Genomic DNA, 52,741 nt, shown 5'->3' with positions numbered 1-52,741 from the left:
CGTCGAACGTTTATTCCAGCCAAGTCCATTCTTCCTTTAATGTGTCGGGTGCCTGAAAAAGTGCACCCGCCCTTTATCCTTTTCATTTCTGTGCCTTTTATTTTTCATAACGTTTAATTATCCCGAATGGCAATTAGCTAATCATTTGTTAAACTTATAGTCGTCAGCTGGCACAAGGAGAACAAAATGAGTTTTATTAAAGAATTTCGCGAATTTGCGATGCGCGGAAACGTGGTGGATTTGGCAGTGGGTGTCATTATTGGTGCGGCATTCGGCAAGATTGTTTCATCATTAGTGGCCGACATTATCATGCCACCTTTAGGGTTGCTAATCGGGGGCATTGATTTCAAACAATTCGCTTTCACGCTGCGTGAAGCACAAGGCGATGTTCCGGCAGTCGTGATGCACTACGGCGTATTTATTCAGAACGTATTTGATTTTGTGATTGTCGCGTTTGCCATTTTTATGGCTATCAAGCTGATCAACAGGCTCAACCGTAAAAAAGAAGAGCCGGCTGCAGCACCTGCACCAACGAAAGAAGAAGTGCTGCTGAGTGAGATCCGCGATCTGTTAAAAGAGCAGAATAACCGCGTTTAATCAAAAGATTAAAGCAGGAAGGCCAGTGGTAAATAAGCGATTCGCTTGCTTGCCACTGGCCTCCCAGTTACCCCGTTTTTCATGTTTGTCTTTACGCAAATAACTTCCTTTCCCTTTTTTATTCTTCTCAACTCGCTGCCTGAATAACGGGTCGTGAAGTAACGCCTCAATGGCATTGTCTTTTATCTGTCCTTTCGTGTGCTGATAGCGGCTCATAAATTCTCCTGAGCATGGATTATGACGACGGGAGTCTAGACCCGGCAGAACTAAAAATCAACAGCCCTGTGTTTCTCCACTCGCTCCCTGTTCAAGAGCTTCGAGAATTGAACAGTAAATGCTGCTGTGGGCCGTACCGCAGCAGGCATCATTCAGCCTTTGCAGAGAGCGCTGCATGGTTTGCAGTTCCTGTATACGCGCTTCAACTTCATCCAGCCGGGCCTGCACTATACTTTTAGATTCCTGGCAGGTGTGATGTTCCGGATCGATGCGGATCGATAATAACTCGCGGATCGAGTCTAATGTGAAGCCGAGCTGACGCGCATAACGAATAAACCGCAGGCGCTGCAGATCGTTATCGGTATAAAGACGAAAGCCTCCTTCAGTCCGAACTTCATGATCGATCATCTGCTGCTTTTCGTAATATCGGATGGTATCCGGCGTGACGTTCGCGAGCTTCGCAAGTTCACCAATACGGTACATAACTACTCCTCGTTTATTTTCCGCAACAAGCTTTCACCGTATTTACCGTGCAGAAAGTCAGTGTTCATTCCTGCCTGGCGCAGCTTGAGTTCAAGCAGGGTGAGGCGGCGGCTAAGTTCAGAATGTCGCGGATCGTCATGGCGGATCCCATTGAGAAGATCGGCCAGTTCAACAGCCTCTCTGCGCTGTTCGAGCTCCGGAGGGAGGCAGCCCGCGTTTTTCAGTAAACGGTATCCAGCCCGTAGTTCAGGCGCGATGTGCGAATCATCGTCAAGCACAAGGGGTTCGCCGCTACCCGGAAGATCGTCGAATTCGCCTTTTTTTTGGGCATCGCGAATATGGCGTTCTGCCCACTGGTCAAGCAACCACATTACCAGCTCCAGGGGATGAACAGAATTGATACAGACATTGTAGAGAAGTGGGGATATCGCGGATATAAAAAAACCCGCCGGAGCGGGTTTTTTTACGTTACTGCAGATTACTCTGCAGCAGCTTCTGCTTTCTCTGAACGATCAACCAGCTCGATGTAAGCCATCGGCGCGTTGTCGCCTGCACGGAAACCACACTTCAGAATGCGAGTGTAACCACCGGCACGGCTCGCGAAACGCGGGCCCAGTTCGTTAAACAGTTTTGCCACGATCTCGTTATCACGAGTACGGGCGAATGCCAGACGACGATTAGCAACGCTGTCAGTCTTGGCAAGAGTAATCAGCGGCTCAACTACGCGACGCAGCTCTTTCGCTTTAGGCAGGGTCGTCTTGATGATCTCATGACGAACCAGTGAACCTGCCATGTTGCGGAACATAGCCTGGCGATGGCTGCTGTTGCGGTTCAGTTGACGACCACTCTTACGATGGCGCATGACCTTATCCTTCTCAGTAAAACCTTAACCTGTGATCCGGTTACTCGTCAGCAATGCTTGCTGGTGGCCAGTTTTCCAGGCGCATGCCCAGAGACAGACCACGTGAAGCCAGCACGTCTTTAATCTCAGTAAGAGATTTTTTACCCAGGTTCGGCGTTTTCAGCAACTCAACCTCGGTACGCTGTACCAGATCACCGATATAGTGGATAGCTTCTGCCTTGAGGCAGTTAGCAGAGCGGACAGTCAATTCGAGATCGTCAACAGGGCGCAGCAGGATCGGATCGAATTCTGGTTTCTCTTCTTTCACTTCCGGCTGACGTACATCACGTAAGTCAACGAAAGCTTCCAGTTGTTCTGCCAGGATGGTCGCCGCACGACGAATCGCCTCTTCAGGATCGATTGTGCCATTGGTTTCCATTTCGATGACCAGCTTGTCCAGGTCGGTACGCTGTTCTACACGCGCTGCTTCAACATTGTAGGCAATACGCTCTACAGGGCTGTAGCATGCGTCGACCAGCAGACGGCCGATTGGGCGCTCATCTTCTTCCGAATGAATTCGGGCAGAAGCCGGCACATAACCACGACCGCGCTGAACTTTGATACGCATGCTAATAGCTGCGTTCTCATCGGTCAGGTGGCAGATCACGTGCTGCGGCTTGACGATTTCAACATCACCGTCGTGGGTGATGTCGGCTGCAGTCACAGGGCCAATGCCAGATTTATTCAGAGTAAGAATAACTTCATCTTTACCCTGAACTCTCACCGCCAGCCCTTTCAGGTTGAGCAGGATTTCAAGGATATCTTCCTGAACGCCTTCTTTGGTGCTGTACTCATGAAGTACACCATCAATCTCAACCTCGGTCACCGCGCAACCCGGCATCGATGAGAGCAGAATACGGCGCAGTGCGTTACCCAGAGTATGGCCAAAGCCACGCTCTAAAGGCTCAAGGGTCACCTTGGCGTGCGTCGAACTCACTTGCTCGATATCTACCAGGCGCGGTTTTAGAAACTCTGTCACAGAACCCTGCATTGTGTCCTCTCTTTGGTACTAAGCTTTACTTGGAGTAAAGCTCGACGATCAGGTGTTCGTTAATGTCCGCAGACAGATCAGAACGTTCTGGCTGACGCTTGAACGTACCTTCCATCTTGCCAGCATCAACTTCCAGCCAGGTTGGCTTTTCACGCTGCTCAGCCAGCTCCAGAGCGGCCTTCACGCGAGATTGCTTTTTCGCTTTCTCACGAATGCTAACAACGTCATTCGCTTTAACCTGATAAGAAGCGATGTTAACAACACGACCGTTTACCATGATTGCTTTGTGGCTAACCAGCTGACGTGATTCAGCACGAGTAGCGCCGAAGCCCATACGGTATACAACGTTGTCCAGACGACCTTCCAGCAGAGCCAGCAGGTTTTCACCTGTGTTGCCTTTCAGACGTGCTGCTTCTTTATAGTAGTTACGGAACTGACGCTCCAGCACACCGTACATACGGCGAACTTTTTGCTTTTCACGCAACTGCACACCATAGTCAGACAGACGCGGTTTACGCGCACCGTGCTGGCCAGGAGCTTGTTCAATTTTACACTTGGTATCGATCGCGCGAACGCCAGACTTAAGGAATAAGTCGGTGCCCTCACGACGGCTCAGCTTGAGCTTAGGACCCAAATATCTTGCCATTTTCTATCTCCAACTAACCTAAAAAACGGAGCGTTATACGCGACGTTTTTTAGGCGGACGACAACCGTTATGAGGGATCGGAGTCACATCAGTAATATTCGTGATGCGGAAACCAGCGGCGTTCAGAGCGCGAACAGTAGATTCACGACCCGGACCCGGACCTTTAACCATAACTTCCAGATTCTTGATGCCGTATTCTTTTACGGCTTCTGCGCAACGCTCTGCTGCAACCTGAGCTGCGAACGGAGTGGATTTGCGAGAACCACGGAAACCGGAACCACCGGCTGTTGCCCAACCCAATGCGTTACCCTGACGATCAGTAATAGTAACGATGGTGTTGTTGAAAGAAGCATGGATATGAGCCACGCCGTCAGAGACTTGTTTTCTTACACGTTTACGTGCACGAACTGGTGCCTTTGCCATTATTCAATCACCCCGATTATTTCTTGATCGGTTTGCGCGGACCCTTACGGGTACGTGCGTTGGTCTTAGTACGCTGACCGCGCACTGGCAGACCACGACGATGACGCAAACCGCGATAGCAACCAAGATCCATCAGGCGCTTGATGCTCATGCTGATTTCACGGCGCAGATCACCTTCAACGACAAATTTGGCAACTTCGTCACGCAGCGTGTCGATTTGTTCTTCAGACAGCTCACTGATCTTAACATCTTCAGCGATACCCGCTGCAGCCAGAATGGCTTTAGAACGGGTCTTGCCGACGCCGTAGATCGAAGTTAATGCGATCACAGCATGTTTCTGATCAGGAATGTTAATGCCTGCTATACGGGCCACTATGCACTCCTACTATTTAATATGTACGCACCATGCTGAAAAGCCCGTTTTCAGGATACTCAAATGGAAACGTACAGACATACAAAAGATTGGCTGGCTAATCTAGCCAGCTCAACCCAACTTTGCAAGAAAAATATGCGAAATAATCAGCCTTGGCGCTGTTTATGCTTCGGCTCGGCACTGCAAATCACACGGATGACACCATCACGCTTAACGATTTTGCAGTTACGGCATAATTTCTTGACGGAAGCACGAACTTTCATTTTTACTCTCCGTAACTTCTCAGGCGACCATTTAGCGGCCGTAGCCTTTCAGGTTCGCCTTCTTCAATGCAGACTCATACTGACTGGACATCATCAGAGTTTGCACTTGAGCCATAAAGTCCATAATCACGACAACAACGATAAGCAGTGAGGTCCCACCGAAGTAGAACGGTACTTTCATTGCATCACGCATGAACTCCGGGATCAGGCAGATAAAAGTAATATAGAGCGCACCAACCAAAGTCAGGCGGGTCATTACTTTATCGATATACTTCGCCGTTTGCTCTCCCGGACGAATTCCTGGTACAAATGCACCGGACTTCTTCAGGTTATCTGCTGTTTCACGCGGGTTGAAGACCAACGCCGTGTAGAAGAAACAGAAGAAGATGATCGCAGACGCATAGAGTAACACATAAAGTGGTTGCCCAGGCTGCAAATACAGCGAAATTGTTGTCAGCCAGTTCCAACCAGTACCGCCCCCGAACCATGACGCGATGGTTGCCGGGAACAGAATAATACTGGAAGCGAAGATAGCCGGGATAACCCCCGCCATGTTCACTTTCAGCGGTAAATGTGTGCTCTGTGCAGCATAGACACGACGACCCTGCTGACGTTTCGCGTAGTTCACCACAATGCGGCGTTGACCACGTTCAACGAAGACAACAAAGAACGTCACTGCAAATACTAATACTGCAACCAACAGCAACAGGAGGAAGTGCAGGTCGCCTTGACGCGCTTGCTCGATAGTATGGGCGATGGCTGGCGGGAGGCCCGCAACAATACCGGCGAAGATAATGATTGAGATACCGTTACCGATACCACGCTCAGTAATCTGTTCGCCGAGCCACATCAGGAACATTGTCCCTGTGACCAGACTTACAACAGCGGTGAAGTAGAATGCAAAGCCCGGGTTTAACACCAGGCCCTGCATACCAGGCATATTCGGCAGACCGGTAGCAATACCGATCGACTGGAATATTGCCAGCACCAGAGTACCGTAACGGGTGTACTGACTAATCTTACGACGTCCAGACTCCCCTTCTTTCTTCAACTCTGCCAGGGCCGGATGAACGACCGTCAGCAGCTGGATAATAATAGATGCCGAAATGTACGGCATAATACCCAATGCGAAGATAGAAGCACGGCTGAGAGCACCACCAGAGAACATGTTGAACATTTCAATGATGGTGCCTCGCTGTTGCTCAAGCAGTTTGGCAAGTACAGCGGCATCGATACCAGGGATCGGAATAAAAGAGCCAATACGGAACACAATCAGCGCGCCGATAACAAACAGCAGTCTGCGTTTCAGCTCGCCAAATCCACCTTTGGCACTTTGAAAATCTAATCCCGGTTGCTTAGCCATCTGCTACTTATTCCTCAATTTTACCGCCAGCAGCTTCGATAGCAGCACGAGCACCTTTAGTAACACGCAGGCCACGAACAGTTACCGGAGTAGAAACTTCACCAGCCAGGATCACTTTCGCGAACTCGATCTGGATACCGATAATGTTTGCTGCTTTCAGCGTGTTCAGGTCTACAACGCCGCCTTCAACTTTCGCCAGGTCAGACAGACGGATTTCCGCTGTGATCGCTGCTTTGCGAGAGGTGAAGCCGAACTTCGGCAGACGACGGTACAGTGGCATCTGGCCACCCTCGAAACCGCGACGTACGCCACCGCCAGAACGAGAGTTCTGACCTTTGTGACCACGACCACCGGTTTTGCCGAGGCCAGAACCGATACCACGACCCAGGCGTTTACCCGCCTTTTTAGAGCCTTCGGCCGGAGACAGAGTATTTAAACGCATCTCTTACTCCTCAACTTTAACCATGAAGTAAACCGCGTTGACCATACCACGAACAGCAGGAGTATCCTCGCGCTCAACGGTATGACCAATACGACGCAGACCCAGGCCAAGCAGCGTTGCCTTGTGTTTCGGCAGACGACCGATTGCACTGCGGGTTTGAGTGATTTTAATAGTCTTTGCCATGGTCAATTACCCCAGAATTTCTTCAACGGATTTACCACGCTTGGCAGCGACCATTTCTGGAGAATTCATATTTTCCAGGCCATCAATAGTTGCACGAACCACGTTGATCGGGTTGGTGGAACCATATGCTTTGGCCAGAACGTTATGAACCCCAGCAACTTCCAGAACGGCGCGCATTGCACCACCGGCGATGATACCGGTACCTTCTGAAGCTGGCTGCATGAATACACGAGAACCCGTGTGAACACCTTTAACTGGGTGCTGCAGGGTGCCGTTGTTCAGCGCGACGTTAATCATATTGCGACGGGCTTTTTCCATCGCTTTCTGGATCGCTGCTGGAACTTCACGCGCTTTACCGTAACCAAAACCAACGCGACCGTTACCATCGCCTACTACAGTCAGAGCTGTGAAGGAGAAAATACGACCACCTTTAACGGTTTTAGATACGCGGTTTACCGCGATCAGCTTTTCCTGCAGTTCGCCAGCCTGTTTTTCGATGTGAGCCATCTTACACCTCTACCTTAGAACTGAAGGCCAGCTTCACGGGCAGCATCTGCCAGTGCCTGGACACGACCATGATATTGGAACCCGGAACGGTCAAAGGAAACATTGCTGATGCCTTTTTCCAGAGCGCGTTCAGCAACAGCTTTACCTACAGCTGCAGCGGCGTCTTTGTTACCGGTGTACTTCAATTGTTCTGAGATAGCTTTTTCTACAGTAGAAGCAGCTACCAGAACTTCAGAACCGTTCGGTGCAATTACCTGTGCGTAAATATGACGCGGGGTACGATGTACCACCAGGCGAGTTGCACCCAGCTCTTTGAGCTTGCGGCGTGCGCGGGTCGCACGACGGATACGAGCAGATTTCTTATCCATAGTGTTACCTTACTTCTTCTTAGCCTCTTTGGTACGCACGACTTCGTCGGCGTAACGAACACCCTTGCCTTTGTAAGGCTCAGGACGACGGTAGGCGCGCAGATCTGCTGCAACCTGACCGATCAGCTGTTTATCAGCGCCTTTCAGCACGATTTCAGTTTGAGTCGGACATTCTGCAGTGATACCGGCCGGCAGCGGATGCTCAACAGGGTGTGAGAAGCCCAGAGACAGGCCTACTGCATTCCCTTTGATAGCTGCACGATAACCTACACCAACCAGCTGAAGCTTTTTAGTGAAGCCTTCGGTAACACCAACAACCATTGAGTTCAGCAGGGCACGCGCGGTACCAGCCTGAGCCCATCCATCCACGAAACCATCACGTGGACCGAAGGTCAGAGCGTTATCTGCATGTTTAACTTCAACAGCTTTGTTGAGGGTACGAGTCAGCTCGCCGTTTTTACCTTTGATCGTAATAACCTGACCGTCGATTTTTACATCAACGCCGGCAGGAATAACGACCGGTGCTTTAGCAACACGAGACATTCTTTCCTCCGATTAGGCTACGTAGCAGATAATTTCGCCACCAAGACCAGCCTGGCGCGCTGCACGATCAGTCATAACACCTTTAGAGGTAGAAACAACTGCGATACCAAGACCAGCCATAACTTTTGGCAGCTCATCTTTTTTCTTATAGATGCGCAGGCCTGGGCGGCTGACACGCTGAATGCTTTCTACAACAGCTTTACCCTGGAAATACTTGAGAGTAAGTTCCAGTTCCGGCTTGGTGTCGCCTTCAACTTTAAAATCTTCGATAAAACCTTCTTCCTTCAGCACGTTGGCAATTGCCACTTTCAGCTTGGCGGAAGGCATGGTGACCGCAACTTTGTTCGCGGCCTGACCGTTACGGATACGGGTCAGCATATCCGCGATCGGATCTTGCATGCTCATCTGTCTTTACTCCCGTGATTCAATTGGTAATTACCAGCTAGCCTTTTTCAAGCCTGGCACTTCACCGCGCATAGCGGCTTCACGCAGTTTGATACGGCTCAACCCAAACTTGCCCACATAACCATGTGGACGACCTGTTTGACGACAGCGGTTACGCTGACGAGACGGGCTGGAATCACGCGGCAGAGACTGCAGCTTGAGAACCGCATTCCAACGATCTTCGTCGGAAGCGTTCACATCAGAAATGATCGCTTTCAGTTCAGCGCGTTTAGCGAAGAATTTATCAGCTAAAGCTACGCGCTTTACTTCGCGTGCTTTCATTGATTGCTTAGCCATTCAGTAACCCTACCTTACTTGCGGAACGGGAAGTCAAAGGCAGCCAGCAGAGCACGGCCTTCTTCGTCAGATTTCGCAGTAGTGGTAATGGTAATATCCAAACCACGCACGCGGTCGACTTTATCGTAGTCGATTTCTGGGAAGATGATCTGCTCACGGACACCCATGCTGTAGTTACCACGACCGTCGAAAGACTTAGCGGACAAGCCACGGAAGTCACGGATACGTGGAACAGCAATAGTGATCAGGCGCTCAAAGAACTCCCACATGCGTTCGCCACGCAGAGTTACTTTACAGCCGATCGGATAGCCCTGACGGATTTTGAAGCCTGCAACAGATTTGCGTGCTTTGGTGATCAGCGGTTTTTGACCGGAGATTGCTGTCAGGTCAGCTGCTGCGTTATCCAGCAGTTTCTTGTCAGCGATCGCTTCACCAACACCCATGTTCAGGGTGATCTTCTCGACCCGAGGGACTTGCATGACAGAATTGTAGTTAAACTCAGTCATGAGTTTGTTAACTACTTCGTCTTTGTAGTAATCATGCAGTTTCGCCATCGTACTACTCCAAATTACTTGATAGTTTCGCTGTTAGACTTGAAGAAACGGACTTTTTTGCCGTCTTCGAATCTAAAGCCTACACGGTCAGCCTTGCCGGTAGCCGCATTGAAGATTGCAACGTTAGAAACCTGAATAGCAGCTTCTTTTTCAACGATGCCACCTGGTTGGTTCAGGGCCGGAACCGGCTTCTGATGTTTCTTAACCAGGTTGATACCTTCAACGACAAGTTTGCCGGAAGACAGAACATTTTTTACTTTACCGCGTTTACCTTTATCTTTACCGGTTAACACGATAACTTCGTCATCACGACGGATTTTCGCTGCCATGATTCGCTCCTTAGAGTACTTCTGGTGCCAGAGAGATAATTTTCATGAACTTCTCAGTACGAAGTTCACGAGTTACCGGCCCAAAGATACGCGTGCCGATAGGCTGCTCGCTGTTATTGTTTAAAATAACGCATGCATTACCATCGAAGCGAATGACAGAACCGTCAGGGCGACGAACACCCTTCTTGGTGCGCACCACTACCGCCTTCAGCACATCACCTTTTTTGACCTTACCACGTGGAATTGCTTCCTTGATGGTGATCTTGATGATGTCGCCTACGCCTGCGTAGCGACGGTGCGAGCCACCCAGAACCTTGATACACATTACGCGACGTGCACCGGAGTTGTCGGCGACGTTCAGCATAGTCTGTTCTTGGATCATTTTAGTGCTCCGCTAATGTCAACTACTACCTGAGACTCTAAAATCAGAGCCGTTAAAAAGCCCCATATCGAGGGCGCGGCATTATAACACCGCTTCTGCAATATGGGTAGAAAAAATAAACGGCTCATCGCTGAGCCGTTTATTCGTATTGAGAAGGCGTACTGTATTACAGAACCGCTTTCTCTACAACGCGAACCAGCGTCCAGGACTTAGTCTTGGACAGTGGACGGCATTCACGGATTTCAACCTTGTCGCCGATACCACATTCGTTGTTCTCGTCATGTACGTGCAGTTTGGTCGTACGCTTGATGAATTTACCGTAGATCGGGTGTTTCACAATACGTTCGATAGCTACAACAATGGATTTCTCCATTTTGTCGCTAACAACACGACCTTGCAGAGTACGGATTTTATCGGTCATTACGCACCCGCCTTCTGAGTCAGTAAAGTCTTAACGCGTGCAACATTGCGACGCACTTGCTTCAGCAGGTGAGTCTGTTGCAGCTGGCCACTTGCAGCCTGCATACGCAGGTTGAACTGCTCACGCAGCAGGTTCAGCAGCTCAGCGTTCAGCTCTTCAACGCTTTTTTCACGCAGCTCTTTTGCTTTCATTACATCACCGTCTTAGTTACAAAGGTGGTTTTGATAGGCAGTTTCGCTGCTGCCAGGCCGAAGGCTTCACGGGCCAGCTCTTCCGGAACACCGTCCATTTCATACAGGACTTTGCCCGGTTGGATCAAGGCAACCCAGTACTCCACGTTACCTTTACCTTTACCCATACGAACTTCCAGCGGCTTCTCGGTGATCGGTTTGTCCGGGAATACACGGATCCAGATCTTACCTTGACGCTTAACTGCACGGGTCATTGCACGACGTGCTGCTTCGATCTGACGTGCAGTCAGACGACCACGGCCAACAGCTTTCAGACCGAAAGTGCCGAAGCTAACATCCGTACCCTGCGCCAGACCACGGTTGCGGCCTTTGTGCACTTTACGGAATTTTGTACGCTTTGGTTGTAACATCAGCGACGCTCCTTATTTACGGCCTTTACGCTGCTGCTTTTTAGGTTGAGCAGCCGGTTTTTCCGGTTGTTCAACAGCAGCCATACCACCCAGGATCTCACCTTTGAAGATCCATACCTTAACGCCGATTACACCGTAAGTGGTGTGCGCTTCAGAGGTGTTGTAGTCGATGTCAGCACGCAGAGTGTGCAGCGGTACGCGACCTTCACGGTACCATTCGGTACGTGCGATTTCCGCGCCGCCCAGACGGCCGCTAACTTCAACTTTGATACCTTTAGCGCCCAGACGCATTGCGTTCTGTACAGCACGCTTCATAGCACGACGGAACATAACACGACGTTCCAGCTGTGAAGTGATGCTGTCAGCAACCAATTTAGCGTCCAGTTCAGGCTTACGAACTTCAGCGATATTGATCTGTGCAGGAACGCCAGCGATATCCGCTACGACCTTGCGCAGTTTTTCTACGTCTTCGCCTTTCTTACCGATAACGATGCCAGGACGAGCAGTGTGAATAGTCACACGGATGCTCTTCGCTGGACGCTCGATAACGATACGAGATACAGACGCTTTAGCCAGTTCCTTAGTCAGGTACTGACGTACTTTAAAATCGCTGTCCAGGTTGTCAGCGAATTCTTTGGTGTTCGCAAACCAGGTAGAGTTCCATGGTTTTACAATACCCAGGCGAATACCATTAGGATGTACTTTCTGACCCATTGCTAGTCTCCAGAGTCTCAGCGATCGGACACAACCACAGTAATGTGGCTGGTGCGCTTCAGGATGCGATCTGCACGACCTTTCGCACGCGGCATAATGCGCTTCATGCTTGGGCCTTCATCTACGAAAATTTTCGCGACTTTCAGATCGTCGATGTCAGCGCCATCGTTGTGTTCAGCGTTAGCAATGGCAGATTCCAGTACTTTCTTGACCAATACCGCAGCTTTCTTGTTGGTATAGGTCAGGATGTCCAGGGCCTGCGACACTTTCTTACCGCGAATCAGGTCAGCAACAAGGCGAACCTTCTGAGCAGAAGAACGAGCATGGCGATGTTGAGCTAAAGTTTCCATCTCTTCCTCCTACCTTATTTCTTCTTCGCTTTTTTATCAGCAGCGTGGCCGCGATAAGTACGAGTCGGTGCGAATTCACCCAGTTTGTGACCGACCATTTCGTCGGAAACAAATACTGGAACGTGCTGACGACCATTATGGACAGCGATGGTCAAACCGATCATGTTAGGAAAGATCGTTGAACGACGGGACCAAGTGCGCAGGGGCTTCTTGTCTCCGCTTTCCACCGCTTTCTCTACCTTCTTCAGCAAGTGCAGGTCAATAAAAGGACCTTTCTTGAGAGAACGTGGCATGGCTTATCCTCTAAAATTATTTGCTACGGCGACGTACGATAAATTTATCAGTACGCTTGTTGCTGCGGGTCTTCTTACCTTTGGTCTGAACGCCCCACGGAGTTACCGGGTGCTTACCAAAGTTACGACCTTCACCACCACCATGTGGGTGGTCGACTGGGTTCATCGCAGTACCGCGAACGGTAGGACGAACACCACGCCAGCGTGCAGCACCTGCTTTACCCAGAACGCGCAGCATATGCTCAGCATTGCCAACTTCGCCCAGAGTAGCGCGGCAGTCTGCTTCGACTTTACGCATTTCACCAGAACGCAGACGCAGGGTGACATAAGCACCATCACGAGCAACGATCTGAACGTAAGTACCAGCGGAACGTGCCAGCTGACCGCCTTTACCTGGTTTCATTTCTACGTTATGAACGGTAGAACCAACCGGGATATTGCGCATCGGCAGGGTGTTGCCTGCTTTGATTGCAGCATCAACGCCAGACTGAATCTGGTCGCCAGCTTTCAGGCCTTTAGGGGCCAGGATGTAACGGCGTTCGCCGTCTTTGTACAGAACCAGCGCGATGTTCGCGGAACGGTTCGGATCGTACTCAAGACGTTCAACAACTGCTGGGATACCGTCTTTGTTGCGTTTGAAGTCAACAATACGATAAGCCTGCTTGTGGCCACCACCGATGTGACGAGTGGTGATACGGCCATTGTTGTTACGACCACCGGATTTGCTGTTTTTTTCCAGCAACGGAGCAAAAGGTTTGCCCTTGTGCAGCTCAGGGTTAACCACTTTAACTACGTGGCGACGACCCGGAGATGTCGGTTTACATTTAACAACTGCCATTGTATTACTCCTCCGACTTACTCAGCGCCGCCAACGAAGTCCAGATTCTGGCCTTCTTTCAGGGTGACGTAAGCTTTTTTCCAGTCGCTACGACGACCGATACGCTGTCCGTGACGTTTAACTTTCCCTTTAACTACCAGGGTGTTAACGACTTCGACTTCGACTTCAAACAGTTTCTGCACAGCAGCTTTGATCTCTGCTTTGGTCGCGTCTTTAGCAACTTTGAGAACGATGGTGTTTGTTTTTTCCATCGCAGTAGACGCTTTTTCAGAAACGTGCGGTGCGCGAAGCACCTTCAGCAGACGTTCTTCACGAATCATGCCAGCATCTCCTCAACTTGCTTAACAGCATCAGCAGTCATTACGACTTTGTCGAAGGCGATCAGGCTAACCGGGTCGATACCAGTCGCATCGCGTACGTCAACCTTGTGCAGGTTACGTGCGGCCAGGAACAGGTTCTCGTCCAGCTCACCGGTGATGATCAGCACATCTTCCAGAGCCATGTCTTTCAGTTTCTGTGCCAGCAGCTTAGTTTTAGGCGCTTCAACAGAGAACTTCTCGACAACGATCAGACGATCCTGACGTACCAGTTCGGACAGGATGCTTTTCAGCGCGCCGCGGTACATCTTTTTGTTAACTTTTTGACTGTGGTCCTGTGGACGCGCAGCGAAGGTCACGCCACCTGAACGCCAGATCGGGCTCTTGATAGAACCTGAACGCGCACGGCCGGTACCTTTCTGGCGCCATGGCTTTTTGCCAGAACCAGTTACTTCAGCACGAGTCTTCTGAGCACGAGTACCCTGACGAGCACCAGCTGCATAAGCAACAACAACCTGGTGAACCAGCGCTTCGTTGAAATCACGACCGAAGGTAGTTTCGGAAACAGTCAGCGCGCTCTGCGCGTCTTTCAATACTAATTCCATTGCTATCCCCTTACGCCTTCACAGCTGGTTTAACGATCAGGTCGCTACCGGTTGCACCCGGAACTGCACCTTTAACCAGCAGCAGGTTGCGCTCAGCGTCAACACGTACTACGTCCAGGCTCTGAACGGTTACACGTTCGTTGCCCAGCTGACCTGCCATTTTCTTGCCTTTGAACACTTTGCCCGGAGTCTGGTTCTGACCGATAGAACCCGGAACGCGGTGAGACAAGGAGTTACCGTGGGTAGCGTCCTGGGTACGGAAGTTCCAGCGCTTAACGGTACCAGCAAAACCTTTACCTTTAGAGGTACCGGTTACGTCAACTTTTTTAACGTCAGCAAACAGCTCAACGCTAATGTCCTGACCTACGGTGAACTCTTCGCCTTCAGCAAGACGGAATTCCCACAGACCACGGCCAGCTTCTACGCCAGCTTTAGCGAAGTGACCCGCTTCTGGTTTGGTTACACGGTTAGCTTTTTTAGCACCAGTGGTCACCTGAACAGCGCGGTAGCCATCGTTAGCCAGATCTTTAACCTGGGTAACGCGGTTTGCTTCAACTTCGATTACGGTTACTGGGATTGAAACGCCATCTTCAGTGAAGATGCGGGTCATGCCCACTTTTTTACCGACTAAACCAATCATTGTATCAACCTCTCAATCGCTCGATGACCTGATTAACCCAGGCTGATCTGCACGTCTACACCGGCAGCCAGATCCAGACGCATCAGAGCATCAACGGTTTTCTCAGTTGGCTCAACGATGTCAACCAGACGCTTGTGAGTGCGGATTTCGTACTGATCACGCGCGTCTTTGTTGACGTGCGGGGAGATCAGAACGGTGAAGCGCTCTTTGCGGGTCGGCAGCGGGATCGGACCACGGACTTGCGCACCAGTGCGCTTAGCAGTCTCGACGATTTCCGCGGTTGATTGATCGATCAGACGATGATCAAACGCTTTAAGGCGGATACGGATTCTTTGGTTCTGCATGAGACCAGAGCTCCAATTATTTTATAAACGAAAATGATTACTCCTCAAACCCATTACGATTGATGGGAGAGTGTAACCGTTCTTACGTAGCTCCCCAATTGGGAGCATTGTTGAGTAACAAAATGAGCTACTCTGGTTCTGATTGAACCCGCCGTCAATTACGACAAGCCCGCGCATTATACGTAAATCTGGGCAAGACGCAAGTGCCGTTTAGAAATTAAGCGCCAGAGGCGCAGTATGCGTAAGGCAGCGCAACTTTTTACGCAATCTATCCCTTCCCAATGCTTTATCTGGAGCCCCTACGCAATTGTCGTTTTTGTAGATTGCCGGTCAGGCCGATTATCACGAGTATGCGCTCAAACACTTTTGAGGCCTTATCCATGTTAATCACCCTTCCCTTCTTGCTGGTCTATGTTTCGCTGACTGCCTTTCTTGTCCGCGCAGATATTCGCTACGGACTGCTCCCCGATAAATTTCTCTGCCCGCTGTTATGGGCGGGACTGCTCTTTCAGGTCTGTATCCAACCTGATTTTCTGCCGAGTGCGGTGGTGGGTGCGATGGCTGGATATGTCGGTTTTGCCGCTATTTACTGGGGATATCGGTTTATCTGCCGGCGTGAAGGGATGGGATATGGCGATGTAAAATACCTGTCGGCGCTTGGTGCGTGGCATGGCTGGTGCATGCTGCCTGCGCTGGCGTTACTCGCGGCGCTGATGGCGCTTCTTTGCATTCTTGTTTTTTCGTTAATCCGTCCTGATGAGGAGACAATAAAAAACCCGCTGCCTTTTGGGCCATTTCTGGCAGCAGCGGGTTTATGTGTAGGCTGGAAGACGTTGCTTATTCTTCCACTTTGATCTGTGACTGAAGATAGTTTTGCAGGCCGATTTTAGCAATGAGATCCAGCTCTGTTTCCAGCCAGTCAATATGCCCTTCTTCATCGGCCAGGATCTGGATCATCATATCGCGGCTGACGTAGTCATGTACGCTGTCAGCATAGGCAATGGCTTCACGGAGATCTTTAGCGCCTTCAAGTTCCAGCCTGAGGTCGGAACACAGCATCTCTTCGACATCTTCTCCGATACCCAGCTTGCCGAGATCCTGCAGGTTTGGAATGCCTTCAAGAAATAAAATACGCTCGATATATTTATCAGCGTGCTTCATCTCGTCTATAGATTCATGGTACTCAACGTCGTTTAAACGTTTGAGTCCCCAGTTTTTGAACATTCTCGCGTGAAGAAAATACTGGTTGATTGCGACAAGCTCATTTCCCAATAATTTATTGAGATAACTTATGATTTTAACATCACCTTTCATTATATAGTCCCTCCGCTTCCACTCATTGAAGCGTAGATCGGGCTACAGGGATGTCAAAAAAAAGATGGGCGCTTACGCGATCTCTTTGAATTCCGGGATCTGCATCAGTTCGTCCTGCATGATCTCTCGCGCAGCACGTACACATTTACCGCATTGATTTCCCACCGGAACAAATTTGCGAAGCTGCTGGAATGACTGGGGCTGAAACTGGCGAACGGCCTGACGTATTTTTTTGTCGCTTACACCATTACATAAACAAACGTACATAGAAACTCCCGTTCAAATTATGCGCAAAGTGTAAGTGAGAATGGTTATGATTACAATAGCACAATCGCCAGAATGCGGGGCGGGAGCAGGCAAAAAATGCGAAATTTTGTGACAGTGCCTGAACATCAGAAAACAAGAAAGGACGCCGAAGCGTCCTTTTTTAATTCGGGGATAATTAATTAGCCCAGAACTTTAGCAACAACGCCCGCGCCAACGGTACGGCCGCCTTCACGGATTGCGAAACGCAGACCGTCGTCCATCGCGATTGGGTGGATCAGAGTCACAACCATCTTGATGTTGTCGCCTGGCATTACCATCTCAACGCCTTCTGGCAGTTCGATGGTACCGGTCACGTCAGTTGTACGGAAGTAGAACTGTGGACGGTAGCCTTTGAAGAACGGAGTATGACGGCCGCCTTCGTCTTTGGACAGGATGTACACTTCAGATTCGAACTTGGTGTGTGGCTTGATAGAGCCTGGCTTCGCCAGTACCTGACCACGTTCGATTTCTTCACGTTTGATACCACGCAGCAGAACACCAACGTTCTCACCAGCACGGCCTTCGTCCAGCAGTTTGCGGAACATTTCAACGCCAGTACAGGTAGACTTAGCAGTCTCTTTGATACCAACGATTTCAACTTCTTCGCCAACTTTGATGATACCGCGCTCTACACGACCGGTAACAACGGTACCACGACCGGAGATGGAGAATACGTCTTCGATTGGCAGCAGGAATGGCTTGTCAATCGCACGCTCTGGTTCTGGGATGTAAGAATCCAGGAAGCCAGCCAGTTCGATGATTTTCGCTTCCCACTCTGCGTCGCCTTCCAGCGCTTTCAGAGCAGAACCACGAACGATTGGGGTATCGTCGCCTGGGAAATCGTACTGAGACAGCAGTTCACGAACTTCCATCTCTACCAGTTCCAGCAGCTCTTCGTCATCAACCATGTCGCATTTGTTCAGGAACACGATGATGAAAGGAACGCCTACCTGACGACCCAGCAGGATGTGCTCACGAGTCTGAGGCATTGGGCCGTCAGTCGCAGCAACAACCAGGATCGCGCCGTCCATCTGCGCAGCACCGGTGATCATGTTTTTAACATAGTCGGCGTGGCCTGGGCAGTCTACGTGTGCGTAGTGGCGAGTCGGGGTGTCATATTCAACGTGAGAGGTGTTGATGGTGATACCACGAGCTTTTTCTTCTGGTGCGTTATCGATCTGGTCGAATGCACGAGCAGAACCACCGTAGGTTTTTGCCAGAACGGTAGTGATTGCAGCAGTCAGGGTAGTTTTACCATGGTCAACGTGGCCGATAGTACCAACGTTGACGTGCGGTTTTGTACGTTCAAATTTTTCTTTAGACACGGCTATATTCCTTACTATAGTGCTCTCCCCTGTGGAGAGAGCACGGGACTTAGGTTTTAATCCTGTGGATTACTTACCACGGGCTTCAATAACGGCCTGAGCAACGTTGTTAGGCGCATCATCATACTTCAGGAATTCCATGGTGTATGATGCACGACCTTTGGTCAGAGAACGCAGCTGAGTTGCATATCCGAACATTTCAGACAGCGGAACTTCAGCGTGGATCTTAACGCCAGTTACTTCGGATTCCTGACCACGCAGCATACCGCGACGACGGCTCAAGTCACCGATAACGTCACCGGTGTTCTCTTCAGGAGTTTCTACTTCAACCTTCATGATTGGCTCAAGCAGAACTGGTTTTGCTTTCTTAAAGCCTTCTTTAAAGGCAATAGACGCAGCCAGTTTAAACGCCAGTTCAGAGGAGTCAACGTCGTGGTAAGAACCGAAGTGCAGACGAACACCCATGTCAACAACCGGATAGCCAGCCAGAGGGCCCGCTTTCAGCTGTTCCTGGATGCCTTTATCAACGGCTGGGATGTATTCGCCAGGAATTACACCACCTTTGATGTCGTTGATGAACTCGTAACCTTTCGGGTTAGAGCCCGGCTCCAGTGGGTACATGTCGATCACAACGTGACCGTACTGACCGCGACCACCAGACTGCTTAGCGTGTTTACCTTCAACATCGGTAACTTTCGCGCGAATCGCTTCGCGGTAAGCAACCTGAGGTTTACCCACGTTCGCTTCAACGTTGAATTCACGCTTCATACGGTCAACGATGATGTCCAGGTGCAGTTCACCCATACCAGCGATGATGGTCTGGTTAGATTCTTCATCAGTCCATACGCGGAATGATGGGTCTTCTTTCGCCAGACGGCCCAGAGCCAGACCCATTTTTTCCTGGTCAGCTTTGGTTTTTGGTTCAACTGCGATGGAGATTACCGGCTCAGGGAATTCCATACGCTCCAGAATGATCGGGTGATCCGGGTCACACAGGGTGTCACCAGTGGTCACGTCTTTCAGACCGATAGCTGCAGCGATGTCGCCCGCACGAACTTCTTTGATCTCTTCACGTTTGTTAGCGTGCATCTGTACGATACGGCCAAAACGTTCACGCGCCGCTTTCACGGAGTTCAGGATGGTGTCACCGGAGTTAACCACACCAGAGTAAACGCGGAAGAAGGTCAGGTTACCCACGAATGGGTCGGTAGCAATTTTGAACGCCAGTGCAGAGAATGGCTCTTCGTCGCTTGCGTGACGCTCAGCCGGGGTATCTTTACCGTCGTCCAGGATGCCGTTGATCGCAGGAACGTCAACCGGGGATGGCAGGTAGTCAACTACCGCATCCAGCATCGCCTGAACACCTTTGTTCTTGAACGCAGAACCACAGGTTACCAGGATGATTTCGTTGTTCAGAACGCGCTGACGCAGAGCTTTTTTGATCTCTTCTTCAGTCAGTTCTTCACCACCCAGGTATTTCTCCATCAGCTCTTCAGAAGCTTCAGCAGCGGATTCGATCAGGTTCTGGTGCCATTCGTCAGCCAGATCCTGCATTGCAGCTGGGATATCTTCGTATTCGAAGGTAACGCCCTGGTCTGCATCGTTCCAGTTGATGGCTTTCATTTTCACCAGGTCGATAACGCCGGTGAAGCCTTCTTCAGCACCAATTGCCAGCTGCAGCGGAACAGGGTTCGCGCCCAGACGGGTTTTGATCTGACCAACAACTTTCAGGAAGTTAGCACCCATACGGTCCATTTTGTTAACGAACGCGATGCGTGGAACTTTATATTTGTTCGCCTGACGCCATACGGTTTCAGACTGTGGCTGAACACCACCAACTGCGCAATAAACCATTACCGCGCCGTCAAGAACACGCATGGAACGTTCTACTTCGATGGTGAAGTCAACGTGCCCTGGGGTGTCGATGATGTTTACGCGATGCGGTTCGTACTGCTTAGCCATACCTGACCAGAATGCAGTAGTCGCTGCGGAGGTGATAGTGATACCACGCTCCTGCTCCTGTTCCATCCAGTCCATGGTGGCTGCGCCGTCATGAACTTCACCGATTTTATGGTTTACACCGGTGTAGAACAGAATACGTTCGGTAGTAGTGGTTTTACCGGCGTCGATGTGCGCACTGATACCGATGTTACGGTAGCGTGCGATGGGTGTTGTACGAGCCATTTGATTCCTCGTTTATATCTTTAGGCGTTCAGTTAAGTTACCCAGAGCGGGCGGCTTCTCTGAAGCGCCCGCCTGGTGACTAATACTCCGAAGGGATTACCAACGGTAGTGTGCGAACGCCTTGTTGGCTTCTGCCATACGGTGAACGTCTTCACGTTTCTTAACTGCAGTACCTTTGTTGTCTGCAGCATCAGAAAGTTCGTTCGCCAGACGCAGAGCCATGGATTTATCACCGCGTTTACGAGCAGCTTCAACGATCCAACGCATTGCCAGGGCATTACGACGAACCGGACGAACTTCAACTGGAACCTGATAAGTAGAACCACCAACGCGGCGGGACTTAACTTCTACAGTTGGGCGAACGTTGTCGAGAGCGACTTCGAAAGCTTCCAGTTCATTTTTACCAGAACGCTGAGCCAGGGTCTCAAGCGCGCTGTATACGATTGCTTCTGCAGTAGATTTTTTACCATCTACCATCAGGATATTTACAAATTTTGCCAGCAGTTCTGATCCGAATTTCGGATCTGGAAGAATTTTACGCTGACCAATGACGCGACGACGTGGCATGGGAATACTCCGTTGTTAATTCAGGATTGTCCAAAACTCAAAGAGTTTAGTGTGACATTAAGATAAATCAGTTTGGCCTTACTTAACGGAGAACCATTAAGCCTTAGGACGCTTCACGCCGTACTTGGAGCGAGCCTGCTTACGGTCTTTAACACCTGAGCAGTCCAGCGCACCACGAACGGTGTGGTAACGAACACCCGGAAGGTCTTTAACACGACCGCCACGGATCAGGATCACGGAGTGCTCCTGCAGGTTGTGACCTTCACCACCGATGTAGGAAGTCACTTCGAAACCGTTAGTCAAACGCACACGGCATACTTTACGCAGTGCGGAGTTTGGTTTTTTAGGAGTGGTGGTATATACACGAGTACATACGCCACGTTTCTGCGGGCAGGCTTCCAGCGCAGGCACGTTGCTTTTCGCAACTTTGCGTGCACGTGGTTTGCGTACCAGCTGGTTAACTGTTGCCATTAAATAGCTCCTGGTTTTAGCTTTTGCTTCGTAAACACGTAATAAAACGACCTCATACAATATGAGGACGCGAAATTTTAGGGCTACGTCGAAAAGGTGTCAAGAAATATACAGCGATCTCAGATCACCAGTTCATTTGACTGGCGTGCGTCACAGTAAGATTGACGAAATCAGTATAGCCAACCACGTCAATTTTGGCTGAAATTTGACCAGAAAGACCCCGCGCATCCAGATCGTCCTTCAGCGCAGAGACTGTTATGGGGGCATTCGTGAGAATTTCAACGAAACGACTGCCTTCCAGTGCAGCAAGCACGCCGTCCTGAATCAGCAGCAGGTCATCGCCTTCGCGCAGCATACTCAGTAACGCGTCGATATCACATTGCCACGGTGAATGGCTCAGAGTATGGAGCATGTCAGCCTCAGAAAGTCAGAACGGTGTCGTAGTGGGAAAGATGTTCGCGCAATGCAGCAGAAGACAGGACTGTCACATCCAGCACGAAAGGCGTTGCCTCGTTTAAACCGCGCGCAGCCAGGGAGTCAGCACAGACATAGAAGGTTTCGATATCGTAAAGCGGTAATACTTTGAACGTCGCGATGTAATCACGCGCCAGAATGGCCTGAGGCTGTTGCCCCGCCAGAAGCTGAAATACGCCGTCGCTCAAAAAGAAGACACCGATATCTTCGGTCAATGCTGAGGTCGCGAGCAGCGCATCCAGCCCTTCTCTACCTGATGCATTGCCGTGCGGTGCGGAGGAAAAAACAAACGCGACACGTTTCATCAAAATTGCACCACTCTGTCGCAGGTTAACGCCGCCTGTGCCAGCGCGCCCAGGCCACTTAACGAAAAACCGGGCTGCAGATTAGAACCCGATAAACCAAGGCGCGCGGCTTCGGTTGCATCGGTCACCCCGCGGCGCAGTGCCGCCGCCACGCAGATGTGCAGTTCTACGCCCTGCTTTTCGTTTAATGCCTGCCAGGCGCGCACCAGATCGAACTCATCGCTCGCCGGCGACGTAAACTGGTTCGCGTTATACACCCCTTCCCGATAGAAGAAGACGCTCGCCAGCTCATGTCCGGCTGCCAGCAGCGCATGCGCAAACTGCAGCGCGCTGCTGGCCTGCTGAGTCCCGTACGCCGGGCCTGTCACCATTAACGCAAAACGCATTACTTGTCTTGTCCCAGGAAATCACCGCTTTTGAACTGGCGAATATAGAGGTAGACCGTGTGCTTGGAGATGTTCAGACGATCGGCCACCTGGTTGATGGCGTCTTTAATATCAAAAATCCCTTTTTCGTAGAGATTGAGCACGATCTGACGATTCTTGGCGTTGTTCGAGACGTTGCGATCGGCATTCACCTCTTCAATCGTAAACTCAAGCGTCTGCGTCACCAGATCTTCAACAGAGGAAGCAAAGTTAACAGAAGAGCCAACATCCGGCGTTTCTGGCGGAATAAAGGTGCTCATGATCTGCGAGAAAGGCACATCAAGGTTCATGTTGATGCACAGCAGCCCAATCACGCGATGCTCGCGGTTTCGAATCGCGATGGTTTCTGACTTCATCAGCACGCCGCTTTTGGCGCGGGTGAAATAGCATTTGGAGACGCTGCTGTCCGCGCCGGTCATGTCATGCAACATACGCAATGCAAGGTCGGTAATTGGCGAACCAATTTTACGGCCAGTATGCTCACCATTCGCAATGCGGATGGCGGAACACTTCAGATCTTGCAGGGAGTGCAATACGATTTCGCAGTGGGAGCCAATGAGCATCGCTAACCCGTCCACTACCGCTTCATAGGATTTCAGAATATCGAAGTCGGTCTGATCGAAAGGACGTTGATCCAGTAAATCAAGTTCACTGGTTTCGTTGGTTAAAAGCGACCTGGACATGAAAAAAACACTCCTTTTCAGGAGCCTGTCGTTAGGTTTTCAGGGCAGGCTCATTATCTACACGGACAACTAAATTAATACAGCGTGCCTAACGCTTTCCAGTGTTAATTATATCTGCCCCACAATAAAAAACCGCCGCCTCAAAGGCGGCGGTTTTTTTTCAGCATTACTTCTTAGCAGCAGCGGCTTTATCGTCAGCCGGCGCGTCTGCTTTGGCATCCGCTTTCGGTGCTGGTTTGATGTCCAGCAGCTCCACGTCAAAGACCAGCGTAGAGTTGGCAGGGATACCCGGAACACCGGTTTTGCCATAGGCCAGATCCGGTGGGATAACCATCTTGATCTTGCCGCCTTTCTTGATGTTTTTCAGACCTTCAGTCCAGCCAGGGATCACACCATCCAGACGGAAGGAGAGCGGCTCACCGCGGGTGTAAGAGTTATCGAACTCTTTACCGTCGATCAGCGTACCTTTGTAGTTCACAACAACGGTGTCGCTGTCTTTAGGCGCATCGCCGGTGCCTTCTTTCTCAACTTTGTACACCAGGCCAGTAGAAGAGGTTTTTACACCCTTCTCTTTAGCAAAGGTATCACGGTAGGCTTTGCCTTTCGCTTCGTTGTCTTTAGCGTCCGCATCCATCTTAGTCTGCGCGGCACCCTTCACGCGCGCTTCGAACGCCTGCAGAGTCTGTTCAATTTCCTGGTCAGACAGCTTGCTCTTATCTGCAAATGCGTCCTGAACGCCCGCGATCAGCTGAGCTTTATCCAGTTTGATGCCCAGCTTCTCTTGTTCTTTCAGAGAGTTTTCCATGTAACGACCCAGAGATGCGCCCAGTGCATAGGCGGATTTCTGGTCGTCATTTTTGAACGCCGCTTTGCTGTCTGCAGTGGCAGCAGGCTTCGCAGCAGTATCAGCAGCGAATGACAGCGGCGCGTTCAGCGCAACAGCCATCGTCGTCGCCAGCAGCGTTACTTTAAACAGTGATTTCATCCATATCTCCAGGGCCTGGGGACTCTCACCCCAGCGTTAAACGTAAATGAGTTACGTACTATAAAACGTTGCGGAAGAAATCTACAGACAGACACTTCCAATTCTCGCCACTTTTCAGACTATTTTTGTTTAAATAAGTTTCCCGCCAGGGGGATGCGGACTGTACTTAAGGATAAACTCAGTTAAACTGCGCCGCCGCAGGGCCATTATGGCGAATCTGAAAAAAACGAGGTGAATGATGAAGGATACAACGATAGAAGCGAGAATGGCTGAGCTGGAAAGCCGCCTGGCTTTTCAGGACATCACCATCGAAGAGCTAAACCAGACCGTGACCGCACATGAGCTCGAAATGGCGAAACTGCGGGATCATATGCGCCTGCTGACGGAAAAGCTGAAGGCCACGCAGCCGTCAAACATTGCCTCTCAGTCAGAAGAGACGCCACCTCCTCATTATTGAGGCGTAAAAAAAGCGGGATTATCCCGCTTTTTTATTTTCCGCATGACGGAATTAGTGGCAACCGCAGCCGCCGTTACCGCAACCACCTTTACCGTGGTCGTGACCATGGTCGTGATCGTGGCCGTGACCACCGCAGCAGCCGTCATGGCCGTGATCGTGGTCATGGTCGTGACCGTGCGCACCGTGAACGTGGCCATGAGCCAGCTCTTCTTCGGTCGCTTCACGGATCGCAACAACTTCTACGTTGAACTTCAGGTTCTGGCCAGCCAGCATGTGGTTGCCGTCAACCACGACGTGGTCATCTTCCACTTCGGTGATTTCAACAGGAACCGGACCCTGGTCAGTTTCAGCCAGGAAGCGCATGCCAACCTGCAGTTCGTCAACGCCCATGAACACGTCTTTAGGAACGCGCTGAACCAGGTTGTCGTCATACTGACCGTAAGCGTCGTTCGCGCCTACAGCAACGTCAAATTTGTCGCCAACTTCATGACCTTCCAGCGCGTTTTCCAGGCCGGAAATCAGGGAACCGTGACCATGCAGGTAGTCAAGCGGCGCACTCACCGGAGACTCATCAACCAACACACCGTCTTCTGTACGTACCTGATAGGCCAGGCTGACCACCAGGTCTTTTGCTACTTTCATGATATCTCCTGAGCGTGGGAAAATTGCTGGCGCAGATTGTAGCGGAAATCTGCACCCGTGTACCCTTTAGCTTAAAAAAACTCAGGGCATATCGCTAGTCCGGATGAAAAATCCCGATAACTTGCTCTTCTTTGCGAACGTGATCGCGGGCCTCTTTGTCGGCCTCACGCATCTGGTGACCGCACTTAACACACTCAACAACATCAATATTATTTTCCCGCCACATCGCCAGGGTATCTTGCGCCTGGCAGGTCGGGCATTTTGCTCCCGCGATAAAGCGTTTACGTACAGCCATCTTTCGTTACCCTTTATTCAAATTCATCCCAGCCATCGAGCTGGCGTCGTTCCTGTTGCATCTCGCGCTGGAAGATCTCCTCCAGCTCGCGACGCGCTTCCCGCACGCGGGAGATCTGCGCCGTATCGGTATGGACCGGCATCAGCTCGCGCAACATCCGCATATCCAGCCGGCGGAAGTGCATCTGGGCACGCTGCGCCTGATGCGGATGCATGCCGAGCGAGATCAGCGCCTTACGGCCCAGCTCCAGCGCACTGGAGAACGTCTCACGGGAGAAGTGTTTCACACCCGCCTGCAACAGTTCGTGAGCTTCAACACGTCCCCGCGCACGCGCCAGTATATGCAGATGCGGGAAATGCTGCTGGCACAACTCCACCAGCTTCATCGTATCTTCCGGATCGTTACAGGTAATCACGATGGACTCTGCCGCTTCCGCCCCCGCCGAGCGAAGCAGCTCGAGCTGGGTCGCGTCGCCGTAGTAAACCTTATAGCCATATTTACGCATCAGGTTGACCGCGCTGATATCGCGCTCCAGCACCGTAATGCGCATTTTGTTCGCCATCAACAAACGCCCGATCACCTGTCCAAAGCGGCCAAAGCCCACCACGATCACTTGGGGCTTGTCGTCTTCCACCCACGGCGCCTCGTCTTCATCGTCTGCCGGATTCAGGCGGCGCGACAGCAGTTTATCCACCAGCTTCATCAATAGCGGCGTGGTCATCATAGAAAGCGTGACCGTTACCAGCAAAAGCGCCATCTGATCGTCTTTAAACAGCTTCTGGGAAGATGCGGTGGAGAACAGCACAAACGCGAACTCGCCCCCCTGGCTTAACACGCTGGCAAACTGCATGCGTTCCGAACTGCGCAGCCCGTAGATACGTGACATGACGTACAGCACCAGCATCTTCACCGCCACCAGGATAGCGACGCTTACTATCACCCACAGCAGATGGGTATAGAGCACGCCAAGGTTGAGCGCCATCCCCACCGAAATAAAGAACAGACCTAACAACAGCCCTTTGAAGGGATCGATGGCAATTTCCAGCTCGTGCCGATACTCGCTCTCCGCCAGCAGCACCCCGGCGATAAAGGTCCCGAGCGCCATCGACAGCCCCAGCGCGTCCATAAATAACGCCGATCCCAGCACCAGCAGCAGCGTCGCGGCGGTAAAGACCTCGCGCACGCCCGACGCGGCAATAAAGCGGAACACGGGACGTAACAAGAAACGTCCGCCAATCAGCATCCCCGCGAAGGCCAGCACCTTCATGGCGATTTTAGCCCAGTCGAAGTGATCGTCGCCGGAGCCCGCCAGCAGCGGCACCAGCGCCAGCGCCGGGATCACTGCCAAATCCTGGAACAGCAGCACCGAAAAACCCAGCTGACCGGCTTCGTTGCGGTTCATCCCCTTGTCGCGCATCAGCTGCAAGGCCATCGCCGTTGACGACATCGCAAGGCCTATCCCTCCTATTACCGCCGCCTGCCATGAAAAGTTGGTCAGCATTAACAGGCCACCCAGGATCGCGGCGCTGAACAACACCTGCGCGGCGCCCACGCCAAAGATAGAGCGTCGGAGTTGCCACAATTTCGAAGGATTCAGCTCCAGGCCGATGATGAACATCAGGAACACCACGCCCAGCTCGGAGAAATGGAGAATCTCATCCACATCGCTGATGAATCCCAGTCCCCAGGGGCCGATCGCGATCCCCGCCAGCAGGTACCCCAGTACCGCACCGATACCAATACGCGCAGCGAGCGGTACCGCGACGACGGCCGCAAATAAAAACAGCACCCCGGCGAGGAGCAAATTCGATCCTTCCATTAACGACCTCCTGCCGGAATCGGTGACGCAAGCCATTCACCATAGGCTCTGGCGTGGCTTGCCAGTTCTTTCGGATCCTGGCGTCGCGCCCAGTAGACAATAATCGGGCTCATCCAGTGCATACGGCACATCGCCGCCGTCAGCTCGAAAGGCCGCAGGATGTCGCTCATCGGATAACGGTTCAGCCCGTCGTGGCGGTAAGCGCTTTCGGGTTCACCGGTTGTAATCACGCTACGCCAGTACTTTCCCGCCAGCTGGTTGCCCCCCACCCCGCTGGAGAAGCCCCGGCTCAGCACGCGGTCCAGCCACTCTTTGAGCAGGGCCGGACAGCTATAGGTATAAAGCGGATGCTGGAACACAATCACGTCATGCTGACGCAGCAGTTCCTGCTCGTAAGGAATATCAATAAAGAAATCAGGATAGTGCGCGTAGAGATCGTGCACCGTCACGTTACTGAGCTGTGTGGCCGGCTTAAGCAGCACCCGGTTTGCCACCGAGTCCTGAGATTCCGGATGGGCATACAGCAGCAGCACTTTTGCTGTCTGAGACATCATTCCCCTCCCGGTCTTGTTTCTGTTTTTGTGTATCGTCGTTGTTTTGGGCTACCATGGCGGCCCGGTGCGGAAAACGGCCCACACCTTACATTATCATAATGACAAATTAACATAGTCGGAACATACGGCGCTTCTATGATTGTTTTCTCCTCGTTACAAATTCGTCGCGGCGTGCGCGTCCTGCTGGATAACGCCACTGCTACCATCAACCCGGGCCAAAAAGTGGGCCTGGTCGGCAAAAACGGCTGCGGTAAATCCACCCTGCTGGCGTTGCTGAAAAACGAGATTAGCGCGGATGGCGGTAACTTCACCTTCCCGGGGAACTGGCAGCTCGCCTGGGTGAACCAGGAGACGCCAGCCCTGAGCGAACCGGCACTCGACTATGTTATCGACGGCGACCGTGAATACCGCAAGCTCGAAGCGGAACTTCATTCTGCTAACGAGCGCAACGACGGTCACGCCATTGCCACCGTTCACGGCAAGCTGGACGCCATCGACGCGTGGACCATTCGCTCCCGCGCCTCCAGCCTGCTGCACGGCCTGGGCTTCAGCAATGAACAGCTGGAACGCCCGGTCAGCGACTTCTCCGGCGGCTGGCGCATGCGCCTCAACCTGGCGCAGGCGCTGATCTGCCGCTCTGACCTGCTGCTGCTCGATGAACCGACTAACCACCTCGATCTCGATGCGGTTATTTGGCTGGAGAAGTGGCTCAAGAGCTATCAGGGCACTCTGATTCTGATCTCCCACGACCGAGACTTCCTCGACCCGGTGGTGGATAAAATCATTCATATCGAACAGCAAACTATGTTCGAGTACACCGGCAACTACAGCTCCTTCGAGCGCCAGCGCGCGACGCGCCTTGCCCAGCAGCAGTCCATGTACGAAAGCCAGCAGCAGCGCGTGGCGCACCTGCAGAGCTTCGTGGATCGCTTCAAGGCCAAAGCGTCAAAAGCGAAGCAGGCCCAGAGCCGCATCAAGATGCTGGAACGCATGGAGATGATCGCCCCGGCGCACGTGGATAACCCGTTCCACTTCAGCTTCCGCGCCCCGGAAAGCCTGCCAAATCCGCTGCTGAAAATGGAAAAAGTCAGCGCGGGCTATGCCGACCGCATTATTCTCGACTCCATCAAGCTCAACCTGGTGCCGGGTTCACGTATTGGTCTGCTGGGACGAAACGGTGCCGGTAAATCGACGCTGATCAAACTGCTGGCGGGCGAGCTTAACCCGGTCAAGGGTGAAATCGGCCTTGCGAAGGGCATCAAGCTGGGCTACTTCGCCCAGCATCAGCTGGAATTTTTACGCGCGGATGAATCGCCGATTCAGCACCTCGCGCGTCTGGCGCCGCAGGAGATGGAGCAGAAGCTGCGCGACTATCTCGGCGGCTTCGGCTTCCAGGGCGATAAGGTGACTGAAAACACCGAGCGTTTCTCCGGCGGCGAAAAGGCCCGTCTGGTGCTGGCGCTGATCGTCTGGCAGCGCCCGAACCTGCTGCTGCTCGATGAACCAACCAACCACCTGGATCTCGACATGCGCCAGGCGCTGACCGAAGCGCTGATCGAGTTCGAAGGCGCGCTGGTGGTGGTTTCGCACGACCGTCACCTGATCCGCTCCACCACGGACGATCTCTACTTAGTGCACGATGGTAAAGTCGAACCGTTCGACGGCGATCTGGAAGACTACCAGCAGTGGCTGACGGACGTGCAGAAGCAGGAGAGCCAGCCGGAGGAGTCGGCGAAGGACAACGCCAACAGCGCACAGGCGCGTAAAGACCAGAAGCGTCGTGAAGCGGAGCTGCGCACCCAGACGCAGCCGCTGCGTAAAGAGATTGCCCGCCTCGAAAAAGAGATGGAAAAGCTCAACGCCACGCTTGCCACTGTTGAAGAGAAGCTCGGCGACAGCGGCCTGTATGACCAGAGCCGCAAGGCTGAGCTGACGGACTGCCTGCAAACCCAGGCGAAGACCAAATCCAGCCTTGAAGAGTGCGAGATGGCGTGGCTGGATGCGCAGGAGCAGCTGGAAGCGATGCTGCAGGCTGAATAACACGCCGGGAGGGTTATGAGTTTCGATAACACGAGCGAGATTACGTTCCGCAAGCTCAGCATCTTCATGACGTTTATGGAGAAGGGGAATATCGCGCGTACCGCCGAAACTCTGGGCCTGAGCGGCGTCAGCGTTCACCGCGCGCTGCACACGCTGGAAGAAAACGTGCGCTGTCCGCTCTTTACCCACAAGGGGCGCAACCTGATTGCCCTGCCTTCCGCCTGGACGCTGCTGGAGTATTGTCAGGAAGTGATGCAGGTGATGGAGCGCGGGCTGGAAGAGTCGCGCAAAATTGCCGGGATCGGCCAGGGGCGGCTGCGAGTCGGGACGCTCTACTCGCTCACCCTGGAAACCGTGCCGCGTCTGATCATGGGCATGAAGCTGCGCCGTCCGGATCTGGAGATGGATCTGACTATGGGCTCCAACGAAACCCTGCTGCACATGCTGGACGAAGGCTCGCTGGACGCCATTCTTATCTCCATCTCCGAGAGCGACATCGATCGCAACAGCCTCGAAGTGCTACCCCTGTTCCACGACGATATTTTCCTTGCCGCACCAGCTTCCGCCACGCTGAATACCCGCGGGCCAGCGGATCTGCGTGATTACAAAGACCAGAAATTTGTCGCTCTGGCAGAAGGGTTCGCCACCTATGCAGGGTTTCAGGAGGCGTTTCATATCGCCGGATTCGAACCGGAGATTGTTACCCGGGTGAATGATATTTTCTCAATGCTGAGCCTGGTGCAGGCAGGAGTGGGCTTTACGCTGATGCCGGGCAGGATGAAGAAAGTGTATGAGAATTCCGTGCAGCTCCTGAGGCTGGCGGAGCCTTATCAAATGCAGCAGCTGATCGCGATTGTCTTTGCCCGCAACCGCGAGCAGGATCCGAGCCTGCGGGCGCTGGCCGCCGAAGGGCGGATGTATGCGCGCAGTTTGCAGGAAAGTGCCTGATATATTGCCCGGTGGCGCTACGCTTACCGGGCCTACAATTCGAGAGTAGGCCCGGTAAGGCGCAGCCGCCACCGGGCAAAAAAACTCACGCACGAAGCCGACGCGCCAGATGCACCGCCACGTCCACCCCGCTGCGCTCCAGTGAAATCGTCTCTCCTTCCCACGCAGCCTGACGCGTCAGGCAGGTCAGTACGCCGCCGGGCGGCATCTCGATCGCCAGCCGGGCTTCGCGTTCATTCGCTGAAATCATCGCCTCCTGCCAGCGCACCGTATGCGCCATGTTCATCGCCAGATCGTCGGCGATCTTTTCCGGCTGCCACAGCACGCGGCCGGTGCTGCCGCTCAGGTAGGCGCAGCGTGGGCGTGAAAGCGTGACCGATTCAAACGCCGTTGCCAGCTTTTGCGCCGGTTCCGCCAGCAGTTCGCAGTGGGACGGCACGCTGACCGCCAGCCGTTTGGCCTTGCTCGCCCCTTTCGCCAGCGCGCGTGCCGCTGCCTGCGCCATCCCTTCATCGGTTCCGGCAATCACGATCTGCGTTTCGGCATTCAGGTTGGCAATGTAGGTTCCGGTGCCTTCAATCAGCGTTTCCACCTGCGGCAGGGTTAAGCCCATAATTGCCGTCAGGCCGTAGCCGTGCGGGTACGCCTGCTCCATCAAATCACCGCGCAGCGCCACCAGGCTCAGCGCGTCCGTAAAGCTCAGCGCGCCTGCGATGACCGCCGCCGGATAAGCGCCGATGGAAAGCCCGCTGACGATATCCGGCGACACGCCGCGACGCTCCAGCTCGCGCGCCCAGGCCACGCCGGCAATCAGCAGCGAAAGCTGAACCGCGCGGGTATGGGTTAACGCGTCCGCGCTGTCCAGCGTATCCACTTCGGCGCCAAGCACCTCACGCGCCCGTTCCAGTTCCGATCCCGGCAGGTTTTGCAGCATGCCTTCATGCTGCGTGCCTTGCCCCGGAAAGGTAAACAGTATTTTCATCACTCCTCCCTGCGCCACGGATCCGACACCAGGCGCGGTCCACGGCGGGTTTTCAGCAGCGTTTTGCCGTCGCGCAGCCACTCCGCCAGCGCAAATCCCCCTTCGGGCGTATCGACCTGCGTATCCGCCCGGCACAATGCGCGGCTCAGCTGCGACTGCCATGCGGTAAAAGCATCGGGGGAAATTGGCCGCGGTGCGCGGATCAGCAGATCGAGATCGCTGTCGGCATGAATAACCGGAATACCGGTCGCCAGCGCGTAGCCGGTGCTGCCGGTAATGCCCCACGTCCACGGCCACGCCTGCTGAGAAAGCTGAAGCGCCACCTGAACGGGTGGCTGGGTGACAAACGGCGAGCGCAACAGATCGGCGGTTGCGCACAGGTCTTCCGGTGATACTACTCGCCGAACGTTTTCGGGCTTCACCCATCCGGCCGCCCGCTGGTCGCGACGAAAACCGCGCACGCCAACGGGAATGCGGCCTTCGCTATCAACATCACGCCGCACCACCACCGGCAGGCCGGTATGCCAGGCCGCCTCCACCCAGTATTCGGTGATGCCTTCCAGCGCGTCGCGCGCGGTAAGCCAGATGAGGTCGTGCGGGCGTAATGTTGCGGTCATGATTACATTCCTGAAGTCAGCGAGATAAACAGCGGCAGCGACAGGATACACAGTACGGAGCTTAACAGCAGCACGGCTTCAGCGTCCGGCGACTGCACGCCAAAGCGGTTACCGAACACCACGCCGAAGAAGCCCGCAGACAGCGCAATCATCAGGATCGCGGTGATCGCCACGGAGCCGTGCAGACCGAAGATCAAGACGATACCCCAGGCGATGGCTGGCTGAATCAGCAGTTTGGCAATGGTCGAGGTAATCACCATGGTGTTGATCTGCAGCTTACGGGCAGAGAGGATCACCCCGGTCAGGAACAGCGCCGCAGCGGTCGCGGACAGCCCCAGCGGTTTGATCGCCGCCAGCACCAGCTCCGGCATTTTGATCCCGATGGCAGACAGAATCACACCCAGCAGCGGCCCCATCACGATCGGTTTTTTAATGGAGCGCCACATCAGCACCGGCAGCATGGAGAGCGTTGAGCCGGAGTTATTGCCCTCGGCGCGCGCTTTTTCACGCTCCAGAATGAGCAGGCAGAACGGGGTCATCAGCACTGAGCCGCAGGCAATAGAGACCGCGACGGAAAGCGACGTGGACGCTCCTTCACCCAGCACGCTGCCCAGAATCGGCAGGCCAAGCGCTGCATAGTTCGGTAAAGCTACCGTCAGGGTCAGTACGGCCGCGTCGTGCGGGGATTTCTTAAAGACTTTGGTGGCGAGGAAGTAGATGGCCGCATAGGTAATCCACATCGCCAGCGTCAGCACCAGAATCAGCGGGGACTGCGCCACGATGCCGGTCCACGGGGTTTGCACGGTGGCGCTGAAAAGCGCGGCAGGCAGTGCAAAATCCATGACGAAGATATTGAGCAGGGAAACGTTTTTGTTATCGACCATCTTTGCCTTACCGGCCCAGAATCCCAGCAGCATGATGACGAAAATCGGTGCAAGAGCATGAACAATTACGTAAGTCATAAATCACCTGTAGTAAAAAAAGTTTTAGCACTGGTGCGATGTTTATTATTTTTCAGGATGCAGGCTCCCACGCGGGCGCAGCGGGCGCGCCCACGGGGTTTGCATCTCTGGCAGGTCTTTTTTTTACTTACCAGCTGGCTCGCATACGTTCACGTACGAGCGCCGAGCTGCGGCGGTTGTCAGCACCCAGACGATTTTTAAGCGTCGCGTCCTGACGAGCGTCACTGATGGCCTGTTGCAGGGTGGTTTTCACCTGCTCCAGATCGTTATCGGACGGGGCATCCGGGTTGCTGATATCCAGCAGGTTAGAGAGCAGCCCCAGCGTGGCGTAGTTGCTGATGTCGTAGGCCATAGGCGGAATGGTCGCCGCCAGTTTTTCCAGCGCCTCGACGGTACGCAGCGTGATGCGCGCCGCAGACTCTTTGCCCATCGCGTGGATCAGCACGCCTTTGTCGTTGAAGGCTATCAGACGGTTGGCCTGATAGCCGTGCGCCAGGAACGCGCCGGACATCGCCTTGCCGACGATAAGCCCAATCACCGGGTGACCGGCCAGGCGCGCATTCGCATAGGCTGCTGCCGCACCGGCCAGCGCCTGGTGAATCCCAAACGCCTCTTCGCGTCGGCCATAGGCCTGGCTTGGAACGTCGATCACTGCCACAATCGGGCGCTTCAGGGCCTTATCGGCATCCGCTGCGACGGTTTCGCTGATCACTTTCGCCAGGGTCCAGCCCTCCAGCAGACCGACTTCCCCTTTCGCCGCGCGCGGGAAGTGGTTGTTGGCATCCGGGACAACGGCAACAAAACGTACCGCTTCGCCGTTCAGTTCACCGTCTGCCGCCTGCACGGACGGGCATAGCCCCTCGATACGTTTGGCGTTCGGGGCGAGGATTTCCAGCCAGCGTTCGCCACGGCTCATTGCGTTACTCATCATTTCACCTCCCGGGCAAAAAGCGCGTTAATTTGTTCGGCATCAGCCTGTTTGCGGGTGTCGAAATTGGTCAGACGGGTCAGGTAATCATCGTAGTTATCGGTGCGATGTTTCGCGGGAACGCCTTTAGCAATCGCGTCGTTCATCGCCTGTTTCACCGCGTTGATACCGTCGCCGACGAGGGCATCCACCAGCCCGCTTTGATAGCGCACTTCGCCGCCGGTCATGCTCCAGATAAACGGACGATCGCGGGAGTCGTACTCCTCAATGCCCGCCTCCTGTTCGATAACCTGCGGACCGTTGAGGCCCAGACGCGCTTCGCGGGTCACAATCAGGTAGCTGCACAGCGCCGCCGCGATGGACATCCCGCCGAAGCAGCCCACGGTTCCGGCCACAATCCCGATAACCGGCGTGTAGCGACGCAGGTCCACAATCGCCGCGTGGATATCGGCAATCGCCGCCAGGCCGAGGTTCGCCTCCTGCAGGCGCACGCCGCCGGTTTCGAGGCACAGCACCGCCTGAGTCGGAATGCCGTTGCGGTTATCTTCCGCCGCCAGCTCCAGCGCCGCCGCCATTTTGGCGCCGGACACTTCGCCCATGCTGCCCCCCTGGAATGCGCCTTCAATCGCCACGACAACGGCTGGCTGACCGTTAATCGTACCTTTCGCCACCACCATGCCGTCGTCCGCCTGCGGCACAATGCCCTGTGGCCCAAGCCACGGAGAGATAATGCCTTCAAACGGATCCAGCAGTTCGCGGTAGCTGCCCTCGTCGAGCAGGGCCTGCGCGCGCTGGCGCGCTTTCAGTTCGATAAAGCTGCTGTCATCACGCATGGCTCACCCCCTCAAAAACCTGTTCGATACGAATGCGCGCCACGCCAGGCGTCGCGCCGAAGTCGTGGATGGTCAGCTTCCCTGCGGGCAGGCTGCTGACGGTTTGCAGACGGTTGAACAGCGCCTCCCAGCGCCCCCGGCTATTGTCCACGGAGGTGGTGATATCAATGGTTAACGTCTGGCCCGGTTCGGCGGTGAAGAGCACCTCCATATCCCCGGAGCCGACTACCCCTGCCAGCGCCCTGCCGCTTAACGCGCGGCTGGCTGGCACGGTCAATGTGATTTTTTCCATAACATCCTCTTAATGCTTTGAATTTGGCGTTTCGACGCGGTCGAGAAACAGCGTGGCGGCAAGCAGGTCGGCAGCGCCGCCCGGTGAGGCGTTGAGCGCCAGCATCTGACGATCTAACCTGGCCAGCGCCTGCTGGCCCGCAGGCGTTGCGCTGCCGCCAGCATTGAGCACCGCACGGGCGCCGTCCTGCATGGCGTCAAGCCCTTCCATTCCGGCACGTGACAGCACGCAGGTGTCGGTGAGTGAGGTCATGATGGCCATCAGCGCGTCGAGCCTGGCGTGCGTTTCGCTGCTGCCGTTGAGGCGGCTCAGACGAAGCTGCGGCAGCGCGCGCTGCATAACGTGCGGAAACGCCTGCTGCGCTTCTTCACGCGCGCCCGGCACGCAGTAACGGTGCGTGGCGCGCAGGCCTTTGCTGAACACCTTCGGCGCCGCCTCGTCCGGCAGTCTCGCCAGCTGCGCGGCGGTGCGGGCGACGTCTTGCGCCCTGGCATCACCGCCCAGCATCGCTACCGCGCTGACCAGCAGCCCCAGAGCCCAAATCGCGCCGCGATGGGTGTTTACGCCCCCGGTTGCGGCCATCATCTGCTGCTCGCCTTCGCGACCGAGTCGCCCGACGGTTTGCCGAAGTGCGATATCTGCCGGGCGCTGCCAGCTTTGCAGCGCCAGCGCCTGAAACGTGGAGGTCAGGCTGTGCGCGGAGCGCTCCATCAGCGCAAGGGATAAATCGTGGTGCGCGCCGTTCCCCCGACTGTCCACCAGACCGGGTTTTGGGCTTAAACGTGCTTCGTCAATCAGACACTGCGTGGCGGTTCGCGCCAGCCATTCGGCACCGCCTTCAACCTGAATCCGGGGAAGAAGTTTCATTACCAGCTCCGGAATTTCGCAGGTGGGTTATAGAGACCGCCGGACCATTCCACCAGGTCCGACACGCTGCCTGCGGCCAGCAGAGAGCGGGTGGCGTCAGTGCGGCGAATCCCCATATCTTCCGGATACACAACCTTGCCGCTCTGGCGCAGTTCCGCCACGCGTTTGGCATCCACGCCCAGTCCGATGTCGGTGATCCCCGCGACGGCGGCGACCATGGCGCGACGCTCTTCCAGATCTTTCGCCCGATAGAGGTAGGCAATCCCCTCCTCCGTCAGCACGTGGGTGACGTCATCGCCGTAGATCATGACCGGCGCCAGCGGCATGCCGGAGGCTTTCGCCACGTCAACGGCATCGAGTTTTTCCACGAAGGTCGGCTTCACGCCCGCCTGGAAGGTTTCCACCATCTGCACGACGAGTTTTTTACCGCGCTGCATTGGGTCCGGCTCGGTGATCATGTTCAGCCAGGCTGGGGTCGCATGACGACGACCGTGCGGGTCGTGCCCCATGTTTGGCGCACCGCCGAAGCCGGACAGACGGCCGCGGGTTACGGTTGAGGAGTTGGCGTAACCGTCTACCTGCAGCGTAGAGCCGATAAACATATCCACCGCGTACTGACCTGCCAGCTGGCAGAAGGCGCGGTTGGAGCGCATAGAGCCGTCGGCACCGGTAAAGAACACGTCCGGACGGGCGCGGATGTACTCCTCCATCCCCAGCTCGCCGCCGAAGCAGTGCACGCTCTCCACCCAGCCGCTTTCAATGGCGGGGATCAGCGTCGGATGCGGGTTCAGCGTCCAGTGTTTACAGATTTTGCCCTTCAGGCCGAGCTGTTCACCGTAGGTGGGCAGCAGCAGCTCAATCGCCGCGGTGTTAAAGCCGATCCCGTGGTTCAGGGACTGCACCTGGTGTTCCGCGTAGATGCCTTTGATGGCCATCATCGCCATCAGGATGTGTTCCTGTTTAATCAGGCGCGGGTCGCGGGTAAACAGCGGTTCGATAAAGAACGGCTTATCGGCAACCACCACGAAGTCAATCCACGAGCCCGGAATATCCACGCGCGGCAGGTCACACTCGTCGTCAACCAGCTCGTTCACCTGCGCGATGACGATGCCGTCGTGGAACGCGGCGGCTTCCACCAGCGCCGGGGTATCTTCGGTGCTCGCCCCAGTGTAAAGGTTACCTTTGCGGTCGGCTTTAAAGCCGGCAATCAGCGCCACGTTGGGCGACAGGTCGACGTAGAGGCGTGAGTAAAGCTCGATGTAGGTGTGAATCGCGCCGATTTCGAGCTGACCATCTTCCAGCAGCTGGGAGATTCGCAGGCTCTGCGTCCCGGAGAAGGAGAAGTCCAGCTTGCGGGCGATGCCTTTCTCAAAGATATCCAGATGTTCGCTGCGGCCCACGCTCGGCATGATCATATGCAGGTCGTGGACGATCTGCGGGTTCACTTCGGCCAGCGAGCGGGAAAGGAAATCGGCCTGCTTCTGGTTGTTACCTTCCAGCACGACCTTGTCGCCTGGCGCGATCAGTTTTTCCAGCATGGCGACAAGATCGCCGGTTGGCAGTACCTTGCCCTGCACCGGTACGGACGCCAGACGACGCGCTTTTTCGCTGCGTCGCGTGTTCCATTGCCGGGTGGGTGTTTGCCCAGATAACATTATTAACCTCCTGATTCAGCTAATCATTTTGATTTGCTTAACGTTGAGTAAAGTGTGCGCTCTGGTGAGAAAGGCATCAATTAAGCGTAGAGCGGAATCATTAGCCTGAGAGTAATAATCAAGGTAAATATTTGTGATCGGGATCAGTTCATGTTTCGGAAAACCAGGCTAAACGGGGTACAATTCGGAAAGTATCGTTAATTTCCGACAAGAATCAGCATCGCGCTTATGACCCAAATCATTCCATCAGGCTTCGAGATTGCAGCCGAAGACAGCACTGAGTTCGTGCCCATGCGCGGCGTCGCCAATCGCCATTTGCAGACCATGCTGCCGCGACTGATCCGCCGCAAGGTTCAGTTCACCCCGCACTGGCAGCGGCTTGACCTGCCAGACGGTGATTTTCTGGATCTCGCCTGGAGCGAAGCGCCTGAACAGGCTCGCCATAAGCCGCGGCTGGTGGTTTTTCACGGTCTGGAAGGCAGCCTGCACAGCCCGTATGCGCACGGGTTAATTGAGGCAGCCAAAGCGCGCGGCTGGCTCGGCGTGGTGATGCATTTTCGCGGCTGCAGCGGCGAACCGAATCGTCAGAAACGCATCTATCACTCGGGTGAAACCGAAGACGGCACGTGGTTTTTACACTGGCTGCGGGACAACTTCGGCACCGTGCCCACCGCGGCCGTAGGCTACTCGCTGGGCGGAAATATGCTGGCCTGTCTGCTGGCTAAAGAGGGTGAAAGAGTCCCGCTGGATGCCGCCGTCATTGTCTCCGCGCCGTTTATGCTGGAGCAGTGCAGCTACCACATGGATAAAGGTTTTTCCCGCGTCTATCAGCGCTACCTGCTCAACCTGCTGAAGGCCAACGCGGCGCGTAAGCTGAAGGCCTACCCGGACACCCTACCGGTCAGCCTGCGCCAGCTGAAAAAAGTGCGCCGCATCCGCGAATTCGACGATCTGATCACCGCGAAAATTCACGGCTTCGCCGATGCGATTGACTATTATCGTCAGTGCAGCGCCATGCCGCTGCTCAGCAAGATCACGCAGCCAACGCTGATTATTCATGCCAAAGATGACCCGTTTATGGATCATCACTCGATCCCCGCTCAGGAATTCCTGCCCGACAACGTTCACTATCAGTTGACCGAGCACGGCGGCCACGTCGGGTTTATCGGCGGCACGCTGCGCCGCCCGAAAATGTGGCTTGAGGCGCGTATTCCTGACTGGCTAACCCCTTATCTGGACGGTGCAAAATGATTATTCCCTGGCAGGATCTGGCTCCCGAAACGCTCGATAATCTGATTGAAAGCTTTGTATTACGCGAAGGCACCGATTATGGTGAACAGGAACGCTCGCTTGAGCAAAAGGTCAACGATGTTAAGCGCCAGCTGAAAAGCGGCGACGTGCTGCTGGTGTGGTCAGAACTGCATGAGACGGTCAATATCATGCCCCGCAACGCGTTTCACGGCTGATCTTCCACCCTTTTCAGTCAGGGAGTTGCTATGTCTGCCAGACATCCGGTTATTGCCGTTACGGGGTCGAGTGGTGCGGGAACCACCACCACCAGCCTCGCATTTCGCAAGATTTTCGCCCAGCTGAACCTTCGAGCGGCGGAGGTCGAAGGCGACAGCTTTCACCGCTACACGCGTCCGGAGATGGACATGGCCATCCGTAAGGCGCGCGATTCGGGTAAACACATCAGCTACTTCGGCCCGGAGGCCAATGACTTCGGCCTGCTGGAACAAACCTTTATCGAGTACGGTCAGAGCGGCAAAGGGCAGTCCCGCAAGTATCTGCATACCTATGATGAAGCCGTTCCCTGGAATCAGGTGCCGGGAACCTTTACGCCGTGGCAACCGCTGCCGGAACCCACCGACGTCCTGTTTTACGAAGGATTGCACGGTGGCGTGGTCACGCCGCAACACGACGTGGCGCGCCACGTGGATCTGCTGGTCGGCGTGGTCCCTATCGTTAACCTGGAGTGGATCCAGAAGCTGACGCGTGACATGAGCGAGCGCGGCCATTCGCGAGAGGCGGTGATGGACTCCGTGGTGCGCTCCATGGAGGATTACATCAACTTCCTGACGCCGCAGTTCTCCCGCACCCATATCAACTTCCAGCGCGTGCCGACGGTGGACACCTCAAATCCGTTTGCCGCTAAAAGCATCCCGTCGCTGGATGAGAGCTTTGTGGTGATCCATTTCCGCAATCTTGAAGGCATTGATTACCCCTGGCTACTGGCGATGCTGCAGGGCTCGTTTATTTCGCACATGAATACGTTAGTCGTGCCGGGCGGAAAAATGGGGCTGGCGATGGAGCTCATCATGACGCCGCTGGTGGAGCGACTGATGGAAGGGAAGCAGATTGCGTGACGTTTGTTGCCGGATGGCGCTTCGCTTATCCGGCCTACGTTCGTGCAGTTGTAGCTTTTGTAGGCCCGGTAAGCGCAGCGCCACCGGGCTTTGTTTTAAGCCTCGATCACTTCATACGAATGCGTGATTTTTACCGCTTTCTCCAGCATTAACGCCACAGAGCAGTACTTCTCCGCAGACAGGTCCACCGCGCGCGAGACCGCCGCGTCTTTCAGTTCTTTACCGGTGACCACAAAGTGCAGGTTAATATGGGTAAACAGGCGTGGCGCCTCTTCGCGACGTTCTGAAGTGAGTTTAACCTCACAATCCGTCACGTCATGACGCCCTTTTTGTAGAATAGACACCACGTCAATGGCGCTGCATCCACCTGCCGCCATCAGCACCATTTCCATTGGGCTTGGCGCTTTATCGCCGGAGTTACCATCCATCAAAATCTGGTGTCCGGATGCGGACTCGCCCAGGAACGTTAAACCTTCAACCCATTTCACGCGCGCTTGCATATTCTTAAACTCCAACGTTGCATTTTTGGTGACAGATTACGCGTGCGTTACATTTCTCGCAATGGAAGGCGACCTGCATCATGCTGAAGCGAGACACCAGGAGACACGCGGCGAAAGCTATGCTAAAACACTCTGGATGCTACAGTAATACATTGACGTTACACATGTATGCAGAGGACATCAAACTTTACTGGCTGCGAAACGTTACGGTAGCCGACTTCCCAGGTATGGGTAAGAATTCGATTGCAACCCCAGAGTCCGGATGCATCTGATGACTCTGGTGACAGCTTATAACAGAGGATAACAGCGCATGGTGCTTGGCAAACCGCAAACAGACCCGACTCTCGAATGGTTCTTGTCTCATTGCCACATTCATAAGTACCCATCAAAGAGCACGCTGATTCACCAGGGTGAAAAAGCGGAAACGTTGTATTACATCGTTAAAGGCTCGGTGGCAGTGCTGATCAAAGATGAAGAAGGGAAAGAGATGATCCTTTCTTATCTGAACCAGGGCGATTTCATCGGTGAACTGGGCCTGTTTGAAGAGGGCCAGGAACGTAGCGCCTGGGTTCGTGCAAAGACAGCATGTGAAGTGGCTGAAATTTCTTACAAGAAGTTCCGTCAGCTGATTCAGGTTAACCCTGACATCCTGATGCGTCTTTCTTCCCAGATGGCGCGCCGTCTGCAGGTCACCTCAGAGAAAGTGGGCAACCTCGCCTTCCTGGACGTTACCGGCCGTATCGCACAGACCCTGCTGAACCTCGCGAAACAGCCAGACGCCATGACCCACCCGGACGGCATGCAAATTAAAATTACCCGTCAGGAAATTGGTCAGATCGTCGGTTGCTCCCGTGAGACTGTGGGCCGTATCCTGAAAATGCTGGAAGATCAAAACCTGATCTCCGCCCACGGTAAAACCATCGTGGTCTACGGAACGCGTTAATTCCGCTTAAACGGCGTGCCATCGCAAGGTGTCACGCCGTTTTTGTCTCTATTCCCCATGTGGCGCAGGCTGATCTATCACCCGGAAGTTAACTACGCACTGCGACAAACGCTGGTGTTGTGTCTTCCTGTGGCCATAGGCCTGATCCTCGGGCATCTTCAGCAAGGCCTGCTGTTTTCCCTCGTACCCGCCTGCTGCAACATTGCCGGTCTGGACACGCCGCATAAGCGCTTTTTCAAACGCCTGATTATCGGTGGCTGCCTGTTTGCGGGCTGTAGCCTCGCCGTACAGCTTTTACTGGCTCGTGATATCCCGCTGCCGCTGATTCTGACCGTGCTGGCAATGACGCTCGGCGTCACGGCGGAAATAAGTTCGCTGCACGCTCGCCTGCTTCCCGCGTCGCTGATTGCGGCCATCTTCACGCTAAGCCTCGCCGGGAATATGCCGGTGTGGGAGCCGCTGCTGATCTACGCCCTGGGGACATTATGGTACGGGCTGTTTAACTGGTTCTGGTTCTGGCTGTGGCGGGAACAGCCGCTGCGCGAATCCCTGAGCCTGCTCTATGTGCAGCTAGCGGAGTACTGCGAAGCCAAATACACCCTGCTGACCCAGCATACCGATCCGGAAAAATCCTTACCGCCCCTGCTGACGCGCCAGCAGAAGGTGGTGGATCTGATAAGCCAGTGCTATCAGCAGCTGCATATGCTCGCCGCCAACAAGAACCACGAGTACAAGCGGCTGCTGCGCACCTTTCAGGTCGGGCTGGATCTGCAGGAGCATATCTCCGTGAGCCTGCACCACCCGCAGGAGGTGCAAAAGCTGGTCGAGCGCAGCCACGCCGAAGCGGTGATCCGCTGGAACGCGCAGACCGTCTCCGCACGCCTGCGGGTGCTGGCCGATGATATTCTCTATCACCGCTACCCCACGCGCTTTAACATGGACAAACAGCTCGGCGCGCTGGAGAAAATCGCTCGTCAGCACCCGGATAACCCGGTCGGGCAGTTTGCCGCCTGGCACTTCAGCCGCATCGCCCGCGTGCTGCGCACCCAGCGTCCGCTTTATCCGCGCGACCTGATGGCGGATAAGCAAAAACGGCTGCCGTTATTGCCCGCGCTCAAAAGCTATCTTTCTCTTAAATCGTCCGCCCTGCGCAACGCAGCAAGGATTAGCGTGATGCTCAGTACCGCCAGCCTGATGGGCATGGCGCTGCATCTGCCGAAACCGTACTGGATCTTAATGACCGTGCTGTTTGTCACCCAGAACGGCTACGGCGCCACGCGGGTGCGTATTCTGCACCGGGCGGGAGGAACGATGGCCGGGCTGATCATCGCGGGCGTGACGCTGCACTTCCACGTGCCGGAAGGCTATACCCTGGCTGGCATGCTGGCGATTACGCTGGTGAGCTACCTGATTATCCGCAAAAACTACGGCTGGGCGATGGTGGGCTTTACGGTGACGGCGGTATATACCCTGCAGCTGCTCACGCTCAATGGCGAACAGTTTATTATCGCCAGGCTGATTGATACCCTGATCGGCTGCCTGATTGCCTTTGGCGGCATGGTCTGGCTGTGGCCGCAGTGGCAGAGCGGGCTGCTGAGGCAGAACGCCCACGACGCGCTGGAAGCCGACCAGCAGGCTATTCGCCTGATCCTGAGCGATGACCCGCAGCCTTCCCCGCTGGCTTATCAGCGCATGAAGGTCAACCAGGCGCACAACGCCCTGTTTAACTCGCTCAACCAGGCGATGCAGGAGCCGGGCTTTAACTCGCACTATCTGGCAGACATGAAGCTGTGGGTGACGCACAGCCAGTTTATCGTCGAGCATATTAACGCCATGACCACGCTGGCGCGCGAGCACACGATGCTGACGTCGGATCTGGCGCAGCGATATTTGCAGTCGTGTGAAATTGCGTTGCAGCGGTGTCAGCAGCGTCTGGAATATGACTCGCCGGGTGAGTCGGGAGATTCGAACATTCTGGAAGCGCCGGAAACGTTAACCCACGGGCCAATGAGCACCCTGGAGCAGCATTTGCAGCGCGTTCTGGGACATCTGAACACCATGCACACCATTTCGTCGGTGGCATGGCGTCAGCGTCCGCATCACGGGATTTGGCTAACCCGCAGGTTGAAGCGAACGGCGTATTAACCTTTTACGATCTTCGCGACCGCGGCGGCAAAGCGGGTTAACCCGTCTTCAATGTCTTTGTCTTCCACCACCAGCGACGGTGCGAAACGCATTACGTCCGGCCCGGCGTTCAGCACCATCACCCCTTCGCGAGCGGCGGCATGCAGGAAATCACGCGCGCGTCCCTTGTACTGCGGCTTCAGCTCGGCGCCAATCAGCAGTCCCATCCCGCGGATCTCGCTGAACACGTCGTACTGCTCGTCAATCTTTTTCAGGTGTTTCACAAACAGCTCGCGCTTCGCGCTAACGCCGTTCAACACCTCTGGCGTGTTGATGATGTCGAACGCGGCACCCGCCACGGCGCTCGCCAGCGGGTTACCGCCGTAGGTTGAGCCGTGAGAACCGACGTGGAACGCGGAGGCGATCTCCTGCGTCGTCAGGACCGCACTCACCGGGAAACCGCCGCCGAGCGCTTTCGCGCTGGTCAGAATATCCGGCGTCACGCCGTAGTGCATATAGGCAAACAGGTCCCCGGTACGCCCCATTCCGCACTGTACTTCATCAAAGACCAGAAGCGCCTGATGCTCGTCGCACAGCGCGCGCAGCCCTTTCAGGAATTCCGGGGTTGCCGCGGTCACGCCGCCTTCACCCTGAATCGGCTCGACCACCACCGCGCAGGTGTGGTCGTCCATCACCGCTTTCACCGCGTGCAGATCGTTAAACGGCACGTGAACGATGTCGGCCGGTTTCGGGCCAAACCCGTCGGAATACTTTGGCTGTCCGCCAACGGAAACGGTAAAGAAGGAGCGTCCGTGGAAGGCGTTGTGGAAGGCGATGATTTTGGTTTTGTACGGGCTGTGGCGCGTTGTCGCGTAGTAGCGCGCCAGCTTAAAAGCGGTTTCGTTGGCTTCGGTGCCGGAGTTCATAAACAGCACGCGCTCGGCAAAGGTCGCATCAATGATCTTGCGGCCCAGGCGCAGCGCCGGTTCGTTGGTGAACACGTTGCTGGTGTGCCACAGGGTTTCCCCCTGGGTTTTCAGCGCCTCCACCAGCGCGGGATGGCAATGACCCAGCGCCGTGACAGCAATACCGCCCGCGAAATCCACATACTCTTTACCCTGCTGATCCCAGACGCGGCTGCCTTTCCCCTTCACCGGGATAAACTCAGCCGGTGCATAAATCGGCAGGATCACTTCATCGAATGTCGCGCGGGTAATTGCTGGTTGTTCAGTTGCCATGTCATGACCATCCATTTTATGTCACAGTGATTGTGAAAATATAATCACAAAATATGCATAAAAAATCACAACAAGGCAACAGTTATTCAGCGATGGAGGAAATTTGCCAGCAGCGCGTGCCCTTGTTCACTGAGGATGCTTTCCGGATGGAACTGCACGCCTTCGAGATCCCATTCGCGGTGGCGAATCCCCATGATCTCCTGCGTATCGCTCCAGGCGGTCACCTCAAAGCAGTCGGGCAGCGTCGGCGGGTCAATCACCAGCGAGTGGTAGCGCGTCACGGTTAACGGATTATTGAGCCCCTTGAACACCCCCGTACCCGCGTGCGTGACCGGCGAGGTTTTACCGTGCATCACTTTGGCGGCGCGCACGATGGTGGCACCAAACGCCTGGGCAATCGCCTGATGGCCCAGACAGACGCCCAGGATCGGCAATTTGCCGGCATAGTGCTGGATAACCTCCAGCGAAATACCCGACTCCGACGGGGTGCAGGGCCCCGGTGAAATCACGATTTTCTGAGGAGCCAGCGTCTCGATATCGGCGAGATCGATTTCGTCGTTGCGACGAACAACCACCACTGCACCCAGTTCACAAAAATACTGGTAAAGGTTCCAGGTGAAGGAATCGTAGTTATCAATTAGCAGAATCATGGCGGCTCCCGAAAAAAATGCCGCCCTATTCTACTCAGATTCCCGCGCTTCGCTCACTACTTTGGCAAAGATAGCGTTTAGCGCGGTTAAATCACCCGTTGCGCCGCTGCGGTTAGCCGCCACCCACTGTTCGGGATCCATATCGCGCCAGTCCAGCGCGTAGCCCGCGTGGAGCGCCAGCTGCTCGAAAAACACGCGCTGGGCAATACCGTTGCCGCGCATAAAAGGGTGCAGCATGTTGATTTCGCAGTAATAGTGGCTAACCCGGTCAACAAACGCCGCTTTCTCAAGACCCACGAGATACTTTTCGCTTTCCAGCGCCGCCATCAGCTCATTACCCATTTTTTCGATGTATTCGAAATGGCAGAAGGGAATATCACCCTTGAAAATATCGTCGGTACGGAACTCGCCTGCCCGCTTCATCTCTCTGCGGTAGAGATGGCGGTGAATAAGGCACAGATGGGGTAACCCGGGCGCGGAAGGCCCAAGCTCCAGGGTCTCAATGTCGGGATCCGATGGACCATTACCTTTCTCAAGGAGACAACTGGCCTGAAAGTTGACGCTACGCTGCTGCTCCCAGAGACGGGATTTTTGCTTGTCGGTGAGTTTTTTCACTTAACGCCTCCCTGAATAGTCCGTTTGCCACAAGTATAAGCAGCAAAACGCGCTTTCGCAGGGAGGGCGACATAACGCGGGCAGGAGAGCCCGCGTTCAGAAGGATTACGGCAGAACTTTTGCGGAGAGGATCACGACAGGTTTTGACGGCACATTCTGATACGGACCGACGTCGTGAGTAGGCACCTGAGAAATCTTGTCGGCCACGTCCATCCCTTTCACGATTTTACCAAACACCGCATAGCCGAAGTCACGCTGGCCGTGGTCGAGGAAGGCGTTATCCGCCACGTTGAGGAAGAACTGGCTGGTCGCGCTGTCTTTGTCTGCGGTACGCGCCATTGAGATCGTGCCGCGCTTGTTCAGCAGGCCGTTGTCCGCTTCGTTTTTAATAGGCGGGTTTGGCTGTTTCTGCTGCATCTGCTCGTTGAAGCCGCCGCCCTGAATCATGAAGCCCGGGATCACGCGGTGGAAGGTGGTGTTGTTATAGAAACCACTGTTCACGTAGTCGAGGAAGTTTTTCACAGAAACCGGGGCTTTCTGGCTATTCAGTTCCAGCTCAATGTTCCCGGCGGAGGTGGTCAGCAGAACGTGAGGGTCCCCTTTGGCTGCCAGCGCAGCAGGGGAAACGGCAGAAAGAGCAAACACAGCTGCGACAGCCGCCAGTGTTGATTTGAGCATGAGAATTCCTTAACAAAGCGCAGTATAAAAAGCGAATGGCTTGATTCTAAAGAGCAGTATGAACGGAGACCAGCCTTTTACCTAATTTTACGAAATTGAAACAGTTGTAACCGCGCAAACGGTTGGCTTTAGCGCCTTTTTGTGTGATCAAGATCACATAAAAACCTGCAATGAACTTCTAATTTCTCTTAAAAGATATGAATAGATCACTTTAATGTCTAAAATCTGCCCGCTCTCAGCGCCCTCTGGGCGCCTTTCTTTTTCTGAACAGGCCAGACATGACTAACAGCAATCGCATCAAGCTCACATGGATCAGCTTCTTCTCCTACGCCCTGACCGGCGCGTTGGTGATCGTCACCGGGATGGTGATGGGGAATATCGCAGACTACTTCCACCTGCCCGTTTCCAGCATGAGTAACACCTTTACCTTCCTCAACGCGGGGATCCTGATCTCTATCTTCCTGAATGCCTGGCTGATGGAAATCGTGCCGCTGAAAACCCAGCTGCGTTTTGGCTTTGTGCTGATGGTCGCCGCCGTAGCGGGTCTGATGCTGAGCCACAGCATCGCCCTGTTCTCTGCCGCCATGTTCGTGCTCGGCCTGGTGAGCGGGATCACTATGTCGATCGGTACGTTCCTGATTACCCATATGTATGAAGGCCGCCAGCGCGGCGCGCGCCTGCTGTTTACCGACTCCTTCTTCAGCATGGCCGGAATGATCTTCCCGATGGTCGCGGCCGTTCTGCTGGCGCGCAGCATTGAGTGGTACTGGGTCTATGCCTGCATTGGGCTGGTCTACGTGGCGATCTTTATTCTGACCTTCGGCTGCGAGTTCCCGGTGCTGGGCAAGAAAGCGCAAACTACCGCAGAACCCGTCGCGAAAGAGAAATGGGGTATCGGCGTGCTGTTCCTCTCCATCGCCGCCCTGTGCTACATCCTGGGCCAGCTGGGCTTTATCTCCTGGGTACCGGAATACGCCAAAGGTCTGGGCATGAGCCTGAACGACGCAGGCAAACTGGTGAGCGATTTCTGGATGTCTTACATGTTCGGCATGTGGGCGTTTAGCTTCATCCTGCGCTTCTTTGACCTGCAGCGCATTCTGACCGTGCTGGCGGGCCTGGCGACCGTGCTGATGTATCTGTTCATCAACGGCTCCCCGGAACATATGCCGTGGTTCATTCTGACCCTGGGCTTCTTCTCCAGCGCCATTTATACCTCGATCATCACCCTGGGCTCCCTGCAGACCAAAGTGGCCTCGCCGAAGCTGGTTAACTTCGTTCTGACCTGCGGCACCATCGGCACCATGCTGACCTTCGTGGTCACTGGCCCGATTGTGGCCCACAGCGGCCCGCTGGCCGCGCTGCACACCGCGAACGGTCTGTACGCCGTGGTGTTCATCATGTGCTTCGTTCTGGGCTTCGTGACCCGCCACCGCCAGCACAACGTGGCGGCAGCGTCTCACTAAACCCTGCGCCCCTTTGCATTACGCAGAGGGGCTGTTTCTGGCAAAACTCACCTCTTCTCCTCCGACATCCGTCTGGATCCAGGTCTGCGCCAGCTGCGTGGTGGCGATAATCCGCCCCTGACGAATCGACCAGCGCACCGGCACCTGGCAGCGCACCGCTTCAAACCCGCTCTCCGCAGGCAGAATAATCAGGTTCGCCGGGTTTCCCGTTGCAATACCGTAATCGCTCAGGCCGAAGGTACGGGCGCTGTTGTGGGTAATCAGGTTCAGGCCGCTGTCGATTTGCGGATAGCCCATCATCTGACAGACGTGCAGCCCCATATGCAGCACCTGCAGCATATTGCCGGTGCCGAGCGGGTACCACGGGTCGAAGACGTCATCGTGACCAAAGCAGACGTTAATACCCGCTTCCTGCAGCTCTTTCACGCGGGTGATGCCGCGACGCTTCGGATAGTCATCAAAGCGCCCCTGCAGGTGGATATTGACCAGCGGGTTAGCGACGAAGTTAATTCCCGACATTTTCAGCAGACGGAAAAGCCGCGAGGTGTAAGCGCCGTTGTAGGAGTGCATGGCGGTGGTGTGGCTGGCCGTCACGCGCGGCCCAATACCGGCCTCATACGCCAGCGTGGCCACCGTCTCGACAAACCGCGACTGTTCGTCGTCGATTTCGTCGCAGTGGATATCCAGCGGACGGTCATACTTCTTCGCCAGCTCGAAAGCGATATGCAGCGACTGCACGCCATACTCGCGGGTGAATTCGAAGTGCGGGATCGCCCCCACCACGTCGGCCCCCAGCTTTAACGCCTCTTCCAGCAGCGCCGCACCGTTCGGGTAAGAGAGAATACCTTCCTGCGGAAACGCGACGATTTGCAGCGTTACCCACGGAGCAACCTCCTGCTTCACCTCCAGCATCGCCTTCAGGGCGGTAAGCGTCGGGTCGGAGACATCCACATGGGTGCGAACAAACTGGATGCCGTTGGCAATTTGCCACTTCAGCGTTTTCCAGGCGCGCGCTTTGACATCCTCATGGCTGAGCAATGCCTTGCGCTCCGCCCAGCGCTCGATGCCCTCGAACAGCGTGCCGGACTGATTCCAGTTTGGCTCACCCGCCGTCTGGGTGGTATCGAGGTGAATATGCGGCTCGATGAACGGGGGAATAGCCAGCCCGCCGCGCGCGTTCAATACTTCATAACTTTCGGCGTGGGTGTCGTCCATCGGGGTGATGTCACCAAATCGCCCGTTCTCAATGGCGAGCTGCCACAGCCCTTCCCGACCCGGTAAACGAACATTCTGAACAAGCCATAACGGTGTTGTAGACATACCCTTCCCCTAAAAAACGCCGCTGATATTCAGGCGTATCGATTTTGGCAAAACCGCCCCTGAGTTGTACACAAATTCAACGAACACGAAAAGCCTGCGATTTCCGCCACTTATAAAAATCCTGACAAATCAGTTATATACCACCTAAGGAGTAGGCGAAGACGTATTTGATTTGCATCAATAAGCGCCCCTGCTGAATCGTTAAGGTAGGCAATAATAGAAAAGAAATCGAGGCAATAATGAGCAAAGTCAGACTCGCTATCATCGGTAACGGCATGGTCGGCCACCGCTTTATCGAGGATCTTCTCGATAAGGCCGATGCTGAGCAGTTCGATATTACCGTGTTCTGTGAAGAACCCCGCAAGGCGTACGACCGTGTGCACCTGTCTTCCTACTTCTCCCATCATACCGCCGAAGAGCTCTCTCTGGTGCGCGAAGGTTTCTACGAGAAGCATGGCGTAAAAGTGCTGGTGGGCGAACGCGCTATCACCATCAACCGTCAGGAAAAAGTGATCCACTCCAGCGCCGGGCGTACGGTTTTTTACGACAAGCTGATCATGGCGACGGGCTCCTATCCGTGGATCCCGCCGATTAAAGGCTCGGAAACGCAGGATTGCTTCGTCTACCGTACCATTGAAGACCTCAACGCCATTGAGTCCTGCGCACGCCGAAGCCGTCGCGGTGCGGTGGTCGGCGGCGGCCTGCTGGGTCTGGAAGCGGCTGGCGCGCTGAAAAACCTCGGCGTTGAAACCCACGTCATCGAATTTGCCCCGATGCTGATGGCCGAACAGCTCGACCACATGGGCGGCGATCAGCTGCGTCGTAAAATCGAAAGCATGGGCGTGAAGGTTCACACCAGTAAGAACACCAAAGAGATCGTGCAGGAAGGGACTGAAGCACGCAAAACCATGCGTTTTGCCGACGGCAGCGAGCTGGAGGTGGACTTCATCGTCTTCTCCACCGGTATTCGTCCGCGCGACAAGCTGGCGACGCAGTGCGGTCTGGCCGTGGCGCAGCGCGGCGGGATCATGATTAACGACACCTGCCAGACCTCCGATCCGGATATCTACGCTATCGGCGAGTGCGCCAGCTGGAACAACCGCGTGTACGGTCTGGTGGCGCCGGGCTACAAAATGGCGCAGGTCGCCGTAGATCATATCCTCGGCAGCGAAAACGCCTTCACCGGTGCAGACATGAGCGCCAAGCTGAAGCTGCTGGGCGTGGACGTGGGCGGTATTGGCGATGCGCATGGCCGCACCCCGAACTCCCGCAGCTATGTCTATCTCGACGAAAGCAAAGAAGTCTACAAACGACTCATCGTCAGCCAGGACAACAAAACCCTGCTCGGTGCGGTACTGGTGGGGGACACCAGCGACTTCGGCAACCTGCTCCAGCTGGTGCTGAACGCCATCGAGCTGCCGGAGAACCCGGACGCGCTGATCCTCCCGGCGCACGCCGCCAGCGGCAAGCCGTCTATCGGCGTAGATAAACTGCCTGACAGCGCGCAGATTTGTTCCTGCTTCGACGTCACCAAGGGTATGCTGATCTCCGCCATCAACAAAGGCTGCCACACCGTGGCGGCGCTGAAAGCGGAAACCAAAGCCGGTACCGGCTGCGGCGGCTGTATTCCGCTGGTGACGCAGGTGCTGAACGCCGAACTGGCGAAACAGGGCATCGAAGTGAACAACAACCTGTGCGAGCACTTCGCGTATTCTCGCCAGGAGTTGTACCACCTGATCCGCGTGGAAGGCATCAAATCCTTCGACGAACTGCTGGCGAAGCACGGCCAGGGCTACGGCTGTGAAGTATGTAAACCGACCGTCGGCTCCCTGCTGGCCTCCTGCTGGAACGAGTACGTACTCAAGCCCGAGCATACGCCGCTGCAGGACACCAACGACAACTTCCTGGCGAACATCCAGAAAGACGGCACCTACTCCGTGATTCCACGTTCCGCCGGCGGCGAAATCACGCCGGAAGGGCTGGTGGCCGTGGGCCGTATCGCCCGTGAATTTAACCTTTACACCAAAATTACCGGCTCCCAGCGTATCGGTCTGTTCGGCGCGCAGAAAGACGACCTGCCGGAAATCTGGCGTCAGCTGATTGAAGCGGGCTTCGAAACAGGCCACGCGTACGCCAAAGCGCTGCGCATGGCAAAAACCTGCGTGGGCAGCACCTGGTGCCGCTACGGCGTGGGCGATAGCGTGGGCTTCGGCGTGGAGCTGGAAAACCGTTACAAAGGCATCCGCACCCCGCACAAAATGAAGTTTGGCGTCTCCGGCTGCACCCGCGAATGTGCGGAAGCGCAGGGTAAAGACGTGGGGATCATCGCCACCGAGAAAGGCTGGAACCTGTACGTCTGCGGCAACGGCGGGATGAAACCGCGCCATGCGGACCTGCTGGCGGCGGATCTCGATCGCGACACGCTGATTCAGTATCTCGACCGCTTCATGATGTTCTACATCCGTACCGCCGATAAGCTGACCCGT

The 52,741-nt window shown here is 54.7% G+C and carries 73 protein-coding genes (2 of these 73 only partly in view); 13 read left to right on the top strand and 60 right to left on the bottom strand.

What is annotated here, in order from left to right:
• Positions 1–40: the 3' portion of a Trk system potassium transporter TrkA gene (trkA, locus tag RVY89_RS21790; RefSeq protein WP_008503482.1), read on the top strand. Its footprint begins 1,337 nt before the window's first position; 40 of the gene's 1,377 nt are visible here — the last part of the coding sequence; the start codon falls outside the window, past its left edge; the stop codon is at positions 38–40.
• 146 nt (positions 41–186) lie between these two features.
• Positions 187–597 carry a large-conductance mechanosensitive channel protein MscL gene (mscL, locus tag RVY89_RS21785; protein ID WP_023309449.1) on the top strand — a complete coding sequence of 137 codons (411 nt, stop codon included), beginning with the start codon at positions 187–189 and terminating at the stop codon, positions 595–597.
• Here the strand turns inward: mscL and RVY89_RS21780 are convergent, their stop codons facing one another.
• From RVY89_RS21780 to rpsJ, 31 genes are all read right to left on the bottom strand, one after another.
• Entirely contained in the window at positions 598–813 is a 216-nt protein-coding gene (locus RVY89_RS21780) for an alternative ribosome-rescue factor A (protein WP_371899871.1), read from the bottom strand. It lies immediately after the preceding gene.
• 57 nt (positions 814–870) lie between these two features.
• Positions 871–1,296 carry a Zn(2+)-responsive transcriptional regulator gene (gene zntR, locus RVY89_RS21775; protein ID WP_029740638.1) on the bottom strand — a complete coding sequence of 142 codons (426 nt, stop codon included), beginning with the start codon at positions 1,294–1,296 and terminating at the stop codon, positions 871–873.
• 2 nt (positions 1,297–1,298) lie between these two features.
• A complete protein-coding gene (locus tag RVY89_RS21770; RefSeq protein WP_484826423.1) occupies positions 1,299–1,667 on the bottom strand; it encodes a DnaJ family domain-containing protein in 369 nt (122 codons plus the stop codon).
• A gap of 107 nt (positions 1,668–1,774) precedes the next feature.
• Positions 1,775–2,158, bottom strand: coding sequence for a 50S ribosomal protein L17 (gene rplQ, locus RVY89_RS21765; protein WP_001216368.1), 384 nt, complete (start codon positions 2,156–2,158; stop codon positions 1,775–1,777).
• A gap of 40 nt (positions 2,159–2,198) precedes the next feature.
• Positions 2,199–3,188 (bottom strand): DNA-directed RNA polymerase subunit alpha, encoded by a 990-nt coding sequence (locus tag RVY89_RS21760; RefSeq protein WP_002919219.1) that lies wholly within the window; start codon positions 3,186–3,188, stop codon positions 2,199–2,201.
• A gap of 25 nt (positions 3,189–3,213) precedes the next feature.
• Positions 3,214–3,834, bottom strand: coding sequence for a 30S ribosomal protein S4 (gene rpsD / locus RVY89_RS21755; RefSeq protein ID WP_004868345.1), 621 nt, complete (start codon positions 3,832–3,834; stop codon positions 3,214–3,216).
• A gap of 33 nt (positions 3,835–3,867) precedes the next feature.
• The gene (gene rpsK / locus RVY89_RS21750) at positions 3,868–4,257 is read right to left on the bottom strand and encodes a 30S ribosomal protein S11 (RefSeq protein ID WP_003863312.1); all 390 of its coding nucleotides are present in this window, start codon (positions 4,255–4,257) and stop codon (positions 3,868–3,870) included.
• Positions 4,258–4,273: 16 nt separating this feature from the next.
• Positions 4,274–4,630 carry a 30S ribosomal protein S13 gene (gene rpsM, locus RVY89_RS21745; RefSeq protein WP_003863308.1) on the bottom strand — a complete coding sequence of 119 codons (357 nt, stop codon included), beginning with the start codon at positions 4,628–4,630 and terminating at the stop codon, positions 4,274–4,276.
• Positions 4,631–4,776: 146 nt separating this feature from the next.
• The gene (gene rpmJ, locus RVY89_RS21740; RefSeq protein WP_000868187.1) at positions 4,777–4,893 is read right to left on the bottom strand and encodes a 50S ribosomal protein L36; all 117 of its coding nucleotides are present in this window, start codon (positions 4,891–4,893) and stop codon (positions 4,777–4,779) included.
• A gap of 31 nt (positions 4,894–4,924) precedes the next feature.
• Entirely contained in the window at positions 4,925–6,256 is a 1,332-nt protein-coding gene (secY, locus tag RVY89_RS21735) for a preprotein translocase subunit SecY (protein ID WP_003863305.1), read from the bottom strand.
• A gap of 7 nt (positions 6,257–6,263) precedes the next feature.
• Complete coding sequence (gene rplO / locus RVY89_RS21730) at positions 6,264–6,698, bottom strand: 50S ribosomal protein L15 (protein WP_003863304.1); 435 nt, start codon at positions 6,696–6,698, stop codon at positions 6,264–6,266.
• Positions 6,699–6,701: 3 nt separating this feature from the next.
• A complete protein-coding gene (gene rpmD / locus RVY89_RS21725) occupies positions 6,702–6,881 on the bottom strand; it encodes a 50S ribosomal protein L30 (RefSeq protein ID WP_003863301.1) in 180 nt (59 codons plus the stop codon).
• 6 nt (positions 6,882–6,887) lie between these two features.
• The gene (gene rpsE, locus RVY89_RS21720) at positions 6,888–7,388 is read right to left on the bottom strand and encodes a 30S ribosomal protein S5 (protein WP_003863299.1); all 501 of its coding nucleotides are present in this window, start codon (positions 7,386–7,388) and stop codon (positions 6,888–6,890) included.
• A 14-nt stretch (positions 7,389–7,402) separates the two neighbouring features.
• On the bottom strand, positions 7,403–7,756 hold the full coding sequence (rplR, locus tag RVY89_RS21715) for a 50S ribosomal protein L18 (RefSeq protein WP_003863297.1): 354 nt from the start codon (positions 7,754–7,756) through the stop codon (positions 7,403–7,405).
• Between the two features lie 9 nt (positions 7,757–7,765).
• Positions 7,766–8,299: a 50S ribosomal protein L6 gene (rplF, locus tag RVY89_RS21710; RefSeq protein WP_003863296.1), complete on the bottom strand. Its 534-nt coding sequence runs from the start codon at positions 8,297–8,299 to the stop codon at positions 7,766–7,768.
• A gap of 12 nt (positions 8,300–8,311) precedes the next feature.
• Positions 8,312–8,704 carry a 30S ribosomal protein S8 gene (rpsH, locus tag RVY89_RS21705; RefSeq protein WP_006178918.1) on the bottom strand — a complete coding sequence of 131 codons (393 nt, stop codon included), beginning with the start codon at positions 8,702–8,704 and terminating at the stop codon, positions 8,312–8,314.
• Between the two features lie 30 nt (positions 8,705–8,734).
• Positions 8,735–9,040, bottom strand: a complete 306-nt coding sequence (rpsN, locus tag RVY89_RS21700; RefSeq protein WP_003863291.1) for a 30S ribosomal protein S14 — start codon at positions 9,038–9,040, stop codon at positions 8,735–8,737.
• A 14-nt stretch (positions 9,041–9,054) separates the two neighbouring features.
• Positions 9,055–9,594, bottom strand: coding sequence for a 50S ribosomal protein L5 (gene rplE, locus RVY89_RS21695; protein ID WP_001096206.1), 540 nt, complete (start codon positions 9,592–9,594; stop codon positions 9,055–9,057).
• A 14-nt stretch (positions 9,595–9,608) separates the two neighbouring features.
• Positions 9,609–9,923 (bottom strand): 50S ribosomal protein L24, encoded by a 315-nt coding sequence (rplX, locus tag RVY89_RS21690; protein ID WP_003863287.1) that lies wholly within the window; start codon positions 9,921–9,923, stop codon positions 9,609–9,611.
• 10 nt (positions 9,924–9,933) lie between these two features.
• Entirely contained in the window at positions 9,934–10,305 is a 372-nt protein-coding gene (gene rplN / locus RVY89_RS21685) for a 50S ribosomal protein L14 (protein ID WP_002919748.1), read from the bottom strand.
• Between the two features lie 166 nt (positions 10,306–10,471).
• A complete protein-coding gene (rpsQ, locus tag RVY89_RS21680) occupies positions 10,472–10,726 on the bottom strand; it encodes a 30S ribosomal protein S17 (protein ID WP_008503489.1) in 255 nt (84 codons plus the stop codon).
• Positions 10,726–10,917 (bottom strand): 50S ribosomal protein L29, encoded by a 192-nt coding sequence (gene rpmC, locus RVY89_RS21675; RefSeq protein WP_003863282.1) that lies wholly within the window; start codon positions 10,915–10,917, stop codon positions 10,726–10,728. Before rpmC ends, rpsQ begins: the two co-directional genes overlap by 1 nt.
• Positions 10,917–11,327 carry a 50S ribosomal protein L16 gene (rplP, locus tag RVY89_RS21670; protein WP_002919759.1) on the bottom strand — a complete coding sequence of 137 codons (411 nt, stop codon included), beginning with the start codon at positions 11,325–11,327 and terminating at the stop codon, positions 10,917–10,919. Before rplP ends, rpmC begins: the two co-directional genes overlap by 1 nt.
• Before the next feature lie 12 nt (positions 11,328–11,339).
• Positions 11,340–12,041 carry a 30S ribosomal protein S3 gene (gene rpsC, locus RVY89_RS21665; protein ID WP_000529945.1) on the bottom strand — a complete coding sequence of 234 codons (702 nt, stop codon included), beginning with the start codon at positions 12,039–12,041 and terminating at the stop codon, positions 11,340–11,342.
• Positions 12,042–12,058: 17 nt separating this feature from the next.
• Positions 12,059–12,391 carry a 50S ribosomal protein L22 gene (rplV, locus tag RVY89_RS21660; RefSeq protein ID WP_002919773.1) on the bottom strand — a complete coding sequence of 111 codons (333 nt, stop codon included), beginning with the start codon at positions 12,389–12,391 and terminating at the stop codon, positions 12,059–12,061.
• A gap of 14 nt (positions 12,392–12,405) precedes the next feature.
• Positions 12,406–12,684, bottom strand: a complete 279-nt coding sequence (rpsS, locus tag RVY89_RS21655; protein ID WP_001138115.1) for a 30S ribosomal protein S19 — start codon at positions 12,682–12,684, stop codon at positions 12,406–12,408.
• Positions 12,685–12,700: 16 nt separating this feature from the next.
• A complete protein-coding gene (gene rplB, locus RVY89_RS21650) occupies positions 12,701–13,522 on the bottom strand; it encodes a 50S ribosomal protein L2 (RefSeq protein ID WP_000301859.1) in 822 nt (273 codons plus the stop codon).
• Between the two features lie 17 nt (positions 13,523–13,539).
• Positions 13,540–13,842, bottom strand: coding sequence for a 50S ribosomal protein L23 (rplW, locus tag RVY89_RS21645; RefSeq protein ID WP_000617546.1), 303 nt, complete (start codon positions 13,840–13,842; stop codon positions 13,540–13,542).
• On the bottom strand, positions 13,839–14,444 hold the full coding sequence (rplD, locus tag RVY89_RS21640; protein WP_000424395.1) for a 50S ribosomal protein L4: 606 nt from the start codon (positions 14,442–14,444) through the stop codon (positions 13,839–13,841). The genes rplW and rplD overlap by 4 nt, the downstream gene beginning before the upstream one ends.
• A gap of 10 nt (positions 14,445–14,454) precedes the next feature.
• Positions 14,455–15,084 (bottom strand): 50S ribosomal protein L3, encoded by a 630-nt coding sequence (gene rplC, locus RVY89_RS21635; protein WP_006178923.1) that lies wholly within the window; start codon positions 15,082–15,084, stop codon positions 14,455–14,457.
• 32 nt (positions 15,085–15,116) lie between these two features.
• Positions 15,117–15,428 carry a 30S ribosomal protein S10 gene (gene rpsJ / locus RVY89_RS21630; protein ID WP_001181005.1) on the bottom strand — a complete coding sequence of 104 codons (312 nt, stop codon included), beginning with the start codon at positions 15,426–15,428 and terminating at the stop codon, positions 15,117–15,119.
• A 380-nt stretch (positions 15,429–15,808) separates the two neighbouring features.
• On the opposite strand from rpsJ, the gene RVY89_RS21625 reads away from it, so the two are divergent.
• The gene (locus tag RVY89_RS21625; RefSeq protein ID WP_484826422.1) at positions 15,809–16,282 is read left to right on the top strand and encodes a prepilin peptidase; all 474 of its coding nucleotides are present in this window, start codon (positions 15,809–15,811) and stop codon (positions 16,280–16,282) included.
• Here RVY89_RS21625 and bfr read toward each other — a convergent pair.
• From bfr to fkpA, 11 genes are all read right to left on the bottom strand, one after another.
• Positions 16,266–16,742 carry a bacterioferritin gene (bfr, locus tag RVY89_RS21620; RefSeq protein ID WP_484826421.1) on the bottom strand — a complete coding sequence of 159 codons (477 nt, stop codon included), beginning with the start codon at positions 16,740–16,742 and terminating at the stop codon, positions 16,266–16,268. The genes RVY89_RS21625 and bfr overlap by 17 nt on opposite strands.
• A gap of 72 nt (positions 16,743–16,814) precedes the next feature.
• Complete coding sequence (gene bfd / locus RVY89_RS21615; RefSeq protein WP_003863268.1) at positions 16,815–17,009, bottom strand: bacterioferritin-associated ferredoxin; 195 nt, start codon at positions 17,007–17,009, stop codon at positions 16,815–16,817.
• Between the two features lie 179 nt (positions 17,010–17,188).
• Positions 17,189–18,373, bottom strand: a complete 1,185-nt coding sequence (gene tuf / locus RVY89_RS21610) for an elongation factor Tu (protein WP_023309456.1) — start codon at positions 18,371–18,373, stop codon at positions 17,189–17,191.
• A gap of 69 nt (positions 18,374–18,442) precedes the next feature.
• Positions 18,443–20,557 carry an elongation factor G gene (gene fusA / locus RVY89_RS21605; RefSeq protein ID WP_033146789.1) on the bottom strand — a complete coding sequence of 705 codons (2,115 nt, stop codon included), beginning with the start codon at positions 20,555–20,557 and terminating at the stop codon, positions 18,443–18,445.
• Between the two features lie 96 nt (positions 20,558–20,653).
• Entirely contained in the window at positions 20,654–21,124 is a 471-nt protein-coding gene (gene rpsG / locus RVY89_RS21600; RefSeq protein WP_004106370.1) for a 30S ribosomal protein S7, read from the bottom strand.
• Between the two features lie 96 nt (positions 21,125–21,220).
• Entirely contained in the window at positions 21,221–21,595 is a 375-nt protein-coding gene (gene rpsL / locus RVY89_RS21595; protein WP_000246815.1) for a 30S ribosomal protein S12, read from the bottom strand.
• 124 nt (positions 21,596–21,719) lie between these two features.
• Positions 21,720–22,007: a sulfurtransferase complex subunit TusB gene (gene tusB / locus RVY89_RS21590; RefSeq protein ID WP_024907951.1), complete on the bottom strand. Its 288-nt coding sequence runs from the start codon at positions 22,005–22,007 to the stop codon at positions 21,720–21,722.
• A gap of 7 nt (positions 22,008–22,014) precedes the next feature.
• Positions 22,015–22,374, bottom strand: a complete 360-nt coding sequence (gene tusC, locus RVY89_RS21585; RefSeq protein WP_047652862.1) for a sulfurtransferase complex subunit TusC — start codon at positions 22,372–22,374, stop codon at positions 22,015–22,017.
• Entirely contained in the window at positions 22,374–22,760 is a 387-nt protein-coding gene (gene tusD / locus RVY89_RS21580; protein ID WP_033146792.1) for a sulfurtransferase complex subunit TusD, read from the bottom strand. The genes tusC and tusD overlap by 1 nt, the downstream gene beginning before the upstream one ends.
• Positions 22,760–23,482 (bottom strand): helix-turn-helix transcriptional regulator, encoded by a 723-nt coding sequence (locus RVY89_RS21575; RefSeq protein ID WP_003861697.1) that lies wholly within the window; start codon positions 23,480–23,482, stop codon positions 22,760–22,762. Before RVY89_RS21575 ends, tusD begins: the two co-directional genes overlap by 1 nt.
• Positions 23,483–23,648: 166 nt before the next feature.
• Positions 23,649–24,467, bottom strand: a complete 819-nt coding sequence (gene fkpA, locus RVY89_RS21570) for an FKBP-type peptidyl-prolyl cis-trans isomerase (protein WP_023309460.1) — start codon at positions 24,465–24,467, stop codon at positions 23,649–23,651.
• Positions 24,468–24,705: 238 nt separating this feature from the next.
• Here fkpA and RVY89_RS21565 point away from each other — a divergent pair, with 238 nt between their 5' ends.
• Positions 24,706–24,924, top strand: coding sequence for a protein SlyX (locus RVY89_RS21565; RefSeq protein ID WP_008503009.1), 219 nt, complete (start codon positions 24,706–24,708; stop codon positions 24,922–24,924).
• A 51-nt stretch (positions 24,925–24,975) separates the two neighbouring features.
• Here RVY89_RS21565 and slyD read toward each other — a convergent pair whose 3' ends face one another.
• The 4 genes from slyD to kefG form a co-directional block, all read right to left on the bottom strand.
• Complete coding sequence (gene slyD, locus RVY89_RS21560) at positions 24,976–25,566, bottom strand: peptidylprolyl isomerase (RefSeq protein WP_014833521.1); 591 nt, start codon at positions 25,564–25,566, stop codon at positions 24,976–24,978.
• A 94-nt stretch (positions 25,567–25,660) separates the two neighbouring features.
• Positions 25,661–25,861 (bottom strand): YheV family putative zinc ribbon protein, encoded by a 201-nt coding sequence (locus RVY89_RS21555; RefSeq protein ID WP_010436300.1) that lies wholly within the window; start codon positions 25,859–25,861, stop codon positions 25,661–25,663.
• 13 nt (positions 25,862–25,874) lie between these two features.
• A complete protein-coding gene (kefB, locus tag RVY89_RS21550; RefSeq protein WP_262770906.1) occupies positions 25,875–27,680 on the bottom strand; it encodes a glutathione-regulated potassium-efflux system protein KefB in 1,806 nt (601 codons plus the stop codon).
• Entirely contained in the window at positions 27,680–28,231 is a 552-nt protein-coding gene (gene kefG, locus RVY89_RS21545; protein WP_014885493.1) for a glutathione-regulated potassium-efflux system ancillary protein KefG, read from the bottom strand. Before kefG ends, kefB begins: the two co-directional genes overlap by 1 nt.
• A gap of 138 nt (positions 28,232–28,369) precedes the next feature.
• Here kefG and RVY89_RS21540 point away from each other — a divergent pair, with 138 nt between their 5' ends.
• Positions 28,370–30,274, top strand: a complete 1,905-nt coding sequence (locus tag RVY89_RS21540; protein WP_484826420.1) for an ABC transporter ATP-binding protein — start codon at positions 28,370–28,372, stop codon at positions 30,272–30,274.
• 15 nt (positions 30,275–30,289) lie between these two features.
• Entirely contained in the window at positions 30,290–31,222 is a 933-nt protein-coding gene (locus RVY89_RS21535; protein ID WP_371899036.1) for a LysR family transcriptional regulator, read from the top strand.
• 85 nt (positions 31,223–31,307) lie between these two features.
• On the opposite strand, the gene mdcH is transcribed toward RVY89_RS21535, so the two are convergent.
• The 8 genes from mdcH to mdcA form a co-directional block, all read right to left on the bottom strand.
• Positions 31,308–32,204, bottom strand: a complete 897-nt coding sequence (gene mdcH, locus RVY89_RS21530) for a malonate decarboxylase subunit epsilon (RefSeq protein WP_484826419.1) — start codon at positions 32,202–32,204, stop codon at positions 31,308–31,310.
• Positions 32,204–32,821, bottom strand: coding sequence for a malonate decarboxylase holo-ACP synthase (locus RVY89_RS21525; RefSeq protein ID WP_484826418.1), 618 nt, complete (start codon positions 32,819–32,821; stop codon positions 32,204–32,206). The genes mdcH and RVY89_RS21525 overlap by 1 nt, the downstream gene beginning before the upstream one ends.
• Before the next feature lie 2 nt (positions 32,822–32,823).
• Positions 32,824–33,783, bottom strand: a complete 960-nt coding sequence (locus RVY89_RS21520; protein WP_484826417.1) for an AEC family transporter — start codon at positions 33,781–33,783, stop codon at positions 32,824–32,826.
• A gap of 127 nt (positions 33,784–33,910) precedes the next feature.
• Positions 33,911–34,711 (bottom strand): biotin-independent malonate decarboxylase subunit gamma, encoded by an 801-nt coding sequence (mdcE, locus tag RVY89_RS21515; RefSeq protein ID WP_484827978.1) that lies wholly within the window; start codon positions 34,709–34,711, stop codon positions 33,911–33,913.
• Positions 34,711–35,544 carry a biotin-independent malonate decarboxylase subunit beta gene (locus RVY89_RS21510; protein ID WP_484826416.1) on the bottom strand — a complete coding sequence of 278 codons (834 nt, stop codon included), beginning with the start codon at positions 35,542–35,544 and terminating at the stop codon, positions 34,711–34,713. Before RVY89_RS21510 ends, mdcE begins: the two co-directional genes overlap by 1 nt.
• Complete coding sequence (mdcC, locus tag RVY89_RS21505; protein ID WP_014885504.1) at positions 35,537–35,836, bottom strand: malonate decarboxylase acyl carrier protein; 300 nt, start codon at positions 35,834–35,836, stop codon at positions 35,537–35,539. The genes RVY89_RS21510 and mdcC overlap by 8 nt, the downstream gene beginning before the upstream one ends.
• Positions 35,837–35,845: 9 nt before the next feature.
• The gene (locus tag RVY89_RS21500; RefSeq protein ID WP_484826415.1) at positions 35,846–36,703 is read right to left on the bottom strand and encodes a triphosphoribosyl-dephospho-CoA synthase; all 858 of its coding nucleotides are present in this window, start codon (positions 36,701–36,703) and stop codon (positions 35,846–35,848) included.
• A complete protein-coding gene (gene mdcA / locus RVY89_RS21495) occupies positions 36,703–38,358 on the bottom strand; it encodes a malonate decarboxylase subunit alpha (protein ID WP_039024078.1) in 1,656 nt (551 codons plus the stop codon). The genes RVY89_RS21500 and mdcA overlap by 1 nt, the downstream gene beginning before the upstream one ends.
• A 228-nt stretch (positions 38,359–38,586) precedes the next feature.
• Here mdcA and RVY89_RS21490 point away from each other — a divergent pair, with 228 nt between their 5' ends.
• Genes RVY89_RS21490 through RVY89_RS21480 form a run of 3 tightly spaced genes read left to right on the top strand, consistent with a single transcriptional unit; the run spans position 38,587 to position 40,724 of the window.
• Positions 38,587–39,609, top strand: coding sequence for a hydrolase (locus tag RVY89_RS21490; RefSeq protein ID WP_484826414.1), 1,023 nt, complete (start codon positions 38,587–38,589; stop codon positions 39,607–39,609).
• Positions 39,606–39,824 (top strand): YheU family protein, encoded by a 219-nt coding sequence (locus RVY89_RS21485; RefSeq protein ID WP_063144226.1) that lies wholly within the window; start codon positions 39,606–39,608, stop codon positions 39,822–39,824. Before RVY89_RS21490 ends, RVY89_RS21485 begins: the two co-directional genes overlap by 4 nt.
• Before the next feature lie 30 nt (positions 39,825–39,854).
• Complete coding sequence (locus RVY89_RS21480; RefSeq protein WP_063441821.1) at positions 39,855–40,724, top strand: phosphoribulokinase; 870 nt, start codon at positions 39,855–39,857, stop codon at positions 40,722–40,724.
• 95 nt (positions 40,725–40,819) lie between these two features.
• Here RVY89_RS21480 and RVY89_RS21475 read toward each other — a convergent pair whose 3' ends face one another.
• A complete protein-coding gene (locus tag RVY89_RS21475; protein ID WP_008503018.1) occupies positions 40,820–41,224 on the bottom strand; it encodes an OsmC family protein in 405 nt (134 codons plus the stop codon).
• A 310-nt stretch (positions 41,225–41,534) separates the two neighbouring features.
• On the opposite strand from RVY89_RS21475, the gene crp reads away from it, so the two are divergent.
• Positions 41,535–42,167, top strand: a complete 633-nt coding sequence (gene crp / locus RVY89_RS21470) for a cAMP-activated global transcriptional regulator CRP (protein ID WP_000242758.1) — start codon at positions 41,535–41,537, stop codon at positions 42,165–42,167.
• A gap of 57 nt (positions 42,168–42,224) precedes the next feature.
• Entirely contained in the window at positions 42,225–44,312 is a 2,088-nt protein-coding gene (locus RVY89_RS21465) for a YccS/YhfK family putative transporter (protein WP_484827977.1), read from the top strand.
• Here the strand turns inward: RVY89_RS21465 and argD are convergent.
• From argD to ppiA, 4 genes are all read right to left on the bottom strand, one after another.
• Positions 44,309–45,529, bottom strand: coding sequence for a bifunctional acetylornithine/succinyldiaminopimelate transaminase (gene argD / locus RVY89_RS21460; RefSeq protein WP_181574017.1), 1,221 nt, complete (start codon positions 45,527–45,529; stop codon positions 44,309–44,311). The two genes, RVY89_RS21465 and argD, sit on opposite strands and share 4 nt — an antisense overlap.
• 86 nt (positions 45,530–45,615) lie before the next feature.
• On the bottom strand, positions 45,616–46,179 hold the full coding sequence (gene pabA, locus RVY89_RS21455; protein ID WP_484826413.1) for an aminodeoxychorismate synthase component 2: 564 nt from the start codon (positions 46,177–46,179) through the stop codon (positions 45,616–45,618).
• A 30-nt stretch (positions 46,180–46,209) separates the two neighbouring features.
• Entirely contained in the window at positions 46,210–46,794 is a 585-nt protein-coding gene (locus RVY89_RS21450; RefSeq protein ID WP_484826412.1) for a putative adenosine monophosphate-protein transferase Fic, read from the bottom strand.
• 105 nt (positions 46,795–46,899) lie between these two features.
• Entirely contained in the window at positions 46,900–47,472 is a 573-nt protein-coding gene (gene ppiA / locus RVY89_RS21445) for a peptidylprolyl isomerase A (protein ID WP_014885514.1), read from the bottom strand.
• Between the two features lie 278 nt (positions 47,473–47,750).
• On the opposite strand from ppiA, the gene tsgA reads away from it, so the two are divergent.
• Positions 47,751–48,935: an MFS transporter TsgA gene (tsgA, locus tag RVY89_RS21440; protein ID WP_484826411.1), complete on the top strand. Its 1,185-nt coding sequence runs from the start codon at positions 47,751–47,753 to the stop codon at positions 48,933–48,935.
• An 18-nt stretch (positions 48,936–48,953) separates the two neighbouring features.
• On the opposite strand, the gene RVY89_RS21435 is transcribed toward tsgA, so the two are convergent.
• A complete protein-coding gene (locus RVY89_RS21435) occupies positions 48,954–50,255 on the bottom strand; it encodes a cytosine deaminase (RefSeq protein WP_484826410.1) in 1,302 nt (433 codons plus the stop codon).
• A 239-nt stretch (positions 50,256–50,494) separates the two neighbouring features.
• Here RVY89_RS21435 and nirB point away from each other — a divergent pair, with 239 nt between their 5' ends.
• Positions 50,495–52,741, top strand: the 5' portion of a protein-coding gene (nirB, locus tag RVY89_RS21430; protein WP_484826409.1) for a nitrite reductase large subunit NirB. It continues 297 nt past the right edge of the window; the window shows 2,247 of its 2,544 coding nt (coding positions 1–2,247); the start codon lies at positions 50,495–50,497; its stop codon lies off the right edge, out of view.

The organism is Enterobacter sp. 3U4 (assembly GCF_057224565.1).
This window is presented reverse-complemented; position numbering and strand designations above follow the sequence as displayed.

Excerpts from the sequence above, each read along its gene's own strand:
- rplD (WP_000424395.1), bottom strand. The coding sequence starts at position 14,444 with ATGGAATTAGTATTGAAAGACGCGCAGAGCGCGCTGACTGTTTCCGAA.
- rplX (WP_003863287.1), bottom strand. The coding sequence starts at position 9,923 with ATGGCAGCGAAAATCCGTCGTGATGACGAAGTTATCGTGTTAACCGGT.
- RVY89_RS21465 (WP_484827977.1), top strand. The coding sequence starts at position 42,225 with ATGTGGCGCAGGCTGATCTATCACCCGGAAGTTAACTACGCACTGCGA.
- slyD (WP_014833521.1), bottom strand. The coding sequence starts at position 25,566 with ATGAAAGTAGCAAAAGACCTGGTGGTCAGCCTGGCCTATCAGGTACGT.
- mdcE (WP_484827978.1), bottom strand. The coding sequence starts at position 34,711 with ATGAGTAACGCAATGAGCCGTGGCGAACGCTGGCTGGAAATCCTCGCC.
- RVY89_RS21435 (WP_484826410.1), bottom strand. The coding sequence starts at position 50,255 with ATGTCTACAACACCGTTATGGCTTGTTCAGAATGTTCGTTTACCGGGT.
- RVY89_RS21525 (WP_484826418.1), bottom strand. The coding sequence starts at position 32,821 with ATGACCGCAACATTACGCCCGCACGACCTCATCTGGCTTACCGCGCGC.
- rplC (WP_006178923.1), bottom strand. The coding sequence starts at position 15,084 with ATGATTGGTTTAGTCGGTAAAAAAGTGGGCATGACCCGCATCTTCACT.
- mdcH (WP_484826419.1), bottom strand. The coding sequence starts at position 32,204 with ATGAAAATACTGTTTACCTTTCCGGGGCAAGGCACGCAGCATGAAGGC.
- rplP (WP_002919759.1), bottom strand. The coding sequence starts at position 11,327 with ATGTTACAACCAAAGCGTACAAAATTCCGTAAAGTGCACAAAGGCCGC.
- rplV (WP_002919773.1), bottom strand. The coding sequence starts at position 12,391 with ATGGAAACTTTAGCTCAACATCGCCATGCTCGTTCTTCTGCTCAGAAG.
- RVY89_RS21535 (WP_371899036.1), top strand. The coding sequence starts at position 30,290 with ATGAGTTTCGATAACACGAGCGAGATTACGTTCCGCAAGCTCAGCATC.
- mdcC (WP_014885504.1), bottom strand. The coding sequence starts at position 35,836 with ATGGAAAAAATCACATTGACCGTGCCAGCCAGCCGCGCGTTAAGCGGC.
- RVY89_RS21540 (WP_484826420.1), top strand. The coding sequence starts at position 28,370 with ATGATTGTTTTCTCCTCGTTACAAATTCGTCGCGGCGTGCGCGTCCTG.
- rpmJ (WP_000868187.1), bottom strand. The coding sequence starts at position 4,893 with ATGAAAGTTCGTGCTTCCGTCAAGAAATTATGCCGTAACTGCAAAATC.
- RVY89_RS21760 (WP_002919219.1), bottom strand. The coding sequence starts at position 3,188 with ATGCAGGGTTCTGTGACAGAGTTTCTAAAACCGCGCCTGGTAGATATC.
- kefG (WP_014885493.1), bottom strand. The coding sequence starts at position 28,231 with ATGTCTCAGACAGCAAAAGTGCTGCTGCTGTATGCCCATCCGGAATCT.
- rpsN (WP_003863291.1), bottom strand. The coding sequence starts at position 9,040 with ATGGCTAAGCAATCAATGAAAGCACGCGAAGTAAAGCGCGTAGCTTTA.
- rpsK (WP_003863312.1), bottom strand. The coding sequence starts at position 4,257 with ATGGCAAAGGCACCAGTTCGTGCACGTAAACGTGTAAGAAAACAAGTC.
- crp (WP_000242758.1), top strand. The coding sequence starts at position 41,535 with ATGGTGCTTGGCAAACCGCAAACAGACCCGACTCTCGAATGGTTCTTG.
- bfr (WP_484826421.1), bottom strand. The coding sequence starts at position 16,742 with ATGAAAGGTGATGTTAAAATCATAAGTTATCTCAATAAATTATTGGGA.
- rpmD (WP_003863301.1), bottom strand. The coding sequence starts at position 6,881 with ATGGCAAAGACTATTAAAATCACTCAAACCCGCAGTGCAATCGGTCGT.
- RVY89_RS21480 (WP_063441821.1), top strand. The coding sequence starts at position 39,855 with ATGTCTGCCAGACATCCGGTTATTGCCGTTACGGGGTCGAGTGGTGCG.
- mscL (WP_023309449.1), top strand. The coding sequence starts at position 187 with ATGAGTTTTATTAAAGAATTTCGCGAATTTGCGATGCGCGGAAACGTG.
- rpsQ (WP_008503489.1), bottom strand. The coding sequence starts at position 10,726 with ATGACCGATAAAATCCGTACTCTGCAAGGTCGTGTTGTTAGCGACAAA.
- rplE (WP_001096206.1), bottom strand. The coding sequence starts at position 9,594 with ATGGCGAAACTGCATGATTACTACAAAGACGAAGTAGTTAACAAACTC.
- RVY89_RS21520 (WP_484826417.1), bottom strand. The coding sequence starts at position 33,783 with ATGACTTACGTAATTGTTCATGCTCTTGCACCGATTTTCGTCATCATG.
- RVY89_RS21500 (WP_484826415.1), bottom strand. The coding sequence starts at position 36,703 with ATGAAACTTCTTCCCCGGATTCAGGTTGAAGGCGGTGCCGAATGGCTG.
- argD (WP_181574017.1), bottom strand. The coding sequence starts at position 45,529 with ATGGCAACTGAACAACCAGCAATTACCCGCGCGACATTCGATGAAGTG.
- rpsG (WP_004106370.1), bottom strand. The coding sequence starts at position 21,124 with ATGCCACGTCGTCGCGTCATTGGTCAGCGTAAAATTCTTCCAGATCCG.
- rpsL (WP_000246815.1), bottom strand. The coding sequence starts at position 21,595 with ATGGCAACAGTTAACCAGCTGGTACGCAAACCACGTGCACGCAAAGTT.
- RVY89_RS21780 (WP_371899871.1), bottom strand. The coding sequence starts at position 813 with ATGAGCCGCTATCAGCACACGAAAGGACAGATAAAAGACAATGCCATT.
- RVY89_RS21575 (WP_003861697.1), bottom strand. The coding sequence starts at position 23,482 with ATGTCCAGGTCGCTTTTAACCAACGAAACCAGTGAACTTGATTTACTG.
- rplO (WP_003863304.1), bottom strand. The coding sequence starts at position 6,698 with ATGCGTTTAAATACTCTGTCTCCGGCCGAAGGCTCTAAAAAGGCGGGT.
- rplR (WP_003863297.1), bottom strand. The coding sequence starts at position 7,756 with ATGGATAAGAAATCTGCTCGTATCCGTCGTGCGACCCGCGCACGCCGC.
- rpmC (WP_003863282.1), bottom strand. The coding sequence starts at position 10,917 with ATGAAAGCAAAAGAGCTGCGTGAAAAAAGCGTTGAAGAGCTGAACGCT.
- tusB (WP_024907951.1), bottom strand. The coding sequence starts at position 22,007 with ATGCTCCATACTCTGAGCCATTCACCGTGGCAATGTGATATCGACGCG.
- rpsS (WP_001138115.1), bottom strand. The coding sequence starts at position 12,684 with ATGCCACGTTCTCTCAAGAAAGGTCCTTTTATTGACCTGCACTTGCTG.
- rpsJ (WP_001181005.1), bottom strand. The coding sequence starts at position 15,428 with ATGCAGAACCAAAGAATCCGTATCCGCCTTAAAGCGTTTGATCATCGT.
- pabA (WP_484826413.1), bottom strand. The coding sequence starts at position 46,179 with ATGATTCTGCTAATTGATAACTACGATTCCTTCACCTGGAACCTTTAC.
- fkpA (WP_023309460.1), bottom strand. The coding sequence starts at position 24,467 with ATGAAATCACTGTTTAAAGTAACGCTGCTGGCGACGACGATGGCTGTT.
- mdcA (WP_039024078.1), bottom strand. The coding sequence starts at position 38,358 with ATGTTATCTGGGCAAACACCCACCCGGCAATGGAACACGCGACGCAGC.
- rpsH (WP_006178918.1), bottom strand. The coding sequence starts at position 8,704 with ATGAGCATGCAAGATCCGATCGCGGATATGCTGACCCGTATCCGTAAC.
- RVY89_RS21475 (WP_008503018.1), bottom strand. The coding sequence starts at position 41,224 with ATGCAAGCGCGCGTGAAATGGGTTGAAGGTTTAACGTTCCTGGGCGAG.
- rplN (WP_002919748.1), bottom strand. The coding sequence starts at position 10,305 with ATGATCCAAGAACAGACTATGCTGAACGTCGCCGACAACTCCGGTGCA.
- RVY89_RS21490 (WP_484826414.1), top strand. The coding sequence starts at position 38,587 with ATGACCCAAATCATTCCATCAGGCTTCGAGATTGCAGCCGAAGACAGC.
- zntR (WP_029740638.1), bottom strand. The coding sequence starts at position 1,296 with ATGTACCGTATTGGTGAACTTGCGAAGCTCGCGAACGTCACGCCGGAT.
- tusC (WP_047652862.1), bottom strand. The coding sequence starts at position 22,374 with ATGAAACGTGTCGCGTTTGTTTTTTCCTCCGCACCGCACGGCAATGCA.
- fusA (WP_033146789.1), bottom strand. The coding sequence starts at position 20,557 with ATGGCTCGTACAACACCCATCGCACGCTACCGTAACATCGGTATCAGT.
- RVY89_RS21625 (WP_484826422.1), top strand. The coding sequence starts at position 15,809 with ATGTTAATCACCCTTCCCTTCTTGCTGGTCTATGTTTCGCTGACTGCC.
- RVY89_RS21485 (WP_063144226.1), top strand. The coding sequence starts at position 39,606 with ATGATTATTCCCTGGCAGGATCTGGCTCCCGAAACGCTCGATAATCTG.
- secY (WP_003863305.1), bottom strand. The coding sequence starts at position 6,256 with ATGGCTAAGCAACCGGGATTAGATTTTCAAAGTGCCAAAGGTGGATTT.
- rplB (WP_000301859.1), bottom strand. The coding sequence starts at position 13,522 with ATGGCAGTTGTTAAATGTAAACCGACATCTCCGGGTCGTCGCCACGTA.
- RVY89_RS21565 (WP_008503009.1), top strand. The coding sequence starts at position 24,706 with ATGAAGGATACAACGATAGAAGCGAGAATGGCTGAGCTGGAAAGCCGC.
- rplW (WP_000617546.1), bottom strand. The coding sequence starts at position 13,842 with ATGATTCGTGAAGAACGTCTGCTGAAGGTGCTTCGCGCACCGCACGTT.
- rpsD (WP_004868345.1), bottom strand. The coding sequence starts at position 3,834 with ATGGCAAGATATTTGGGTCCTAAGCTCAAGCTGAGCCGTCGTGAGGGC.
- rpsE (WP_003863299.1), bottom strand. The coding sequence starts at position 7,388 with ATGGCTCACATCGAAAAACAGGCTGGCGAACTGCAGGAAAAGCTGATC.
- RVY89_RS21510 (WP_484826416.1), bottom strand. The coding sequence starts at position 35,544 with ATGCGTGATGACAGCAGCTTTATCGAACTGAAAGCGCGCCAGCGCGCG.
- RVY89_RS21555 (WP_010436300.1), bottom strand. The coding sequence starts at position 25,861 with ATGGCTGTACGTAAACGCTTTATCGCGGGAGCAAAATGCCCGACCTGC.
- kefB (WP_262770906.1), bottom strand. The coding sequence starts at position 27,680 with ATGGAAGGATCGAATTTGCTCCTCGCCGGGGTGCTGTTTTTATTTGCG.
- bfd (WP_003863268.1), bottom strand. The coding sequence starts at position 17,009 with ATGTACGTTTGTTTATGTAATGGTGTAAGCGACAAAAAAATACGTCAG.
- tusD (WP_033146792.1), bottom strand. The coding sequence starts at position 22,760 with ATGCGTTTTGCGTTAATGGTGACAGGCCCGGCGTACGGGACTCAGCAG.
- ppiA (WP_014885514.1), bottom strand. The coding sequence starts at position 47,472 with ATGCTCAAATCAACACTGGCGGCTGTCGCAGCTGTGTTTGCTCTTTCT.
- rplQ (WP_001216368.1), bottom strand. The coding sequence starts at position 2,158 with ATGCGCCATCGTAAGAGTGGTCGTCAACTGAACCGCAACAGCAGCCAT.
- RVY89_RS21770 (WP_484826423.1), bottom strand. The coding sequence starts at position 1,667 with ATGTGGTTGCTTGACCAGTGGGCAGAACGCCATATTCGCGATGCCCAA.
- rpsC (WP_000529945.1), bottom strand. The coding sequence starts at position 12,041 with ATGGGTCAGAAAGTACATCCTAATGGTATTCGCCTGGGTATTGTAAAA.
- tsgA (WP_484826411.1), top strand. The coding sequence starts at position 47,751 with ATGACTAACAGCAATCGCATCAAGCTCACATGGATCAGCTTCTTCTCC.
- rplF (WP_003863296.1), bottom strand. The coding sequence starts at position 8,299 with ATGTCTCGTGTTGCTAAAGCACCGGTCGTTATTCCTGCCGGCGTTGAT.